This is a genomic window from Dyella sp. AtDHG13 (assembly GCF_003201105.1).
GTDB lineage: Bacteria > Pseudomonadota > Gammaproteobacteria > Xanthomonadales > Rhodanobacteraceae > Dyella > Dyella jiangningensis_B.
The window spans coordinates 110,870-167,580 of sequence record NZ_QICJ01000004.1 but is presented as its reverse complement, the minus strand read 5'-3'; the positions used below and the strand labels follow the sequence as shown (position 1 = coordinate 167,580).

Genomic DNA, 56,711 nt, shown 5'->3' with positions numbered 1-56,711 from the left:
GCAACGGCATCGCCAGGCACTACGAAGCGGGCTTGCCGATTCCCACCGGCGGCGTGGGCGGCCTGTTCACCGCGCACGTTGCGCACGCAAGCAGCTTCACGCTAGGCACGCAGACCATGGACAACGTAGTGGCCATGCTCACTCGCGCCGACGCCGGCGCCACCGGCAACCCGAGCGAAGCGGGCAATATCGGCCAGGACATCCTGTCGCGCTTCAACGTGCACTTTGATTACCGCCGCCAGCAGATGGTGCTGATGCCGCGCGCGAGCACACCCGAATGGAACTACGGCATGGCAGGCTTCCGCGCCGAGAAGAACCAGGATCGCCCCGACCGCTTCAACGTCATCAACGTGATGCCCGACAGCCCCGCGCAGAAGGCAGGCCTCAAGCAGGGCGACGCCATCGTGGCGGCCAATGGCAAGCCGGCCCGCGCGCTGAGCTTTGGCCAGCTGCGCGACCTGAGCAGCCATCTGCCCGAAGGCACGCCGCTGACGCTGACCCTGGCGGACGGGCGCGACATCACCATGACGATGCGCGATGTCGCGCCGCGTTGAAACGGGTTAGCGGGTGCGGCCGCCGTCGGTCATGTCGCGGGTGCGGAACATGGTGGCCCAGCGCAGCGTCACCGGTTCTTCCTGATAAGCCGTGCCCGGCGCATTCTTGGCCTGCTGCTGCACGATGCGCAGGCGGCCGCTGAGGTTGCGCTGGTCCACCGTATGGATGGCGACGGAGCTGCAGTCGTGTGTGGCGCCCGCCTCCACCGAGACGATGCGGTTACCGGAGAGCACCGGCTGCGGACACGCATCGTCGGTGGTGACCAGCCAGATGTCCTTGTGCGAACCGTCCACGGTATACACCGCGATGCGATGATCGCCGAGCGGATCCACGCTGGTGACCGTGGCCGTGTCGGCGATGCCATCCACCGCATGGCCGGCCGACTTGATGTAGGCATCGCGTTCGGCGGCCTGAGCATCCTTCTGCGGACCTGCCACGGCGGCACTGCCTGCGACCAGCCAGGCCACGCAGGCCAGACCCCACACCTTACCCTTGCGTATCTTCATGACGACGCTCCCTGGGACGATGGACAGGTTTTCGTTCTACAAGCCCTGTCGCCCAGGATCAATCGGCGGCGCGTGAAGATTCCTTCATGTGCCGCCGCAAGGATCACGGCTTGGCCAGGCCCAGCGTCTCCAGACCCTGCTCGAAGGTGATGTCCACCGGGATCTTCGCCCGGTCCAGCCGCTTGAGGTCGCCGGCGAGCGTGGCATCGACGTTGCCCATGCTGTCAGTGAGCTGCTTGGCGGCGGCGTAGTCGCCATCGCCCTGGATGGTGAGCAACTTGGCGGAGAGCGCATTCATCGCGGCGGTCATCTTGTCGAAGTCCACGCGATAGCGACCGGTGGCGGCGTCACGCGTGAACGCACCCTGCTGCTGGAAGAAGTTGAAGCGCACCATGTTGGCCGTGGCGTGCGCGTCGCTGGCGCCGAAGCGCACGGAACGCAGGATGCCGGCGAGGAAGGTGACGTAATTGTCCATCAGCTTCGCCTTGTCCAGCTCGCCCCTGCCAGCCAGCTTGGTCACCATGTAGAGCCCCAGGATGTCGGCCTTGCCCTCCTCGAAACTGGACGCCTGGTCCTTCAGCGCCGTGCGCACCATGCCCTTGCCGTCGAGCGTGTTCTTGATGCCCAGGCCATGCGCCACCTCGTGGAACATGGTGTTCTCGAAGAACGCGTCGAAGGTGAGGTGCGACTGCTGGTCGTCCGCGATCAGCTCCTTCGCGATGGGCAGCATGATCTTGTCGAACTTCGCCTGCATCACGTTTTCCAGCTGCAGGCGGCGCGTGCCCTTCTTCAGCTGCACCTCTTCGTCGTTGGGAAGATTGATCGCGATGGTCTTGGCGCCGACGTTGGCATCGCCCGCGTAATACACGGCGAAATAGGCGTTGAGGTCCGCATCCGAACCCGGCTTCTCGGCCTTGTACTTGTCGTCCACCGGCAGCTCGCGCTGCAGTTCCGGCAGGTACTTGGCGAAACGCGCAAGCTTGGTGCTCCACGCCTGATCCTTCACCAGCACGTAGCTCTCGTAGCTGGCCTTGTAGCCGAACAGCTGGTCCTCATAGGTCTCGATGGGACCGATCACGATGTCGACCGGGTTGTTCTTCATCGACATCCAGGCGAAATCGCTGGAGCGGTAATCGTCACTGAGCAAGGCATCGGCGCGCTTCTTCAGGTAGCCGGCGAACTCCTTGTCCGCCGAAAGATCCGCCGCCTGCCGCAGCAGGCCAGCGGCACGCTCCAGATCCGCCTTGTACGCCTCGTGATAAGGCACCGTCACCAGCTTGCCCTGCGCATCGCGACGCAGCAGCGTATAGAGGCCGGTCTTGTCCTTGAGCTCAGCCTTGTCGAACTCGTCCTTGCTCATGTCCGCCGGATAGAACTGCGCACCCGCCGGGCGCGGCCCCACGCCGGCCACGAACGGCTGGTCGTTATCCAGGCGATCCCACGGGCCGTAGTTGATCTCAGCGAAGCGACGCGTCACGTCATCGGGAATCCGCGCCATCAACGCCGCCTTGTCGCCCCACGACTGCTGCCAGTAGATGTCGTTGGTGACATCCGCCGCTTCGATCAGCAACGCGATCATCCGCTTCTGCTGGTCATCGAAACTCGACAGATCCGCCGTGAGCTTGACCGATGCGACATTAGCCATGCGCTGCTCGGCAATCTCCGCATCCGTGGACGGCGGCGCCATCGCGGGCGCAGTGCTGGCCGGCGCAGGTGCTTCGGCCTGCTGAGTGGGCGCGCTGCTGTCGTGAGAACTGCAGCCGGCCAGGATGGCGATAAGGCTCAGGGCGAGGAGATGGCGGCGCATAGGAGTTTCTCGGGATGAAAAACATGATGGTAGCGCGACGAGCAGAGACGTTGGCTTGCAGCCACGGCGCGATGTGCCGCGCAGCGGCACGAGCCGTCGGCTTTTGACTTTGGGCTCTTGATCTTCCGGGTCCCCGTATGAGGCGGCGGGCGGGTGGAGGAACAGCCCGAAGGGTGGCCGGCATGGATGCCGGCCAGTTTGGCGTCAGGGCAGGATGCCCTGTCGACAAACCCCGCAACCCGGCCGCGGACCTATCGGGCTTCAGCCCGATAGGCGCCGATTCCGGGGGGCCCTTCTCTTTGGTTACTTTCTCTTGGGCAAGCAAGAGAAAGTGACCCGGCCTCCGGCAGGAGGTCGGAACGCCCGCCGCGGAGGCGGCCAGGTTGCGGAAACGCCAAAAAAGAGCCGACCAAACTCCACGCGACAACCGAGCAAAAAGTCACTGGATGACTCGCTTCGCTCGCCCCTTCGGGGCCGCCCTACGGGCGTTCTGCGCGCTTCGCGCTTGTCCGGCCTACGCCGGGATGACGGTTCTTTTGAGTCACTGGATCCCTGCCCTTGCAGGGGTGACGGGTTACTTTGAGGTAATGAGGCAAGTGAGGCGGCAAGACACCTCACCCCGAAATCGCCAACCTCTCCGACTGATACAACCGCGCCGTCGCCAACACCCCCACCAACGCCGCCACCAGACTCCCAACCAGACACAACCCCAACTGCTGCGCCGTCACCCCATCCCCACGCAGCAACTGCATGATGCCCAGGTGCTGCCCGAGCAGCGGCACCGCATACATCCAGTCCTGTGCCTTGATGGGCATGGTGGAGAGCAGGATGCTCGGCAGCACCGGCACGAACATCAGCAGCGACAGATAGGTCTGCGCTTCGCGATAGCTCTTGGCGAAGGCCGCCACCATCGACTGCAGCGCGGCCAGCAACGCGATCAGCGGCACCATCAGCAGCAGCACCTGCCCGCCGAAGCGCGGACCGAGATCCAGCTCCATGCCGAGTTTCTCGGTGGGAATGAAACGCCCCACCACGCTGAAAGCCAGCAGGCTGATCAGCAGGCTCGCGGCCGCGAACGTGCAGATGGCCGCCAGCTTGCCGGCGAGGATCTTCCAGCGCGGCACTGGATTGGCGAACAGCGGCTCCAGCGACTGGCGCTCGCGTTCGCCCGCCGTGAGGTCGATGGCCAGATACATGCCGCCCATGAACACGGTGAGCACGAAGAAGTACGGCAGGATCGAGAACACCAGCGCCGCGCGCGCCTGCGCCGTGGCCTGGTCGCGCCGGGCGGCCTGCACCGGCCACGCCGTGCTGGGCGAGAGCCCGCGCGATACCAGCCGCATGGCGCCTTGCTGGCGCGCGTAGGTTTCCACCACCTGCGACACGCGCTCCACCGAGGCGTTGGCGTCGCGCTGCGAGGAGTCGTAGATCAGCTCCACCTGCACGGCTTCGCCCTTGCGCCATGCGGTGGCGTAGTCGGGCGAAATGCGCAGCACGACGTCCGCGTCCTGCTTGCGTACGGCCAGTTCCGGATCGGCGATGGCCGGCCTGGGCACGATGCCTTCGGCTTTCAGCGCGTTGATCAGGTTGGGTGCGTTCTCCGCGCCGATCACCGGCACGGGCAAGGGATTTTCCGCCTTGTCGAACTGCCGGTTGAGCGTGATGTTGAGCATCATCACCAGGATCAGCGGGCCGAGCAGCGGGCCGGTGAGGAAGGCGCTGATGATGGTGCGGCGGTCGCGCAGGTTTTCCTTCACCTCCTTGAGGAAGACGGTGACGAAAGCGTGCGCGCGGGCGATGGGAGCGGCGGTGCGGGCGTTCATGCGGCGAGCCCCTCTTCGCTGCCGATGATCTTGACGAAGGCGTCCTCGAGGTTCGATTCGCCCGTCTGCTCGCGCAGCGCCTGCGGCGACTCATCGGCGACGACGCGGCCGTTGGCGATGACCACGATGCGATCGCACAGCGCGGCCACCTCCTGCATGATGTGGCTGGAGAACAGCACGCAGCGCCCCTCGTGCTTCAGGTGCTGCATGAACTGGCGCAGCGCGCGCGTCGCCATCACGTCGAGGCCGTTGGTGGGCTCGTCGAGGATGACGTTGCGCGGATCGTGGATGAGCGCGCGCGCAATGGCCGTCTTTACGCGCTGGCCCTGCGAGAAGCCCTCGGTGCGGCGATCGCCGATGTCTTCCATCTCCAGTGCCTTCACCAGCGCCTCGCGCCGCTCGGCGATCACATCTTCGGGCAGGCCGTGCAGGCGCGCGAAGTAGTCGATGTTCTCGCGCGCGGTGAGGCGCTTGTACAGGCCGCGCGCATCCGGCAGCACGCCGAGTTGGCGCCGCACGGCGAGCGCGTCCTCCGCGGCGTCGATGCCGTCCACCAGCACCTGCCCGCGGTCGGGTTTCATCAGCGTGTAGAGCATGCGCAGCGTGGTGGTCTTGCCGGCGCCGTTGGGGCCCAGCAGGCCGGTGATCTCCCCGTCGCGCGCGGTGAAGCTGACGCCGTCCACGGCTTTCACGGTGCCGAACGCCTTGTGCAGATCCTTCACCTCGATCATGGCGTGGCTCCGTTGAAATCGATGAACGTGGGCGTGGCCTGCACGCGCTTCAGGCAGGTGGCGTCCAGCGTCTTCGGGGAAAGATCCTCGATGAAGTGCTTGACCACCTGCGGCGCGCAGCCGGTGTTGATCACGTTGTGGCCCTGGCCGGTGAGCACCAGGTGGCGCGCATTGGACAGGTTCTTCGCCACCTCGTCGCCGTAGCGCGGCGGCGTGACGGGATCGAGCTGGCCGGAGAACAGCAGCGTAGGCGTGTCGGTTTTCAGCGGCTGGTGGAAGTCCGCCGGGCGCGTGCCCTTGGGCCACACCGCGCAGGTGTTGCGCAAGGTGTCGACCATGCGCGTGCCCAGGATGGTGTGCACGTCCGCGTCAGCCGGTACCAGCAGGTCCGCGTCCTCGCTGCAGATCACGGACAGCTGCATGCCGCCGTTCATGGTGTCCGAAAGATCGCCCGACAGCAGCTTGGCCTGCCCCAGCAGCGGGCCGACGTCACCGTGCGCCGCCGCATCGATGGACAGCGGCAGCAGCGCGGCCGTCAGCGGCGAGTATGCGAACATGCGCACCACGCTGGCCAGCGAGTATTCGCTCAAGGTGCGCTGCACGCTCTGGTAGGTCTGCGGATCGCGGAAGCTGACCTTGTGCGGGTTGGCGCGCAAGGCGTCGCGCAACTGGTAAAGCGTCTGGTAGGGATCGCCGAAGCGCTTGCGGCACGCCTCGTTCGCGGTGCATTGCGCGAACTGCGCCTTCAGGGCGTCATCGAGGTTGCGCGCAAAGTCCTGGCCCAGCACCAGCTCGTTCGGCACCACGCCGTCCAGCACCAGGCTGCGCACGGCGGCGGGGTAATGCATCGCATACTGCTGCGCCATGCGCGTGCCGTAGGACACGCCGACCAGGTCGAACGTCGGCGAACCCAGCGCCTTGCGCACGTCTTCCAGGTCCTGCGCGGCGATGGTGGTGGTGTAGTAGCGCGGGTCGGCCTTGTCCTGGAGCTGTTTCAGGCAGCGCTCGGTTTCCCGCTTCTGGCGCTCGGGGCTGGCGTCGATGTCTTCGGTGCCGCCTTCGGTGCCTTCGCCTTCGTCCTTGCAGGTGAGCGGGTTGGAACCGCCCGTGCCACGCTGGTCCAGCAACACCACATGGCGATGCGCGGTGAGCGGCTGCAGCGCGGTCGACACGCCGGGCCACGATTCGGTGGCGGCCTGCCCCGGGCCACCGGCCAGCATCACCAGCATGTCCTTGCTGGCGACCTGCGCGCTGCTGCGGATCACGGCCAGCTTGAGGCGGATCTTGCGGCTGTGTGGATCGTCGCGGTTCTCCGGCACCTCGAACGGCGCGCACCACGCCGCGGTGGACAGACCGCTGTTGGGCTGGCCCAGTTCGCACGGCGCCAGCGTCAACGCGCCGAGTTTCCACGTCTGCGGCTGGGCCGGTGCGGCGGGCCTGGCGGTGGATGTGGCCGCGGTGTCGGCGGTGCTGTCGGTGTCGATGGACGGCGGATGGAAATGCTTCCACCCCAGTACCGCCAGTGCGACGACCACCACGCCTATGCGGAAGGCCGTTCGGCCCTTGATTGCCATGAGTGCTCTCCCTCACTCCATTGGGTGTCTCGATACCGAAGGCGCGGTGGGCGGCTCCGGCTCGAAGATCGATTCGATGGACAGACCGAACAGCCGGGCGATCTTGAACGCCAGCGGCAGGCTTGGATCGTACTTGCCCGTCTCGATGGCGTTCACCGTCTGGCGCGATACGTCCAGGCGTTCGGCAAGGTCCGCCTGCGACCAGCCATGATCGCCACGCAGTTCACGGATACGGTTGTTCATTCGCGGCGGGCGCGCCAGACCAGGTAACCGCGCACGGCGCCATAAACCAGGCAGAGGGCCGGGTACACGAAGAGCAGCACGAAGGTGCCGTCCAGCACGAAGATCTTCGCCGCGCCGAGGAACCCCAGCGCCATGCTCACCACGCCGACGACCGATGCGCTGATGGCGATGGCCTCCAGATGCTGGCGGCGCTCCAGCTCGTCACTGGCCAGCACATGGCGAATGCACGCCACGATCACCCAGCCGATCGGCAGCATGGGCGACAACACCAGGGCCGTCTTGAGCGCGCCGGGCGCCATGCCCTTCTGCAGCGGCCACGCGTAGAGCATCACCACCATGTAGACGAGCATGGCCGGCATGAATTCGCGCACGTAGCGGCGATCCGCGGCGCGGCAGCGTTCGCGGCCGACGGCGCGGCCCAGGTAGACCAGGAAGGGAAGCCCCACGGCGAACACCGCCAGCCCCAGCAGCTTCATCAGCTGCCCGTCCCGGATCATCAGCCAGAAGCTGGCCGCCAGCAGGCCATAGGCAACGGTGAGCGCGCCCCAGCGCGCCCAGGCAGGCCACAGCTCCATCTGTGAAAGGCGTGCGCCCAGGTTGGACCCGTTGGCCGCGCTCACGGGGCGCTCCCCATCTTGGCTCCACGTTCCATGCCGCCTCCCCGCCACATGTCAAGTTACCTTGACAGCAAGGCTAATCGCGCCCACAAAAGGTGTCAAGCACCCTTTACACGGGCAAGGGTATCGGCCGGGCTGTCGTGAAACTTGAGAAATCCGAGCGTAGGAACATTCCTAAAATGTGACGCAATTTGCACATTGCCCACCTTCAGGACAGCCGGAAGTGACCCTCTGCGGCTCACCTGCCCATTACTAAATTTTAACGATTACCTCTCATTTCTGAGTCGCATCGCCATTTCGACGGAGCCGCTCGGGTTGGCATGGGGGTTGCTTAGTGCCGGGTAAGCCACCGGCGCCGGCCAGACGAAGCCGACCCGGGAGCCAAAACAGCGCAATCGGGGGGGCGATGTCCCATTTGGTCCGGAAGCGCACAAGTCGTTGGTTTTATCCATTACGTCTGACAAAGGACATCGTATGAACAAGCTGCTTCTCTCTGCCGCGCTGATCGCCGGCGTGGCCGTGGCCGGCACCGCTTCCGCGGTGGACGGCACCATCAACATCACCGGCAACATCAACGCCTCCACCTGCCAGATCAACGGCGGCGCCAGCCCGGCCACGATCAACGTGACCCTGCCGACCGTGTCGACCACCTCGCTGAACGCCGCGGCCGCCGTCGCCGGCCGCACCCCGTTCGCCATCGCCCTGACCGGCTGCGGCTCCCTCACCAAGGCCACCACGTTCTTCGAGCCGGGCCCGACCGTGATGGCCGACGGCAACCTGAAGAACTCCTCCGGCACCGCGACCGGCGTGGAAGTGCAGTTGCTCAACAGCGACTTCTCCACGATCAAGCTCAACGGTGCCAACGGCGCGCAGAACTCGGCCCAGATCTCCCTGGCCAGCGGCGCCGGCACGCTGAACTACTACGCCCAGTACTTCGCCACCGCCGCCGCCGGCGCCGGTACGGTGAGCACCAGCGTCCAGTTCACGATGCTCTACCAGTAAGTCGCGACACGCGCCGGAGCCGCCTGGCTCCGGCGCATTCCCGCTGACGACATCAGCGGCCCTGCTCCCATCGAGGTTGTCCCCATGAGGAAGTTTGTCTGCGCAGTCGGCGCGGGCCTGCTGGCCCTTTGCCTCAGCGCTCCCCAGGCTCAGGCCAACGTGTTGATCGGCGGCACCCGCGTGGTGTTTCCCGCGAAGGACGGCGAAGTCACCGTCCGCCTCACCAACGACAACGACCACCCCGTGCTGGTGGAATCGTGGATCGACCGTGGCGACGTGCATTCCACGCCCGAGTCGGTCGACGTGCCGTTCCTGATCACGCCTCCGCTGTTCCGCATGGAGCCGAAGAAGGAACAGAGCCTGCGCATCGTCTTCACCCACGAGCAGCTTCCGGCCGACCGGGAATCGCTGTTCTGGCTCAACGTGCTCGAAGTGCCGCCCAAGCCCACCGGCCCGCAGGCGGAAGGCCAGAACCTGCTGCAGCTGGCCCTGCGCTCGCGCCTGAAGCTGTTCTACCGTCCCGCCGGCCTGCAGGGCGATCCGCTCAAGGCGCCGGGCTCGCTTACCTGGAAGATCGTGGCCGACGGCCAGGGCTTTGCGCTCCAGGCGCACAACCCGACGCCCTACTACGTGACGATCTCCGAACTGTCCGTCGCCAGCGGCGGCAACAACATCGGCGCCGAGCTCGGCATGGTCGCGCCGCTGTCTGATCTGCGCCTGCCGCTGCATGGCAACCAGAAGCCGGCCGCCGGCAGCCAGGTCTCGTACTCGGCCATCAATGACTACGGCGCTGGCGACAGCTACAAGGGCACGGTGTCGCCGTGACGAACCCGCGCGCCCGCCACCACCAGCACGCGAGCACCCACGGACGTTCCGTGGGCGCCCGCGCCGTGCTGTGCGTGGCCATCGCCGGCGCGCTGTTCGGTGCCTACGCCCCCGCCCATGCCGCGGCGGCCGCCGCCTCCGGGGCCGACGCCTCGGCCGCGGTCGACGCCAACTTCGACCGCAGCCTGCTTTCCGGCGCAGGCAACAACACCGACGATCTTTCGCGCTTCGAGCGCGGCAACGTGGTGATGCCGGGCGTGTACCGCACCGACATCTTCGTCAACAACGCCTGGGTGGGCCGCGGCGACGTGCGCTTCGCCTCGCCTACGCCGAACGCACCGGCCGTGCCCTGCCTGACCAAGGCGATGTACGCGCAGTTCGGCCTGCCACTGCAGAAGCTCAGCGCGGAACAGCAGGCCAGATTGACCAACGACGCCGGCAGCTGCCTGGTCATCGGCGACCTCATTCCCTCCGCCACGATGACCTTCGACCAGCCGAACCTTCGCCTGGACGTGAGCATTCCGCAGGCATGGCTGGGCACGCATGCGCGCGGCTACGTGAGTCCTGAGAACTGGGATCGCGGCGTGAACGCCGCGCTGCTCAACTACAACTTCAACAGCTACCGCAACCACAGCAACGGCGTCACGCAGACCTCCTCATTCCTGGGCTTGAACGCCGGCATCAACCTTGCCGGCTGGCAGCTGCGCAACGATTCCACCGTGGTGATGCAGTCCGGCGCGGCCGGCACGCGCTCGACCACGCACTGGCAGAACATCGACACCTACCTGCGTCGCGACATTCCGTCGCTGCGCTCGCAGCTGACCATCGGCGATTCGTACACCAGCGGCGACCTGTTCGACGCGGTGAGCATCCGCGGCGTGCAACTGGCCACCGATGACCGCATGCTGCCCGACTCGATGCGCGGCTACGCGCCGACGGTGCGCGGCGTGGCCGAAACCAATGCCAAGGTCACGGTTCGCCAGAACGGCGTGGTGCTGTACGAAACCACGGTGGCGCCGGGTCCGTTCACCATCAGCGACCTCTATGCCACCGGTTACGGCGGCGACCTGGCCGTGACCGTCACGGAGGCCGATGGTCGCGTGCGCTCCTTCGCGGTGCCCTATGCATCGGTGCCGCAGCTGCTGCGTCCGGGCGTGATGCGTTTCTCCATCGCCGCCGGCGAACTGCACGACGCCTCGATCCATGCGCATCCAGCGCTGGTCGAAGCCACCCTGCAGCGCGGCCTCACCAACCTGATTACCGGTTATGCCGGCGTGGTGGGCGCGAACGGCTACGCGGCCGTGCAGATCGGCTCGGCGCTCAACACGAAGTACGGTGCGTTTGCCGTCGACCTGACCGACGCGCGCACGCAGATCCCCGGCCAATCAAGCCAGAACGGCCAGAGCGTGCGCCTGAGCTACAGCAAGATCCTGCCGGACACCAACACGTCGCTGACCGTCGCCACCTACCGCTATTCCACCAGCGGCTACCTTGGCCTGCGCGATGCGATGACCCTGCGCGACATCGCCAACGGCTATCGTTACATCGACCCGACCACGCAGACCACGATCGACGGCGTCAACACGACCAACCTGCTGACGCCGGATCAGATCCGCGCGCTGCAGGGCAACCAGGGCAACTTCAGCACCTACACCAGCCAGCTCGACCGCCAGCGCAGCCGTTTCGACATCAGCCTGAACCAGCGCCTGGGCGATCATGGCGGCACGGTATTCGTCACCGGCTCGGCCATCGATTACTGGAACCGCAACGGCACTGACGTGCAGTTCCAGGCCGGCTACAACAATACCTTCCACCGTCTGAGCTACACCATCTCGGCCACGCGCACGCGCGATGCGTTCTCGCGCGCGAGCAACCAGGTGTTCGCCAGCTTCACGCTGCCGCTGGGCAGCGCCATGCACGCGCCGAACTTCGGCGCCAATGTCACGCACGACAGCACCGGCCACACGCTGGACCAGGCCACCATCAACGGTACGCTGGGCGTGGACAACCAGTTCAGCTACGGCGCCACCGCCTCGCACGACAATGGCGCGGGCGATGGCAACAGCGCTGGCAACGCGGGCACGGTCTACGCCGGTTATCGCAGCCCGTTCGCGCAGATCAACGGCAGTGTCGGCGCCGGCAAGGGCTACTCGCAGGCATCGCTGGGCCTGGCCGGCGCAGTGGTGGTGCACCCCGGTGGCGTCACCTTCGGCCTGCCGATGGGCGACACCGTGGCCGTGGTCGAGGCCAAGGATGCTGCTGGCGCACGCGTGCTCAACGCGTCGGGCGTGCGCATCGACCGCTTCGGCTATGCGCTCATCCCGTACATGACGCCGTACGGACTCAACACCGTGCAGATCGACCCGAAGGGCCTGCCGCTGACCGTGCAGCTGGATGCCACCAGCGCCCAGGTCGCGCCGCACGCCGGCTCGGTGGTGATGGTGAAGTTCAAGACGGAATACGGCCGCACGGTGCTGCTGCGCATCCGCCAGTCGGACGGCAAGACCATTCCGTTCGGCGCGGAGATCGTGGACGAGAAGAACCAGTCGGTCGGCCTGGTCGGCCAGGGCGGTCGCGCGCTGGTGCGCGGCGCCAAGGACGAGGGCCGCCTCAACGTGCAGTGGAAGCTCGAGGACAGCTCGGCCATGCGCTGTGGCTTCTCCTACACGCTCAAGCCGGTCGACAAGAAGGACGCGACGACCACCAACCTGCAAACTGTCGATGCCACCTGCACGCCGGTCGCCTCCATCGGAAATGCTCCATGAGCCCTGTCCGCATCACTGCCGTACTTCTGCTGCTGGCGCTGTCCCTGCTGCCGCTCTCCGCGTTCGCTTCGTGTTCGTTGTCGGGCGGCAAGGAGACGGTGAACATGACCTTGCCCGCCACCATCACCATCGATCCGACCTCACCGGTGGGTACGGTGCTCGCCACGTCGTCGCCGGGCAATCCCAGCCCCAATACGTCGCAAGTGACCTGCAACAACACCACCAACGTGGGCGTGATCAATCTGGTGGGTGGCCAGCCGGTCGGTAGCTCGACCATTTTCCCGACCGGCGTGGCCGGCGTGGGTTATCAGATCCTGCATCCGGATACGAACTACATCCTGCCGCCCTGGGGCTACGACAGCATCGGCTCGGGCACGTACACGCTGTCGGTGGGTTCGGCGGTGCAGCTGGTCAAGACGGGCCCGATCACGGCGGGCTCCACGCTGTCTTCGGGCACGCTGGGCTACTGGCAGTACCAGGGCTCCCGCAACACGCTGCGCACCGAAGATTTCGTCCTCAGCAACAACGTGAAGTTCGTGGCGCCCACGTGCACCGTCGCCACGCCGAGCATCGCGGTGACCCTGCCCACCGTGTCGACCCGTTCGCTGACCAGCACCGGCGCCGTGTCGGGCGCCACCGCGTTCACCATCGGCCTGACCTGCAGCGCCGCCGCGTCCGGCCAGACCATGGCCATCGAGATCGACGCCTCCCGCGCCGTGCCGCCGGGTACCACGGGCGTGCTCACTTCCACCGGCTCTGCCGGCAACGTCGGCGTGCAGCTCATCGACAGCTCGTTCAAGGCCGTGTCGCTGGGCACGCCGGTCACCGTGGGTACGACGCCTACGGGTGCGTACAACCTCACCTATTACGCGCAGTATTACGCCCTGGCCAACAGCACCACCGCGGGCACGGTTTCCGCGACGGCCACCTTCACCATCAGCTACCCCTAGCCCCGGCACGCACGCTCGCGCTCAAGTAACGCGAGATGGCGTCGATACATCAATCGTACGCTTGAGTGACCAGGTTCACGTGGGCGTCCTCATGACCCGAGGCCTTCACGTAAGCGGAAAAATAGCTGGCCAGACGATCGGCACTCAGCGCAGATCCATCCAGCGGTTCCACCGTCAACGTGTAGGACGTGGGTGCGGTGCGCGCATTGGCGCCAGACGAACCGGCGCAGTCGAACCGCTGATGCGAGGGTGACGCCGTCATCGCGGCCACGTTGCCGGTGCCGGCGGCGCACGTCGGCGCCACCACCGCTCCGGAGAACGTGATCGTCCCGCCGTCCGCATGCGCCAACGGCGCGCCCAGTGCCAAGGCGGCGGCGATGCATCCCATCCAGGTCCAGCGAATCCAGCCCTTCATAAATGCCCCTTCCCGCACCTCCTTCGGAAAGAGGAGGCACTGACGGGTCTATCGGCGTGGGTTTCCGGGGCTTGATATCGGAATCCCGGGCACACTCTCAGAGCGTGAACCAAATCACACTTTCAGCGCACCCCACGAAGGGCATACGTAGAACTACTTTGGGAAGCGGCGAAGGGCATCGCCTGGGCTGACCCGTTTAGCGGCCGGGCGCCGCCGAACTTGAGGGCCTTGTTGCGCAACCGTTTAGGAAACCCATCCTCGACTCAACGTGAGGACACGTACTTCTCGCGGCGGATGTGCATCACCGGCAGGCCGAAGTCCTTCAGCGCGGTAAAGGCCGCATCGACCATGTTGGGGTTGCCGCACAGGTAGGCGATGTCCCGCTCGGCGCTGGGCGCCAGCTCCGCCAGCACGTTCTGCACGTGGCCCGGGCGGTCGTTGGGCCGGGGCACGCCGCGCTGCTGGCGGCTCAGGCAGCCATAGAAGTGAAAGCCGGGGTTGGCCTGGGCGAAGGCTTCGAACTCGTCGCCGTAGAGCAGCTCGGTTTCGTTGCGCGCGCCGTACAGCAGCACCACTTCGCGGCCCTGCTTCACCAGCTCGGCGATCTGCGGAAGCATGGCGCGGTAGGGCGTGACGCCGGTGCCGGTGGCCAGCAGCAGGTAGCGCGCATTGGTGTCGCCGGTCTGCAGCACGAAGCGGCCATACGGCCCGCTGGCGCTGATTTCGCCGCCGATCGGCAACTCGCCCAGCAGCTTGGTGGCGGCGCCGCCCTCCACGTAGCTCACGGCGATCTCGATGCGCTGCACCGGCGAGGTGCCATCGCCCACGGTGCCCACCGAGTAGCTGCGCTTGGTGGCCGTGCCGTCCTCGTAGTGGAAGTGGATCTGCAGGAACTGCCCCGGCGTGAAGGCCAGCGGCTGCCCGTCGGCGCGCTCGAACGCCATGTGCCGCACGGTGGGCGCCAGCATGGTGGAGTCGACGAGACGGAGCTGGAAATGGTCGGCCATGGGTTTTCCGGGGGGTAACGCAAGGGAAGCCCGTTTGTGAACGGACCGGTATGGGAAGCCACGTATAATAGAAGGCTGGCCCCTTCGGTGCAGCCCATGTCCCCCAGTTCAACTCCCGCGCTGGTCGTCGAAAACCTGCGCAAGACCTACAGCAACGGCGTCGAGGCCCTCAAGGGCATCAGTCTCACGGTCCAGCCCGGCGATTTCTTCGCCCTGCTCGGCCCCAACGGCGCCGGCAAATCCACCCTCATCGGCATCCTGTCCTCCCTGGTGAACGCCACCAGCGGCGACGCGCAGGTCTTCGGCGTGTCGGTCAACAAGCAGCGCGGCAAGGCCATGCAGCTCATTGGCCTGGTGCCGCAGGAGATCAACTTCAACCAGTTCGAGAAGCCGTTCGACATCTGCGTGAACGAGGCCGGCTTCTACGGCATCCCGCGCAAGATCGCCATGGAGCGCGCGGAGAAGTACCTCAAGGAGCTGCGGCTGTGGGACAAGGCCCAGCACCAGGCGCGCATGCTCTCCGGCGGCATGAAGCGCCGCCTGATGATCGCCCGCGCGATGATGAACGAGCCCAAGCTGCTCATCCTGGACGAGCCCACCGCGGGCGTGGACATCGAGATCCGCCGCTCCATGTGGCAGTTCGTCAGCGGCATCAACGCGGCCGGCACCACGGTGATCCTCACCACGCATTACCTGGAGGAAGCCGAGCAGCTGTGTCGCAACATCGCCATCATCGACCACGGCACCATCGTGGAAAACACCTCGATGAAGCGCCTGCTGGCCTCGCTGGACGTGGAAACCTTCGTGCTCGACGTGAACAACCTGCCGGCCGACCTGCCGGCCATTCACGGCATCACGCTGCGCCGCATCGACGACCACACGGTGGAAGCGGAAATGTCCCGCTCGCACGACCTCAACTCGCTGTTCGCGGGCCTGACCGAGCGTGGCGTCACGGTGACGTCGATGCGCAACAAGACCAACCGGCTGGAGGAACTGTTCGTCCGCCTGGTGGAACATGGCCGCCAGGATCAGGGCCGCAAGGACAGCACGGAGAAGGCCGCATGAACGCCGCAGGCAACCTCGTCGCACTCAACACCATCGTCCGCCGCGAGATCGTGCGCATCATGCGCATCTGGACGCAGACGCTGATCCCGCCGGCCATCACGATGACGCTGTACTTCGTGATCTTCGGCAAGCTGATCGGTAGCCGCATCGGCCAGATGCACGGCTTCACCTACATGCAGTACATCGTGCCCGGCCTGGTGATGATGAGCATCATCACCAACAGCTACGGCAACATCTCCAGCTCGTTCTTCGGCGCCAAGTTCAGCCGCGCCGTGGAAGAAATGCTGGTGTCGCCCATGCCCAACTGGGTGATGCTGCTGGGCTACGTGATTGGCGCCGTGGCGCGCGGCCTGGTGGTCGGCGCGCTGGTGCTGCTGATCGCGCTGTTCTTCACCGACCTGCACGTGGCCCACCCGGTCATCACTTTCCTCTCGGTGCTGCTGGGCGCGACGATCTTCTCGCTGGCCGGCTTCGTCAACGCGGTGTTCGCCAAGAAGTTCGACGACATCGCCCTGGTGCCCACCTTCGTGCTCACCCCGCTGACCTACCTGGGCGGCGTGTTCTACTCGGTGGACCTGCTCAGCGAACCGTGGCGCAGCATCTCCCTGGTCAACCCCATCCTGTACATGGTGAACGCGTTCCGCTTCGGCGTGCTCGGCGTGAGCGACGTGCAGATCGGCGTGGCCTTCGCGGTGATGCTGGCATTCGTCATCGGCCTGGCCGCCGTGGCGCTGCACCTGCTCAAGCGCGGCGTGGGCATGCGGTCCTGAGGGCAGAAAATGGTGGGGAGAAGTGAGGAGTGAGAGAAGGCACTCTCGCTCTCTCTCACTTCTCACTTCTCTTTACTCACTCCTGACTCTATGCGCGTCAACAAATACATCAGCGAAGCCGGCATCTGCTCCCGCCGCGAGGCGGACGAGCTGCTGCTGGCCGGCCGCGTCACCATCAACGGCGAGGTCGTGACCACCGGCGCGAAAGCGCTGGAGGGCGACGAGGTGCGCGTGGACGGCGAAGTCGTCAAGGCGCGCGTCCTCGCGGCCACGCCATCGGCCAAGCGAGCGGTCTACATCGCGCTGAACAAGCCGGTGGGCATCACCTGCACCACCGACCAGACGGTGAAGGACAACATCGTCGATTTCGTCGACCACCAGGAACGCATCTTTCCCATCGGCCGCCTGGACAAGGATTCCGAAGGCCTGATCCTGCTCACCAGCAACGGCGACATCGTCAACGAGATCCTGCGTTCGGAGAACAACCACGAGAAGGAATACCTCGTGGCGGTGAACAAGCCGGTCACCGACGAATTCCTGCAGGGCATGGCGCGCGGCGTGCGCATCCACGGCCAGATGACCAAGCCGTGCAAGGTGCGCAAGATCGCCAAGTTCGGCTTCGCCATCATCCTCACGCAGGGCCTGAACCGGCAGATCCGCCTGATGGCGGCGGCGTTCGGCTATCGCGTGACGCAACTGCGGCGCGTGCGCATCATCAATGTGAAGCTGGGGCATCTGAAGCCCGGGCAGTGGCGCAATCTCACCGACGCGGAGCTGAAGGGGCTGCTGCCTCAGCGTACGCAGTGGTAGTAAATGTTTGGGAGAGAGGTTTTCTCTCTTGTAGCCTGTTCAAAATCTCGCGTGAGCACTTGCATCCCTCACCGTCATTCCGGCGAAAGCCGGAATCCAGCGACTTTACATACCGCAGGCAAAAAGCCAAAAGGCACTGGATTCCGGCTTTCGCCGGAATGACGGTGAGGAAATTTGATCCTGCCTGAGATTTTGAACGGGTTCCTGGATCGCCAGGACGGTGCTTACCTGGCGATGAGGCTAGGTTGGCCCCTCACCCCCAACCCTCCCCTCGCTACTCGAAGCCGCAGCCATCCATGGCTGCTCCTTGCGTGCCCCCGGAGGGAGAGGGAGCAGAACGCGCCCTTCGCCAACTCGTCACAATGACGCGCTGCATCGCAACATCCACACGTCCGCCAGGTTGATCCAACCGCGAGGCGGCACCAAGAAGTCTCGTAATGCACCCGCACAAACCGTTACAGGCTCACTCAACGCTCGACATCCCAGCCTCTGTGGTGCATACGTATTCACTTCGATCCACCGGCGGCGCCATCGCAAAATCGCCGGACTCTGAATCGGGGAGAGCCAATGAATTTGAATTCGACACCGGCGCCGAAGAACGCCGTGGATGATCTGGGGCAGCACGCCACTGCGCGCGTGGTGCTGATCGCGGCTGCGGCCGCGTTGGGTGGTTTCCTGTTTGGTTTCGATACCGCCGTGATCAACGGCGCGGTCGATGCCGTGCGCGGCAACTTCGGGCTGGATGCCGCGCACATCGGCTTCGCCGTGTCGTGCGCTCTGCTCGGCTCGGCGGCGGGCGCGTGGTATGCCGGTCCGCTGGCCGATCGCGTGGGCCGCGTGCGCGCCATGCAGGTGGCGGCGTTGTTCCTGGCCTTGAGCGCGCTGGGCTCGGGCCTGGTCACCGGCGTGGGCAGCCTGGTGTTCTGGCGGCTCGTGGGCGGCATCGGCGTGGGCGTGGCCTCGGTGATCGCGCCGACCTATATCGCGGAAATCTCACCCGCCGCCGTGCGCGGCCGGCTGGGTTCGCTGCAGCAACTCGCCATCGTGCTCGGCATCTTCGCCGCCTTGCTCAGCGACGCGTGGCTGGCCGGCACGGCCGGCGGCGCCGCGCAGAAGCTGTGGCTGGGCCTTGCCGCGTGGCGCTGGATGTTCCTGGTCGCCGTGCTGCCGGCGCTGGTCTATGGCTCGCTGGTGCTGGGCGTGCCCGAATCGCCGCGCCACCTGGTCGCCAAGGGCCGTCTCGCCGAGGCGAAGGACGTGCTGCGCCAGGTGCTGGACATGCACAACGATGCGGCGCTGGATGCCAAGGTCAAGGACATCCAGGAAAGCCTGCATTCGGAATACCGCCCCACCCTGAAGGACCTGCGCGGCCCGCGCCTGGGCCTGCTGCCGGTGGTGTGGATCGGCATCCTGCTGTCGGTGTTCCAGCAGTTCGTCGGCATCAACGTCATCTTCTATTACTCGTCCACGCTGTGGCACTCGGTGGGCTTCAGCGAGAGCGATTCGTTCTCCATCACCGTCGCCACGTCGGTCGTGAACGTGCTGGTGACCCTGGTGGCCATCGCATTGGTGGACCGCATCGGCCGCAAGCCGCTGCTGGTGATCGGCTCGGCCGGCATGACCCTCACGCTGGGCGCGATGGCGTGGTGCTTCTCCCAGGCCACCGGCAGCGGCGCCAGCCTCAGCCTGCCGGCGCCCTGGAACATGGTGGCCCTGGTCGCGGCCAACGCCTATGTGGTGTTCTTCGGCCTGAGCTGGGGCCCGATGGTGTGGGTGCTGCTGGGCGAGATGTTCCCCAACCGCATCCGCGCCATCGCACTGGCCGTGGCCGCCGCCGCGCAGTGGCTGGCCAACTTCGCCATCACCAGCACCTTCCCCGCGCTGGCCGAAGTGGGCCTGACCTTCGCCTACGGCCTGTACGCGGCCTTCGCGCTGATCTCCCTCATCTTCGTGGTGAAGGCGGTGCGTGAGACCAAGGGCATGGAACTGGAAGAGATGCAGGGCTGATGCCTCTCCCGTGGTCTGGGCGCCGCCGTGCCCCAGACCACGTCTTCACCCCGCCATGCGATCATGTCGCATGACTGATTTCCGCACGCTCCCGCTCAAGCCCGCGCTGCTCGCCAGCGTGGAAACCCTCGGCTATGCCGAGATGACCCCGGTGCAGGCCCTGAGCCTGCCGCCCATTCTCGAAGGGCGTGACGTGATCGCGCAGGCGCGCACCGGCAGCGGCAAGACGGCCGCGTTCGGGCTGGGCCTGCTGCAGCACATCGACGTGGACACCATCCGCCTGCAGGCGCTGGTGCTGTGCCCCACGCGTGAGCTGGCCGACCAGGTGAGCAAGGCGATCCGCAAGCTGGCGGCCAATATCCCCAACGTAAAGCTGCTGACGCTGTGCGGCGGCATGCCGCTGGGACCGCAGCTGGCCTCGCTCACGCATGATCCGCACATCGTGGTCGGCACGCCCGGCCGCGTGCAGGAACACCTGAAGCGCGGCAGCCTGCATGGCGGCGGCATCAAGGTGCTGGTGCTGGACGAAGCCGACCGCATGCTCGACATGGGTTTCTCCGAGGCCATCGACGACATCGTGGGGCGCATCGCCAAGCATCACCAGACGCTGCTGTTCTCGGCCACCTACGCGGAGGAGATCCGCCAGGTAAGCAAGCGCCTGCAGCGCGAGCCGGTGGAAGTGACGGTGGAAGCGCCGCACGAGGAGTCCACCATCGAGCAGCGCTTCCACGAAGTGGAACCGGCGCAGAAGATGGATGCGCTCGCGCAGCTGCTAGCCAAGGGCACGCTGAGCGCGGAGCAGGCGCAGCACGCGCTGGTGTTCTGCAATATGCGCAAGGACGTGGACGCGGTGGCGCAGGAACTGGACCGACGCGGCTTCTCCGCGCTGGCCCTGCACGGCGACATGGAGCAGCGCGATCGCGACGAAGTGCTGGTGCAGTTCGCCAACCGCAGCTGCTGCATCCTGGTGGCCACCGACGTCGCCGCGCGCGGCCTGGACATCGCCGCGTTGCCGTTGGTGGTGAGCTACGACATCGCGCACGATCCGGACACGCACACGCACCGCGTGGGTCGCACCGGTCGCGCGGGCGAGGATGGCCTGGCCATCACCCTGGTCACGCCGCGCGAACGGCCCAAGGCGCAGAACATCGAGGAACAGCTCGGCCAGCCGTTGCCGTGGCATCCGCTGCGCGTATCACCGCCGCGCGGCAAGCAGCTCAACCTGGCGCCGATGAAGACCCTGGTGATCGACGCCGGCCGCCAGGACAAGCTGCGTCCGGGCGACATCCTCGGCGCGCTCACCGGCGACGCCGGGCTGGACGCCAAGGACATCGGCAAGATCGACGTGTTCGCCACGCGCGCCTATGTCGCCCTGCGGCGGGATCTTGCGAACAAGGCGCTGGAGCGGCTGCGCTCGGGCAAGATCAAGGGACGCAACTTCCGCGTGCGCGCGCTGCACTAAGCTTTCCGTCTTCGACCGGCAAGGAATCCTCCATGACCCGCTGGCGCATTCTCGCCACCGCACTCTGCGCATTCGCCGCCACCGCCGCCGTCCACGCCGCCACGCCGGTCTATGGCTACCGCGTGGTGAAGGTGTATCCGCACGACACCTCGGCCTACACCGAGGGCTTGTTCTACAAGGACGGCTATCTCTACGAGAGCACCGGCGAGGCGGGCGACTCCACCGTGCGCAAGGTGGAGCTGGAAAGCGGCAAGGTGGTGCAGCGGCACGATATGCCGGCGCAGTATTTTGGCGAGGGCATCGTCGACTGGGGTTCGCGGATCATCCAGCTCACGTGGAAGGACCAGCTGGGCTTCGTGTATGACATGGACAGCTTCAAGCCGCAGCGCACGTTTTATTACCGGGGCGAAGGCTGGGCGCTCACGCGTGACGACAAGCGCATCTACATGAGCAATGGCACGTCGCAGCTGCAGGTGCTCGATCCGGACACGCTTGCCGTGACGGACACCATCAACGTCACCGACAACGGCCAGCCCGTGCTCAATCTCAACGAGCTGGAATGGGTGAAGGGCGAGATCTACGCCAACGTGTGGCTCACCAACCGCATCGCCCGCATCGACCCGGCCACCGGCCACGTCACGGGCTGGATCGACCTGGCCGGGCTGTTCGATACGCGCACCCTGCCCGACCCCGGCAACGACGTGCTCAACGGCATCGCCTACGACGCCAAGCGCAACCGCCTGTTCGTCACGGGCAAGCGCTGGCCCAAGCTGTTCGAGATCGCCCTGGTGCAGCCCCCGCAATGAGCAGATGCCCCCTGCCGAATGGCAGGGGTTGAGCCTTGCGGGCGGGGGGTAAAGTGGGGCGTTGCCTTGCCCGGAGCTTTCGATGCGCTACGCCCCCTTGCTGCTGCCACTGGCCCTCAGCCTTGCCGTCTCCACCGCCTTCGCCGACGAAGCGCCGGTACAAGCGCGCGCGCAACCTTCGTTGCTGGCCCTGTCCACCGCGCCCAGCGAGGCGGAACTGCACGCCACCATCGAGAAGCTGGTGAGCTTCGGCACGCGCCATACGTTGTCCGACACCAAGTCGGACAAGCGCGGCATCGGCGCCGCGCGACGCTGGGTGAAGTCGCAGTTTGAGGCCATCTCCAAGGCGTGCGGCGGCTGCATCGAGGTGGTCACGCCTTCGCAGGTGTTCACCGGCAAGCGCATTCCGCAGCCCACGGAAGTGATGGACGTGGTGGCGATCAAGCGCGGCAAGACCGACCCCAAGCGCGTGATCGTGATGACCGGCCACCTCGACTCGCGCGTCACCGACGTGATGAACGCCAAATCCGACGCACCAGGCGCCAACGACGATGCCTCCGGCGTCGCCGCGCTGATGGAAGCGGCGCGCCTGCTGTCCAAGCAGGACAACGACGCCACCCTGGTGTTCGCCGCGCTGTCCGGCGAGGAACAAGGCCTGTACGGCGGCAAGGTGCTGGCCGACTACGCCGTGCAGCAGGGCTGGCAGGTGCAGGCCAACCTCAACAACGACATCGTGGGCAACAGCCACGGCCAGAACGGCGTGCTGGACAACACCACGGTGCGCATCTTCTCCGAAGGCACCAAGAGCAACGAAACGCCGGAGCAGGCCAAGTACCGCGCCTATCACGGCGGCGAGGTGGATTCGCCTTCGCGCAACGTGGCGCGCTACATGGAGCAGATCGCGTCCACGTATCTGCCCGACCTGCGCGTGCACATGGTTTACCGCACCGACCGCTACAGCCGTGGCGGCGACCAGGTGCCGTTCCTCGAAGCGGGCTACCCGGGCGTGCGCGTCACCGAGGGCCACGAGGACTACACCCGCCAGCACCAGGACCTGCGCACGGAGAAGGGAATCAAGTACGGCGACACCATCGACGGCGTCGACTTCCGCTACCTCGCCCGCGTCACCGCGCTCAACACGGTGACCATGGCGGCGATGAGCCGCGCACCCGCGCCGCCGACCGGCGTGAGCATCGAAGGCGCGCTCGCCACCGACACCACCGTGCACTGGAAGAAGGTGCCCGGCGCCGCCGGCTACGTGGTGCACTGGCGCGACACCACCGCGCCGCAGTGGCAGTACAGCCGCTCCGTGGGCGATATGGACCAGGCGGTGATCAAGGACGTGGTGATCGACGACTGGTTCTTCGGCGTCTCGGCAGTTTCGGTCGATGGCTACGAAAGCCCGGTGGTGTTCCCGGGGGATGCGGGGAGTTTTGAGCGTTCGCCTGCATCCGCTTCGGCACCCAAATCGCCCTGAAGCTTCACGCCCCATCACCGTCATCCCCGCCTTCGCGGGGATGACGGTGAGGCAAATCCGGCCAGTTCCATGGCCGTGAACGCACGAAACCCAAAACCCCTCTAAAATCCCCACGCCGCTGCCTCCAAGGAAACAGCAGCCGCCTCCATCAAAAGGCGCATCAACGGACGATACCAAGGGGATTCCCATGTTTCGCAAAACGCTACTGCCGGCGCTGGCCCTGCTTGCCGGCCTTGTCCTTGCCGCACCCGTCGCGGCCATGCCCGATGACAAGGGCGAACACCAGATGACCGCCGAGGAGTTCGTTAGCTCGCTGCATCCGCAGGCGGGCGACGTGGCCATTCCGGAGGCCAAGGCCACGCTCAAGCTCGCCAAGGGCTACAGCTTCCTTTCGGCCAAGGACGCGCAGCGCGTGCTCACCCAGGCCTGGGACAACCCGCCCGACGACAGCGTGCTGGGCATGATCCTGCCCAGCACCGACGCGCATTCCGTGCTCGACGACAGCGCCTGGGCGGTGGTCGTCACCTTTGTCGATGAAGGCTACGTGTCCGACAAGGACGCCGCCAAGATCGACTACGACGACATGCTCAAGGACCTGAAGAAGGCCACGCAGGACGAGAACGCCGATCGCCTCAAGGAAGGCTATCCCGCCATCGAGCTGGTCGGCTGGGCCGAGCCGCCACACTACGATCCCTCCACGCACAAGCTGTACTGGGCGCGCGACCTGAAGTTCAAGAAGGCCGACGGCAGCGACGACGGCCAGACGCTCAACTACGCCATCCGCGTGCTGGGCCGCCGCGGCTACCTCTCGCTCAACGCCATCGCGCCAATCGACCAGCTCGCCAAGGTGCGCGCCGACATGCCGGACGTGGTGGCCATGGCTGAGTTCGACCAGGGCGAGCGCTACGCCGACTACAACGCCGCCACCGACAAGGCCGCCGCCTATGGCATCGCCGCGCTGGTGGCGGGCGGCATCGCGGCCAAGGCCGGCCTGTTCGCCAAGCTCGGCGTGCTGCTGCTGGCGATGAAGAAGTTCATCGTGCTTGGCATCGCCGCCATCGGCGGTTTCTTCGCCAAGCTCTTCAAGCGCAAGAAGGCTTGATATCCGCTGGCCGCGTCGCCCAAGGGCGGCGCGGCGTCGCGTTCAATCCCGGCTTTCCCACGGCACGCCCAGCGTGAGCAGGCGACGCAGGCCGTCATCGCTCGGTTGCAACGCACGCGTTCCGGCACGGCGCCTGAGCCAGCCCGCGTCGAGCAGCACATCGGTCAGCGAGACGCCGAGCGGACCGCCCAGATGCAGGCGCCGCTCCGTCCAGTCCAGGCATCCGCGCCCGCGCAAGGGCAGCAACGCCGCCACGCGCGATGCGTCGAGTCCCGCTTCCGTCAGCGCACGCGCACCGTCATCGAGCAGACGCATGCCCTCGCTCGCCGCCTGCAGATAACCGCGTTGCAGCAGCGCATCGCACAGGCCGACGCCCAGACGTCCGGCCAGATGTCGGTAACAGGTGCGCGCCGTGCGCAGCGCGCGATGGCCACCCGCGGGATCGGGCAGCACCGGCCGCGCGCGCGGCAAGGCCAGCGTCTCGATCAAGGCCGCGACATCGTCGTTGGCCAGATGGTAATAACGGTGACGGCCCTGTTCATGCACGGCGAGCAGGCCGCCTTCCAGCAGGCGCTTCAGGTGCGCACTGGCCGTCGCCGCGCCCACGCCCGCCGCGCGCGCCAGCTCGCCCGCGGGGCGCGAGGTGCCGTCGATCAAGGCCAGCAACATGGCGGCACGCGCCGGCTCGGCAAGCAAGGCGCCGATCTCGGCCAACTGGTATCGACTCGGGGACACCGCATCGTTCATGCATGCAGTCTAGCGCTGCCATTCGTGCCGATGCTTCGACGGGCAGCGAAACGTTCACCGTGCACGCCAGCGACACTGCCGGCATGGACATGCATCGCCATCCCGACATGCGGATCATCCGCCCTTCCATCCTCTACTTCGGCACGCCGGTGGTGCTGATCACCACGTGCAACGAGGACGGCTCCATCAACATCACGCCGATGTCGTCCGCCTGGGCGCTCGCCGACCGCATCGTGATCGGTCTGTCCGGCGGCGGCCAGGGCCTGGCCAATCTGCGGCGCGAACGCGAGTGCGTGCTCAACCTCGCCGGTGAGGACATGCACCGCGGCGTGGAACGCATCGCTCCCACCACCGGCCGCCAGCCCGTGCCGCCCTGGAAACAGGCCACCGGCTATCGGCATGAGCCTGACAAGTTCGCCCTGGGCGGCTGGCATGCCGTGCCGTCGCCCGACGTGAAACCGCCGCGCATCATGGAATGCTCCCTGCAACTGGAAGCCCGCGTGCGGCTGGATATCGACCGCCCGCTGGATGCCTGGCGCGATGGCCCCGGCGGCTACGCCATCCTCGAACTGGAAGTGCTGCACGTGCACGCGCACGAGGACGTCACCGTGCCCGGCACGCAGCATGTCGATCCACAACGCTACCGGCCGCTGTTCTATCTGTTTCGCCACTACGTGGGCCCCGGCAAGCCGCTCGGCAAGACGTTTAAAGCGGAAGTTTGAGCGGCGCCGTGATGTTGTTGCATCCAGCCCCGGTGCTAGCATCGAACGCCACACGGTTCGGTACGATTGCGGTTGAACATGCGCATTCTGGTCACGGGCAGTTCGGGTCATCTCGGCGAGGCGCTGGTGCGCACGCTGCTTCAGGCAGGTCACGAGGCCATCGGCCTGGATGTGGTCGAAGGGCCTTGCACGCATCGCGTGGGCTCCATCACCGATCGCGCCTTCGTGCGGCGCTGCATCGCCGGCGCGGTCACGGTGTTCCACCCCGCCACGCTGCACAAGCCGCACGTCGCCACGCACAGCCGGCAGGATTTCCTCGACGTCAACCTCACCGGCACGCTGAACCTGCTGGAGGAAGCCGTCGCCACCGGCGTGGAATCCTTCGTCTACACCAGCACCACCAGCGTGTTCGGCGACGCCTTGACGCCGCACGTGAACGAACCGGCCGCATGGGTCACGGAAGATCTGGCACCGGTGCCCAAGAACATCTACGGCGTCACCAAGGCCGCCGCCGAAGACCTGTGCCAACTGTTCCAGCGCAACCAGGGCCTATCGACCATGGTGCTGCGCACCTCGCGCTTCTTTCCCGAGGAAGACGACGACCGCACGGCTCGCGCGCGCTACACCGACGACAACCTCAAGGCCAACGAATACCTCTATCGCCGCGTGGACATCGAAGACGTGGTGAGCGCCCACCTGCTCGCCGCACGCCGCGCTCCGATGCTCGGCTTCCGCCGCTACATCATCAGCGCCACCACGCCCTTCACGCCGGAAGACCTGAACGACCTGCGCGTACATGCGCCCCTGGTGCTGCGCCGTCGCGTGCCCGAGTACGAAGCGATCTACGCGCAACGCGGATGGAAAATGGCCCAAGGCATCGACCGCGTGTATGTGAACCAGCGTGCGCGCGAGGAGCTGGGCTGGACGCCCCGCCATGACTTCGGCGCCTTGATGGCGCGGTTGCAGGCCGGTGGGGATATCCGCAGCGAGCTGGCGCAGGAGATCGGGTCCAAGGGATATCACGCGGAGGCGTTCAGTGATGGCCCCTGCCCTGTCGAGAGCTGACGTCCCTAGCCGATGACCGCCAGCATGGCCGCCAGCCAGATGGCCGTGGCGCCCATGGCGAACACGCGACGCGCGGCGGGAATGCGCTCACCGCTTTCATCCGCCACCGGCGTCGTGACAATCCACGGCACCGAAGCCAGCAAGGCGAAACCGATAAAGGCCAGCACGATCACCGTCACATCCATGGCCCGCCATGGCGTGGGCTCGTGCACGCCCCAGTAGCCCAGGAACGCCATCCCCATCGCGCACAGGGTGGCCGATGCGGAACACAACCCGACGACTGAACCTGCTGGCGCGCGCATGGCGGCTGACTCCGGCTGGGGATGCGCGAAGCGTACCGCACTCCCCGAACGGGGGTCGCAGCCGGTGAGAAAGGGCCGTGTCGAAATCGCGCCGCCCCGTTCGTCATAGGGAAGAGCGCGCCCAAAGCGGCGCTCCACCTCACTCAAGGAGTTGACGATGTCCCTGTCCCGCCGCATTCCCCATGCCCTCGCCGGCGCCCTGTTGCTCCTGCTCGCCAGCGGTGCGGCGCATGCCGCCGCCGCGACCTATGTCATCGACCCGATGCACACCTATCCCAGCTTCGAGGCCGACCACTTCGGCGGGCTGTCCACGTGGCGCGGCAAGTTCGACCGCACCTCGGGCAAGGTCACGCTGGACAAGGCCGCCGGCACCGGCAGCGTGGACATCACGGTCGACGCCGCCAGCGTGGATTTCGGCCTGGATGCGATGAACGAGAAGGCACGCAGCAACGAATTGTTCGACGTGGCGAGATACCCCACCGCCACCTATCGCGGCACGCTCGCCGGTTTCGTCAACGGCGCGCCGACCAAGGTGAAAGGCTCGCTCACCCTGCACGGCGTGACGCGTCCGCTGGAACTGGCCATCAAGAGCTTCAAGTGCGTGCCGCACCCGCTCTACAAACGCGAGCTGTGCGGCGCCGATGCCTATGCCACGTTCAAGCGCGACGACTTCGGCATCAGTGCCGGCAAGGACTATGGTTTCAACATGGACGTAGTGCTGCGCATCCAGGTGGAAGCCCTGGTCGATGACGGCAGCGCCGGCAAGGTCGCGCTGGCCGCTCCCAACCACTGAGCACGGAACACGACCATGTCACTCAGGCTCTACATGCATCCGCTGGCCGCCTATTGCCACAAGGGGCTGATCGCGCTGTACGAGAACGGCACGCCCTTCCATCCGCACCTGGTGGACCTGGCGGACGACCGGCAGCGCGCCGAGTTCTACGCGCTGTGGCCCATCGGCAAGTTCCCCGTGCTGGACGACCGCTCGCGCGGCTGCCTGGTGCCGGAGTCGAGCATCATCATCGAGTACCTGGCCCGGCACTATCCGGGCCAGGTCGCGCTGGTTCCCGCCGACGAGGACGATGCCAGGGAAGTGCGCTTCCGCGACCGCTTCTTCGACCTGTACGTGATGGATCCCACGCAGAAGGTGATCACCGATCGCCTGCGTCCCCCGGGCGAGCACGACCGCTTCGGCGTGGCGCAGGCGCGCGACAAGCTGCGCGCCGCGCTGGACCTGATCGAGCATGAGTTCGTGCGCGACAACGGCAAGCGCCTGTGGGCGGCCGGCCATCGCTACAGCATGGCCGACTGCGCCGCCTCGCCCGCGCTGTTCTACGCCAACTTCGTGATACCGCTGGAGGACGACCATCCGCAGACCGCGGCGTATCTGCTGCGGCTGATGGAGCGCCCGTCGTTCGCGCGCGTGCTGCGGGAGGCGCAGCCGTACCTGCACATGGTTCCGCGCGAACCGGCCGAAGCCTGACGCACATCGCTACTGCATCGAGGAAAACGACATGCTCATCGCACTCATCGTCATCGTGGTCGTCATCGCCGCCGTGCTGGCCGTGGCCGCCGCGCGCCCGGACCAGTTCCGCATCAAGCGCTCGGCCACCATCCACGCCACGCCCGAACGCATCTTTTCGTACATCAACGATTTTCATCGCTGGCAGGCGTGGTCGCCGTACGAGAAGAAGGACCCCGACATGCAGCGCAGCTACGAAGGCCCGTCGTCCGGCCGCGGCGCCGCCTACGGCTGGAACGGCAACAAGAACATCGGCAGCGGCCGCATGGAGATCAGCGAATCCACGCCCTCCTCGCTCGTGCGCATCCAGCTGGAGTTCTTCACGCCGTTCAAGGCCAGCAACGTGGCCGAGTTCGTGCTCGAACCGCAGGGCGCGGCCACGCGCATCAGCTGGTCCATGCAGGGTCGCTCCAACTACATGAGCAAGCTGATGGGTCTGGTGGTCAACTTCGACCGGATAATCGGCAAGGACTTCGAGGAAGGGTTGCTCAACCTGCGCACGCTGTGCGAGCAAACGGCCTGATGTCCGCCATGCAGCCGCACGCATACGGCGGCGTATTTTCAGATATGCAACAGCAGACTTACGCGAGGCCTAAGCAAGCCCGCTTGCGGCTGAATGGAATCGGCAATGCGCCTGGCGAGCGTCAACCGCGTTGCCCACGCCTCGTTCTCCGGCATGAGTCATCCATCGTGGATGGCCACAGGGGTCACCACACCACCATGCCGTGGGCGCAAGCCCAGGGGTTGTGGCACCTCCACACAACCTGTCGGAACAACGAGGAGCGAAACCCATGAAGCACCTGATGACGTCGCGTTTCAGCCTGATCGCTTTCGGCATGGTTGCCGCGTTCGCCAGCGCCGGAGCCATGGCGCAGGCCGCCAACCCCAATGATATTCCGGGCCATCCCCGCGTCAGCGAAGTGAACCAGCGCCTGGACAACCAGCAGAACCGCATCCAGGCCGGCGTGGCCGACGGCCAGCTCAACGCCAAGCAGGCCGCGCGCGACGAGAAGCAGGACGCGAACATCGCCGCCCGCGAAAGCCGTGACGAAGCCCAGCACGGCGGCCATCTGACCAAACAGGAAGACAAGAACCTCAACAAGTCGCTCAACAAGGACAGCCGGCGCATCCACAAGCAGCGCACGAACTGATCGCCCGCGCGGTCACGTGGCGAACGGCCTGGCCCTGCCGGGCCGTTCGCGTTTGCACGGGTACCCACTTCCAGCACTGTCGCCCCGCCGCCGACCTGCCAGTATCCGCAGACCATCATCCGAACGGGAGAGTCGTATGGTCAGCAGGATTCTGGCGGCAGCATGCGCGTGCGCACTCGCGGTGGGCTCGGCCCACGCGGCCGACACATCGACGGGCAAGCCTCAATACGGCGCCTGGGGCTTCGACCAGGCCGGCGCCGACACGTCGGTCAAACCCGGCAACGACTTCTTCCGCTACGCCAACGGCACGTGGCTGGCCCACACGCCGATCCCCGCCGACAAGCCCGCCGTCAGCCTGCGGCTGGCGATGACCGACCTTACCGAGCAACGGTTGCATGACCTGATGGAAAGCGCCGCCCAGAAGGCCGGCGACGCGAGCCTGCAGGACAAGGTGGGCCTGTTCTATCGCTCCTTCATGGACCAGGCGCATCTCGACGCGCTGGGCGCCAAGCCCATCGCGCCGCAGCTCGATGCCGTGAAACAGGCAGCTACGCGCGACGCGCAGGCCGCGCTGATGGGGCGCACCAACAGCGATTTCGAAGGCTCGCTGTTCAACATCGGCATCGACGTCGATCTCAAGGACATCAATCGCTACGCCGTCTACGTATCGCAGGCCGGACTCGGCATGCCGGACCGCGATTACTACCTGAAGCCCGAGTTTGCGAAACAGAAGGCGGCCTACCAGGCCTATGTCACCCGTCTGCTCACGCTGGTCGGCTGGCCGCAACCCGAAGCGGCGGCAAAGGACGTGCTGGCCTTTGAAACAGCCGTCGCCCAGGCCAGCATCAGCAAGGTCGAACAGCGCGACCCGGTGGCCATGTACAACCCGATGAGCGTCGCCGACCTGCAGAAGCTGGCACCGGGATTCGCCTGGAGCGAGTTCTTCAAGGCCGCGCAGCTCGGGCAGCAGAAGCAGGTAGTGGTGATGGAGAAGACGGCCTTTCCGAAACTCGCCGCGCTGTATGCGAAGACGCCCGTAGCAACCCTCCAGGCATGGCAGGCCGCGCGCATCGCGGACAACGCCGCCTATTATCTGTCCGATCCGTTCGAGCAGGCGTACTTCGAGATGCACGACAAGACCCTCGCCGGCCAGCAGCAGATCGAGGCGCGCTGGAAGCGCGGCGTGCATGCCGTCTCCGGCGGCGACTGCGGTTTCGGCGAACGGTTGGCTTGCTTCGGCAACCTGGGATGGGCCGTGGGCCAGCTTTACACGGAGAAATATTTCCCCGCCTCGTCCAAGCAAAAGATCGAGGCACTCGTCGCCAACCTGAAGGCGGCCTATCGCGTGCGCTTCAAGAAGCTGGACTGGATGGGTCCGGAAACGCGCAGGGAAGCACTGAAGAAGCTCGACACCTACACCATCAAGGTCGGCTACCCCGATCACCCGCGCGACTATGCGAACGTGGTCATCCACGGCGACGACCTCACCGGCAACGTGCTGCGCGCCGCGCAGGCCGACTGGTCGTTCTACGTCAACCGCCTGGACAAGCCGGTGGACCGCAGCGACTGGAGCATGACGCCGCAGACCAACGATGCCTACAACGGCTCGCTGCGCGACATCGTGTTTCCGGCCGCGATCCTGCAGCCGCCGATCTTCGATCCCAACGCCGACCCTGCGATCAACTACGGCGCGATCGGCGGCGTGATCGGTCACGAACTCACCCACGGCTTCGACGACCAGGGCCGCAAGATCGACGCCAGCGGCGCCTTGCGCGACTGGTGGACGCCGGCGGATGCGAAAGCCTTCGAGGAACGCGCCAAGAAACTCGGCGCGCAATACGACGCGTTCGAACCGCTGCCCGGCGTGCACATCAACGGCAACCTGACCATGGGCGAAAACATCGCCGACCTCGGCGGCCTCACGCTCGCGCTCGACGCCTACCACGCCTCGCTGCACGGCCAGCCCGCACCGGTGATCGACGGCCTGACCGGCGACCAGCGCGTGTTCCTTGGCTGGGCCCAGGCCTGGCGCGGCAAGCTCACCGACGACGCCATCCGCCGCCAGGTCACCAGCGACCCGCACTCGCCGCGCGCGTTCCGCGTGAACGGGCCAGTGCGCAATATCGATGCGTGGTATCAGGCCTTCGGCGTGCAGCCGGGCGAAAAGCTGTATCTCGACCCGAAGGATCGCGTGCGGATCTGGTAACGCGTGGGCCAGCGCTCCGCGATGCGGGAAACCCTCTTCGCGGAACGCAACGCCGCTGCTTCAGCGTCGCGACAGCGCTTCTGCGCCCTCATCCGCACGCTTGCGCGTGAACGCCGCCACCATCGGCGACGTCATCATCGTGGTGACAATGGCCATCACCAGCAGGATGGTGAACATGGCGTTGTTGATGACGCCGGCGTCCAGGCCCACCTTGATGACGATCAGCTCCATCATGCCGCGCGCATTCATCAGCGCGCCGATGGTGAAGCTGTCGCGCCAGCCCTGCCCCGCGACGCGTGCGCCGGCCATGCCGCCGAGCAGCTTGCCGAGCACGGCGACCGCAAGCACCAGCAGCAGCGCAGGAACGGCGCCGCCCGCGAGCGCTTGCGCGCTGGTGCTCAGGCCCGCCAGCACGAAGAACACCGGCACCAGCGTCGCCACCGTCACGTGTTCCACGCGCTCGATCAGCTTGTGCAGCAGGCGATCGTCGCGCGGCAGGCACACGCCGAACAGGAACGCGCCGAATACCGCATGCAGGCCGAGCCATTCGGTGACGGCCGCGCAGCCGAACGCGCCGGCCAGCAGGAAGGCCAGCACGGCGCCGCCGGCATTGCCATCAGGCGCGTGGCGCGCCAGCAAGGCCGCGCACAGCGGACGCAGCACGAGCCACGTCAGCGCGAGCAGCACGGCCAGGCCGATCATGGTGCGCCAGAACGGCATCCAGTCGCCGTGCGCACCGATCAGCGCGACGACGAAGGCGAGCATCATCCACGCCAGCACGTCGACCACCGCCGCCGCGGCAATGCCCAGGCGGCCCGGCAGACTATCGGCAAGGCCACGCTCCTTTACGATGCGCGCCATCACCGGCAGGGCCGTGATCGCGCAGGCGGTGGCGAAGAACAGCGTGAAAGCCAGCCGGCTGACGCCCAGCGGCGCATAGTCGGCATAGAGCAGCGGCGCAACGCCCAGGGCAAGCGCGACAGGCAGCAGCACGGACAAGATGCCGATCCACGCGGCGGGACGCAGCAGCCCGCCTTGCGTACCCGCCGGCACGCGCAATTCCGCCCCCACCACCATCATGAACAGCACCAGCCCCAGCGTGCTCAGGCTCTGCAGCTGGCCCAGGCTCTCCACCGGAAACAGCTGTTGCTGCCAGGCGGGCGCGACGGCGCCGAACACGATGGGCCCCAGCGCCAGACCCGCCAGCATCTCGCCCACCACCGGCGGCTGGCCGAAGCGCCGGGCGACGGCGGCCATCAGCCGCGCCGCCACGATGATGACCAGCAGTTGGACGAGCAGCAGCGGATGGCCCATGGGTGGTTTCGGTGTACCGAACGGTTGCGACAAGCGGCGAGAGTGCCCGCTGGAAGGGAGCGTCCGCAATGCTTCTCGCCGGGAACCATTCGGGTCATGGCGGCGCTCCCGCTCGCCGCCGCGCGATGGGTTGCGCGCCGCCGCCACTGCGAAAATTTCCTAGCGTTTCCTAACTCCGCCCCCATCTTGGAGTTTTCCGGGTTATCCACGCCCAATCCACAATCTATTGGGTTGACCGACCCATCCCGGCCCGATATGTTGTGCCCCGTCGGTGCCACTCTCAGACCTACGGTCGGACTGGCTTAAAACGGGAATCCGGTGGAAATCCGGGACTGCCCCGCAGCGGTAAGCAGAAACGAAAGCCAACAACGCACTGGCCCTCAGCGGCTGGGAAGCGGGAGCGAGTAGGCGGGTCGAAAGACCCATGTCCGCGAGTCCGAAGACCTGCCGACAGCCGTGGCGAGCACCACGGTGAAAGGTGACGGCTTCCGCGGGGAGGTGCGTCGATGCGCGGGGCGGCCAGCCCTGCCGCTCGACCGTCCGCGAGACCTCACCTTTCTCTTTTCAGCCCTGCGCGCGGGAGCAGGCGGTTGATGACCAAGCTTGGAGCGAAGTCGCCATGCAACCCATTGATACCACCGGCCGCGAGCGTGAAGACGAGCGCGCCGATACTGCCGTTTTCCCCGCCGACACCGCCGTGGCCGAAGCGCCGCGCACGGATACCCCCTTCGCCCTGACCCCGCCGCACAACCCGGGCCAGATGCGCGTGACCAAGCGCAACGGCCGCCAGGAAGTGGTGGACGTGAACAAGATCGTGCGCGCCGTGACCCGCAGCGCGGAAGGCCTGCACGCGGTCGACCCGATGCGCGTGGCGCTCAAGACCATCGGCGGCCTGTACGACGGCGCCACCACGCAGGAGCTGGACCAGCTCTCCATCCGCACCGCCGCCGCGCTCACCGCCGAGGAGCCCGAATACGGCCAGCTCGCCGCGCGCCTGCTGGGCGCGTTCATCGACAAGGAAGTGAGCGGCCAGGAAATCCAGAGCTTCTCGCAGTCCATCGCGCGCGGCGCGGAACTGGGCATCCTCAACGATCGCCTGCGCGACTTCGTGGCGGCCAACTCGCGCAAGCTCAACGACGCGATCGACCCGCTCGCCACGCGTCGCTTCGAATACTTCGGCCTGCGCACCGTCTATGACCGCTACCTGCTGCGCCATCCGCAGCTGCGCAAGGTGATCGAGACGCCGCAGCACTTCTTCATGCGCATCGCCTGCGCGCTGGGCGGCAACGAGATCGGCGAAACGCTGGAGCTGTACCGCCTGCTGTCCTCGCTGGAATACATCGCCAGTTCGCCGACGCTGTTCAACGCGGGCACCGCGCACGAACAGCTCAGCTCGTGCTTCCTGCTCGACTCGCCGGCCGACTCGCTGGAGTCGATCTACGAGAAGTACGGCGACGTGGCCAAGCTCAGCAAGTTCGCCGGCGGCATCGGCCTGGCCTACTCGCGCGTGCGTTCGCGTGGCTCGCTGATCAAGGGCACCAACGGCCACTCCAACGGCCTGGTGCCGTGGCTGAAGACGCTGGACGCCTCCGTGGCGGCGGTGAACCAGGGCGGCAAGCGCAAGGGCGCGGCCTGCGTGTACCTGGAACCGTGGCACGGCGACATCGAGGAGTTCCTCGAGCTGCGCGACAACACCGGCGACGAAGCGCGCCGCACGCACAACCTCAACCTGGCCAACTGGATCCCCGACGAATTCATGCGCCGCGTGGAAGCGGACGGCGAGTGGTCGCTGTTCGATCCGAAGATCGTGCCGCACTTCGTCGACAGCTGGGGCGAGACCTTCGAGAAGGCCTACCGCGAAGCCGAGGCCGCCGGCCTGGCCACCAAGAAGGTGAAGGCGCGCGAGCTCTACGCCCGCATGCTGCGCACGCTGGCGCAGACCGGCAATGGCTGGATGACCTTCAAGGACCGCAGCAACGCCACCAGCAACCAGACGGCGAAGCCGGAAAACGTCATCCACCTGTCGAACCTGTGCACCGAGATCCTGGAAGTCACCAACGCCGATGAAACGGCGGTATGCAACCTGGGTTCGGTGAACCTGTCGCGCCACGTGGTGGACGGCCAATTCGATTTCGACAAGCTCGCCGCCACCGTGCGCACCGCGGTGCGCCAGCTGGACCGCGTGATCGACCTGAACTTCTACCCGATCGACACCGCCAAGGTCGCCAACAACAAGTGGCGTCCGGTGGGCCTGGGCGTGATGGGCCTGCAGGACGTGTTCTTCAAGCTGCGCCTGCCGTTCGACTCGGCCGAAGCGCTGCTGCTCTCCACGCGCATCGCCGAGGAGATCTACTACAACGCGCTGTGGCAGTCGAACGAACTGGCCGCCGAGCACGGTGCGCATCCGGGCTTTGCGGAAAGCCGCGCGGCCAACGGCGAGCTGCAGTTCGACTACTGGCCGAACGCCACGCCCACCAACAAGGCACGCTGGGACGAACTGCGCGAATCGATCAAGGCCAGGGGCCTGCGCAACTCGCTGCTGATCGCCATCGCCCCGACCGCCACCATCGCCTCCATCGCCGGCTGCTACGAGTGCATCGAGCCGCAGGTGAGCAACCTGTTCAAGCGCGAGACGCTGTCGGGCGACTTCCTGGTGGTCAACCGCTACCTGGTGGAAGAACTGAAGACGCTGGGCCTGTGGACGGCGGAGATCCGCGACGCGATCAAGCTGGCGGAAGGCTCCATCCAGGGCATCAGCGCGATTCCGGAACGCCTGCGCACCATCTACCGCACTGTGTGGGAGCTGCCGCAGAAGGCACTGATCGATCTCGGCGCCGCGCGCGGCGCATACATCGACCAGAGCCAGTCGCTGAACCTGTTCATGGAAAACCCGAACATCGGCCAGCTCAGCTCCATGTACATGTACGCGTGGAAGTCCGGCATCAAGACCACGTATTACCTGCGTTCGCGTCCGGCCACCAAGATCGCCAAGACCACGGTATCGGCGGCACCGGTTGCGAAACCGGCCGCTCCGGTCGTGGATCAGGAACAGGCGAACGCGGCAGTGTTCTGCTCGCTGGAGAATCCGGAGTATTGCGAGGCGTGTCAGTAAGAGCAGGAAAGAGTGGAGAGAAGTGAGTAGTGAGAGAAGGCGACTACGGCGCTCGTTGATTTCTGCGCATAGTTGTCAGTATTCGGCTTACTTCCTCCACTCGTTCCCGCACGTAGGCCGTTCTCTGCGCGCTGAGCCAGCCAATCCTTTCGCACAGCGTCAGTTGGGTTTCAAGTTCCGCCAGAGAGCCATGAGCAATGGAGAGGAACTGGGATTTCTCCTTCTTCGATTCACGCGTCCAGCCTTCGGCGATATTGCTCGGCACTGACACGGCAGAGCGGGTCATCTGACTCCTCAGGCCGTACCTCTCCTCTTCGGGAAGCAGCTTCGCCAAACGATAGATCTCGCAGGCCATCTCCATCGCCTTGCCCCACACCACAGTATTCCGGTAATGCACATGACCTCCTCTGTCAGCAACGAAGTCAACTCTCTCACTTCTCACTCCTCTTCACTCACTCCTCGCATCCTTGATCCCGGCTTCGAACTCACCCTGCGCCCGATGCGCTATCCCGAGTTCTACGAGATGTACCGCAACGCGATCAAGAACACCTGGACGGTGGACGAGGTGGATTTCTCGCTGGACGTCACCGACCTGCGCTCGAAGATGTCCGACGCGGACCGCCACCTGATCCATCGCCTGGTGGCCTTCTTCGCCACCGGCGACACCATCGTGGCGAACAACCTGGTGCTGAACCTTTACCAGCACATCAACGCGCCGGAAGCGCGCATGTACCTGTCGCGCCAGCTCTTTGAGGAAGCGCTGCACGTGCAGTTCTATCTGACGCTGCTGGACACCTACATTCCCGATCCGGCGGAGCGCAACAAGGCGTTCGCGGCGATCCAGAACATCCCGTCGATCCGTCAGAAGGGCGAGTTCTGCTTCAAGTGGATCGACTCCATCCAGAACCTGCACAAGCTGGAGACGCGCGAACAGCGCCGCCAGTTCCTGCTGAACCTGATCTGCTTCGCGGCGTGCATCGAGGGCCTGTTCTTCTTCGCCGCGTTCGCCTACGTGTACTTCCTGCGCTCGCGCGGCCTGCTGCACGGGCTGGCTTCGGGCACCAACTGGGTGTTCCGCGACGAGAGCTGCCACATGGCGTTCGCGTTCGACGTGGTGCGCACCGTGCGCGCGGAAGAACCCGACCTGTTCGACGACGCCATGCGCGCGCAGATCGAGGAGATGCTGGAAGAAGCCATCGCCTGCGAGACGCAGTTCGCCGAGGACGTGCTCTCCGGCGGCGTGGCCGGCCTGTCGGTGAAGGACATGCGCCAGTACCTGGAATACTGCGCGGACCAGCGCCTGACCCAGCTCGACCTGCCGAAGAAGTACGGCTCGAAGAACCCCTTCGACTTCATGGACCTGCAGGACGTGCAGGAAGTGACCAACTTCTTCGAGCGCCGCGTGTCGGCCTACCAGGTGGGCGTGCAGGGCGAAGTCGCGTTCGACATGTCGTTCTGATGGCCTGATGGCCTGAAGGCGCGGCGATCCCTGCAGGCAGGGAGCCGCGCCTCTTCGTTTCCGGATCACGGCCGTCCATGGCCGCATCCGCGGAAAGCGTGTGGGCTCACTTGCCCTGCACGTTCCCCAGGCCCACGAACGGCAACGCGCTGCTGCCGGTGTAGGTGGGCAGATGGCCGTCCCACTTTTCGATGGCCGACATCTGCACCACGTTCGGGTTCTGCCTCAAGGCGTCGCCCTTCAGCGCGATGGCCTTGGCTTCCGCCTCGGCAATGGTGATCTGCGCCTGCGCGCGGCCTTGTGCTTCCGCCTCCACCTTCTCCGCCTCGGCCTTGGCCTGCGCCACTTCGTTCTGGCGCTGCTCGGCCATCTGCGTGGCCTGGATCTTGGCGTTGATCGACTGCACCACGTTGTCCGGCAGGCGCAGCTCACCGATCCAGTAGATCTTTTCCACGTCGATGCCGACGGCGGAGACTTCCTCGCTCACGTCCTTCTGCACCGCCTCGATCAGGTTGGCCTTACCCTTGCCGTAGACCGATTCGATGTCCAGGCTGGAGGCCTCCTTCACCAGCGCGTCGCGGATCATGTTGCGCAAATAGACGTCCGTGATCTCGTCGATGCCCTTGCGGTACTTCTGGAAGATCAGCGTCACCTTCGACGGATCGATGTGGTACGTGATGCCCACGTCCGCATTCACCGTCAGGCCCTGCGCGGTCTGGAAGCTGATGGACTCGTCCGTGGGACGGCCCTCGGACACCGAGCGGGTGAATGTGTAGGTCTGCGTGAAGGTAGGGAACGTATACATCTCGTAGCCCCAGCCCACCCAGTAGCGTCCCGGCGGCAATTCCTGCAGCGAGCCCTTGTCGTCCCCGTACATCTGGAACTTCACACCGACATGGCCCGCCGGCACCTTGGAGCAGGCGGCCAGTATCAGGGCACAAAGCGACAACGACAGCTTCAACATGCGTTTCATGGCGATCATTCCTTGTGAGTGAAACCGCGGCGCAACAGCAGATAGCCCCACGCCAGCAGCAGGATCAGCAACATCAGGCCCACGACCACGGCCAGCGTGCTGGCGGCCGAGATCAGTTCCGGCCCGATGACTCCCACGTACAGCAGCAGGCAGAACACGAACGGCCACAGCCGTCGCGCCAGCCAGTCGACAAGCGTCTTCATGGTTTTCCCCATGGGTGATGAGTGATTTTGTTTGGACGTCCATTCGCAGCCGTGCCGCAACGGCACACGCAGCTGCCGCCGTCGGTCGACGCGCGAAGGAGTAGGAAAGCTGGCTAACCGGTCGCGGGAAGCGTTGGCCCGGCGTGGCGGGAAAGGTCAGCCATCGGTTGCGGGTAGGCCGTCATATAAGCGCACTCCAGGCGCGCCATCGGATGAGGACGGCGCGCACTCTACTCCGATTTTTGTGCGTTGCAACAAGTCAGTGCTGACGCAAATTCATCCCGTCCGGCCTATTGACTACAACTGTAGTCAGGGCGTAGCGTGACTACAGTTGTAGTCACCAGGATCGTGGACATGGGCAAGCCATCCATCGGCGATCAGGAGCTGGCGCTCCTGCAATACCTCGCCGAACACAACAACGCATCGGTGGGCGAAGTCGCCACCGGCTTCGGCGAGCCGCGCGGCCTCGCGCGCTCCACCGTGCTCACCATGATGGAACGCTTGCGCGGCAAGTCGTATCTGCGCCGCAAGCAAGTGCAGGGCGTGTACCGCTACAGCCCCGCGACCGGACCCGGCGAAGTCATGCGCAGCGCCGTGGGCCAGTTCGTGGAGAAGACACTCAGCGGTTCGGTGTCGCCGTTCGTCGCGTGGATGTCCGAACGCGCGGACGTCAGCGACAGCGAACTGGCCGAACTGGAAGCGCTGGTCCACCAGTTGCAGACGCGACGCAAGGAGTCCTGACATGACCGCCTTTCTTCCCATTGCGCAGGAAATCGTCGCGCGCCTCGCGTGGACCTCGCTGCAGGCCGCGCTGCTGGTGGGCGCGGTGTGGCTGATCAATCGCCGGCTGCATCGCCTTTCCGCCGCCACGCGTTCGCTGCTGTGGTGGCTGCTTGGCGTGCAATTGCTGCTCGGCCTGCTGCTGCCGACGCCGGTGGCGCTGCCGCTGCTCTCGCCCACGCCCACCACGGTGACGACGACCACCACCACGACGCGCAGCAGCGATCGCACCACCCTGGTGATGACCACCACGGCGCCGACCGAGCACAATATCGCGAGCGTGGGCCAGGCCGGTGCGCCATCGACGGGCACGCTGGCCACCGCGGCGGAACCGCCGGCGAAATCCACCACGCCGCCCGCGCACTTCACGTGGTCGAACGTGCTACCCGTGCTGTTCGCGCTGTGGCTGGCCGGCGTGATCGTGCAGCTGATCGCCACGCTGCGGCACTGGCGCGAAGCACGCGCCGTGGTGCGCGCTTCGCATACGCTCGAAGACCCTGCGCTGCAGGCTCTTTGTGCTGACCAGGCGCGCGCGATGGGTTTGCGTCGCTGTCCCTCGCTGCGCGTATCCGATGCCATCCGTTCGCCGCAGGTCAGCGGCCTGTGGCGGCCCGTGGTACTGCTGCCTGCGGACCAGAACCTGTCGCCGGACGAATCCGCGCTCGCGCTGGCGCACGAGCTGACGCATCTGCGCCGCGGCGATCTGTGGATGGGCTGGGTGCCCGGCATCGCGCAGCGGCTGTTCTTCTTCCACCCGATGGTGGCGTGGGCCATGCGCGAGTACGCGCTCAACCGCGAAGCCGCGTGCGATGCGCAAGTCGTGCATCAGCACGATGCCGCGCCGCAGGATTACGGCAGGCTGCTGCTGCGCCTTGGCGTGGCGCATCCGCTGCATGCCGGCCTGGCCGGCGCGTCGCCCACCTTCCACAACCTGAAGCGGCGCCTGACCCTGCTGCAGCTGAGCGGCGAAGACACCACCTCGCGCCTGCGCAGCGGCCTCATCATCGCGCTGGTCGCCGCCATCGGCGTGTTGCCTTACCGCGTGACGCAGGCGAAGGCGGATGCACCGGCAACGGCATCGAGCGCCTGGACCGTGCCGCCGACCCCGGCCACGCCTGCGACGCCGCCAACGCCGCCAACGCCGGCCATACCTGCCACGCCTGCCACACCGCCGACGCCCCCGGCACCGCCGACACCGGCGCCGCATGCTTCACGGCACGCCATACCGGCACCGCCACCGCCGCCTGCCGTACCCGCGGTGCCGCCGGCTCCCCACACGCCGCCCGTGCCGGCACCGCCGCCCGCACCACCGGCACCTCCAGCCTCCGGATTCACGGCGCATCACATCGACATCGATACGCGTGACGGCGCTTCCTACGGCTTCGCGCTGCTCGACAAGGACACCGTGATCATCAACGGCAGCGACATCGACCTGTCGACCGCGAAGAACCTGCGCGCCGGCGCCACCACGCCGCTGGTGATGTTCCGTCGCGGCGCGGACACCTATGTCATCCGCGACAACGCTTATGTCGCCCGCGCCGAAGGCGCCTATGCCGCCGTCACCGAGGTATCCCGCGAGCAGGGACGGCTGAGCGGCGAGCAGGGCGAACTCAGCGGCAAGATGGCCGGCATCGGCGCGCGCCAGGCGGCATTCGGCGAGCGCCTGAGCAACATCGCGCAACGCGAGAGCGACATGCTCGTGCGCCAGGCGAGTTATCCCTCCAGCGATCGCGGCGATGCAGAGCGTGCCGCCTTTGCGGCGGAACGCGCCCAGATCGATCGCGAACGCGCCGGGCTGGAGCGCGAGCAGCACCAGCTCGAACAGCAGCAGCAGGCGTTGAGCGAACGGCAGCGCGAACTGAGCCGCCGCCAGCAGGAAGCGTCGGCCAAGGCTGCGCAACAGATGTCCCACGTGCTGGACGACGCGCTAGCCAAGGGCGTCGCCCAACCCGTCAGCAACCGCTGAACCCGCGCGGCGGCGCGTTCCGCCGCCGCGCACGACACGCCAACGCGACGCGAACGTCCCGGCACAGGCCGGGGCGATGGGTGCGGCTTGCCCGCATTCGCTGCCGCGCCACCGCAAAGGACACGACATGCTCGGCTACTACGCAGCCACCGCCATCGGCAGTCTTCGACGCAGCAAGGCGCTGGCCATCCTGATGGTGCTGGTGATCGGTCTCGGCATCGGCGCCAGCATGACCATGATCACCATCTTCCATGTGCTTTCCGGCGACCCGCTGCCAGGGCGCAGCGGCCAGCTCTACGCACCGGTGATCGACCCACGCCCGCTGGCCCGTGATCGCTCGGAGTCGCCGGAGCCCGATGGCAATTTCACCTGGCCCGATGCGATGAACCTGTTGCGGGCGAAGCGCGCGGATCGCCAGGCCGCAATGGCGGGCGGCGCCGTGCCCGTGCGACCCACGCAGCGCGGCGAGCTGCCGTTCTATGAAACCGGCCGATATGTCACCACCGATTTCTTCGCCATGTTCCAGGTGCCTTTCGCGGCGGGCAGCGGCTGGCGCAGCGAGGACGACGAGGCACGCGCGCGCGTGGTGGTGCTCGGCAGCGAACTCAGCCATCGCCTGTTTGGCAACGCCTCCGCCATCGGCCGCAGCGTGCGCCTGAAGAACACCGATTTCCGCGTGATCGGCGTGGTGGATCACTGGAACCCGCAGCCGCAGTTCTATGCGCAGATCAACGGGCGCGTGTTCGGCAAGGCGGACCAGTTCTTCCTGCCGCTGCAGACCGCGCAGGAATTGAATCTCGACTTCAACGGACGCTTTTCCTGCTGGGACAGCGGCGGCGATGCGCGCACCAGCGATCACTGCGTGTGGCTGCAGTTCTGGACGCAACTGGACAGCGCAGCCAAGGCCAGCGCGTACCGCGACTACCTGCGCAGCTACTGGCGCGAGCAGCAGGCTCACGGCCGCATGCCGCGTCCCGCCAACCCGCAGCTCTACGGCCTGATGGACTGGCTGGCGCACGAACACGCCATTCCCGACGACCTGCGCTTGCAGTTGTCGCTGTCGCTGGGTTTCCTGGTGGTGTGCATGCTCAATGTCGTGGGCCTGCTGCTGGCGACCTTCCTCCGCCGCAGCAACGAGATCAGCGTGCGCCGCGCGCTGGGCGCACGGCGCTGGGACATCTTCCTGCAGCTGGGCGTGGAGTCGTGCGTGATCGGGTTTGCCGGCGGCGTGCTGGGCCTGCTCATCGCCTGCCTCGGTTTGTGGAGCGTGCGCCAACGCCCGGATGGCTACGCCCAGCTCGCGCAGATGGACCTGAGCATGCTGTTCGCGACCTTCCTGCTTGCGCTGGTGGCCAGCGTCATCGCCGGCCTGCTGCCCGCATGGCGCGCCTGCCGCATTCCGCCCGCGCTTCAACTGAAAACGCAATGAGGCCTGCCCATGTCGCACTCTCCCCTGATCGCCAGCCTCACGCGCCACAAGCTCACCGTGGGCCTGCTCGTGATGCAGGTGGCGCTGACCTGCGCCATCGTCTGCAACGTCGCCTCCATCATCGGTCACCGTCTTACCCAGATGCGCACACCCAGCGGTGTGGCGGAAAACGAACTGACCCTGATCGAAAGCGTGAGCGTCGATGAATCCGCCAACCCGCTGGCCCGGCACGACGCCGACCTGGCCGCGCTGCGCGGCATCGCCGGCGTGCAGTCCGTCGCTGCTGTGGACTCCCTGCCCTTGAGCGGCCACAACTGGAGCAACGGCATTGCCTTCGAACCGAACGGCCCTTCCATGACCTCGGCCACGGCTTATAGCGGCACGCCGGAAGAACTGCGCACGCTGGGCCTGCACCTGGTCGCCGGCCGCGCGTTTCTTCCCGAGGAATACATCTCCCTCGACGCCGCGCACGACTGGGCCGGCATCAACCACGTGCCCTCCACCATCATCTCGCGCGCGCTCGCCGAGAAACTGTTCCCCGGCAAGGATCCGCTGGGCAAGGTGATCTATCCCGGCGACGGCCCCGTGCGCATCGTGGGCGTGGTGGAGCAGATGCTGCGCCCGACGCTGGATGAGTCGGAGAGCAATGGCTACGTGACGCTATTCTCCATGCTGCCCGACACGGCCAGCATCACCTACGTGATGCGCAGCGCGACGCAGGACCGCGAACGGATACTCCAGCAGGCCAGGCGCGTGCTCACCGCGCTCGACAGCAACCGCGTACTGCGCAACCCGCAAACCTTCACCCACCTGCGCGACGACTACTTCCGCCGCGACCGCACCATGATCTCACTGCTGCTCTGCGCCGCATTCGCGCTGCTGCTGATCACCGCCGCCGGCATCGCCGGGCTGGCCAGCTTCTGGGTACAACAACGCCGCCGCTCCATCGGCATCCGCCGCGCCGTCGGCGCAACGCGACGGGACATCCTGCGCTACTTCCACACCGAGAACTTCGTGATCGTCGGCGCCGGTGTCGTATTCGGTGTAGCGCTGGCCTACGGACTCAACATGCTGCTGATGCAGCGATACGCGCTGGAACGCCTGCCCTGGTTCTACGTGCCGGCTGGCGCGCTGGTGCTGTGCCTGATCGGGCAGGCGGCGGTGCTGGGACCGGCGTTGCGGGCGAGTGGAGTCGCGCCGGTAGTGGCGACAAGGGGCTGACAGATTGCTTTTCAGGCACGGGCGCCCGGGCCCCACCACGACGCGATGTACCGCACAGCGGCACGAGCCGTCGGCTCGACGCTCTTGATCTTCCGGGTCCCCGTATGAGGCGGCGGGCGGGTGGAGATCAGGCCCCGCAGGGGTGCCTGGCAGGACGCCAGGCACTTTTCGTCGGGGCAGGATGCCCCGTCGAAAAGCCCGTAACCCGTCCGCGAACCTATCGGGCTTCAGCCCGATAGGCGCCTCATCCGGGGGCCCTTCTCTTTGGTTACTTTCTCTTGGGCAAGCAAGAGAAAGTGACCCGGCCTCCGGCAGGAGGTCGGAACGCCCGCCGTGTAGGCGGCCCGGTCGCGGCAACGCAAAAAAAGAACCGATCACCCTTTGCGCGACAACCCAGCGCAGAGTCACTGGATCCCGGCCTACGCCGGGATGACGGCTAAAGAATGAAGCGCTGCGGCGAGCACCCACCCCTCACCCCAGCCCTCTCCTCACTCCTCAAAGCCGCAGCCATCCATGGCTGCTCCCCGCGTGCCCCAAAGGGGAGAGGGAGCAAGAGCGGTGAGGCAAGCATGACCGAAGACGCATCTCTACCGATGAAAAGAGAGACAACCCTCATCAATCCTTCGGCGGCTTCATCTCATATTCCCTAGGCGGCACATCCCCCGCCAGATTGCGCACGAAATAATCCCACCGCTTGCGCATCATGTAATTCGCCGCCGCGCCATACGCGTGATGCGCATTGGGAATCAGCAGCAGGTCGAAATCCTTGTTGGCCTTGATCAGCGCATCCACCACCAGCAGCGTCTCGTACGGCGGCACGTTGTCGTCCATGGTGCCGTGGGCCAGCAGCAGATGGCCCTTGAGGCCGGCGACGTGGTTCTGGTTGGCCTGGTCGTCGTAGTTGCTCTTGCCGTCCTTGTCGGTCACCAGCAGGCCCTGCCACTTCTCCGCCCAGTCGTCCTCGTAGTTGCGGTTGTCGTGGTTGCCGCTTTCGGCGATGCCGACCTTGAACAGGTCCGCGTAGCGGAACATGGCCGTCACCGTGGCGTTGCCGCCGCCGGAGTGACCCCACATGCCCACGCGATTCATGTCGATCCACGCATGGCGCTTGCCCAGCTCCTTCAAGCCGGCCACCTGATCGGGGATGGTGTTGTCGCCGATGTTGCCGAAGTAGGCGTCGTGGAAAGCCTTGGAGCGCCAGGGCGTGCCCATGCCGTCGATGGCGACCACGATGAAGCCCAGTTCCGCCAGCGCCTGGTGGTCGACGCGCGCGGGATTGAAGCTGCGCGAGCCCACCGAGCCGGTCTGCGGGCCGGGATACACGTAGTCCACGACAGGGTACTTCTTCGACGGATCGAAATGCGTGGGCTTGAACATCAGGCCGTACAGATCGGTCTTGCCGTCGCGCGCCTTCACGGTGAACGGCTCCGGCGCCTTCCAGCCCGTCGCCAGCAGGCGCGTGATGTCGGCCTTGGCGATGGTGTTCACCACGTGGCCGTCCTGCGCGCTGCGCAGCACGGTGACGGAAGGCGTGGTGGGCGTGGAGTACGCATCCGCGAATAGACGTCCATCCGGCGACAGCGTGATCGTATGGTCGGCCGGCTCCGGTGCGAGCAGCGCCGGCGCACCGCCATCCAGGCTCACCTTGTAGAACTGCTGGTAGTACGGGTCGACGCCCTGCTCGCGCCCCACGCCACGGAACCAGAGCGTGCGCGTCGCCGCGTCCACCTTCAGCACCTCGGTGACGTTGCCTTCGCCGGTGGTGATGGCATGCTTGAGCTTGCCGCTGTCCAGGTCGTACAGGTACAGGTTGCCCCAGTTGTTGCGCTCGCTGAACCACACCACCTCGTGGCTGGCCGGCAGGTACTGCCAGTTGACCTTGCCGTTGCCGCTCTCGTAATAGGTCGGCACGCTTTCGTCGAACACCGTGCGCACCGCGCCGGTGTGGATGTCCGCCACGCGGAACCACGCCTGCTTGTGATCGCGCGAGGACGAAACGAAGGCGAGCGAACTGCCGTCCGGCGCCCACTGCACGTCGTCCCAGCCGCCATCGCGCCCGCAGCTGACGTCGTCGCACAAGGTGGAGCGGTGCTGGTCCGGTTCCATCTTCAGGCGCAGCACCTTGCGCGCATCGACATCGACGATGACGCGCTCGATCATGGTCACGTCCTTGTCGCCCACCAGCGGATACTTCCACTTCTCCACCTTGGGATGGCCGACGTTCGTGCCCACCAGCACCATGTCGCCGGTCTTGCGCTGGTCCTGCTGGAAGGTGGCGATGTGCCTGGAATCGGGCGACCACACCAGGATGGCCTTGCTGGTGTGCTTCCAGCCGGCGTTGTCGGTGGCGTAGCCGTAGTTCTCCACGCCATCGAGAGTGATCTGTGACTCCTTGCCGGTGGCGACGTCGCGCACCCACAGGTTCCAGTCGCGCACGAACGCTTCGGAACGCTTGTCCGGCGACAGCACGCCAGGCTCATGGCCCACGCCGTCGATGCTCTCGTCGCGACCGGCGGTGCAGCTCACTTCGCCCTTCATGTCGCACAGGTAGTGCTTGCCATGCAGGTTCACGTCGAGGCGGCCATCCAGCGTCGGCGCGAACGCGGTGATGCCGAGCTTCGCCGCGTTGACCGGCTTGCCGAGCACCTTGCCCAGCGCCTCAGCGAGCTGCTGATGGTTGAACGCGGGTTCGGCCTTGCCGGTGGCGGCGTCGAACCGCATGAAGCGATCGCCGTTGGCATCGTGGTCGCGATACCAGAAATGCGTGTCGTCCAGCCAGTTCACCGTCTGCACGGCGTGATCCACCAGCGGCGTCACGTTGTAGCCCACGTAGCGCTCGGCATGCGCGTAGTCGTCGTTGGTGAGGGTGCGGCCCTCGGCCATCGCGCCCATGGAAAGCGCACCCAGCGCCAGCGCGCCGGCAAGGCGCGCGCCACGTGTGTTCAATGTCATGCCTACTCCCCAGTCAATCACGGCGTACCGGCGGGTTTGCCTTGGGCCGGACCTTTCATCGTAGTGTCACTGATGGGCGGGGACGTATGCCATTGGTCTGGGGATGGCGGATATCCGGCGTGCCCTCGCTCACGCAAACTTCAACAGGCACACGCCCAGCGTGATCAGGCCCAGCCCCATCCAGCCCGACCGGCGCAGCCGTTCGCCGAACAAGGTCATCCCCAGCACCGTCGTGGCGATCAGCCCCACGCCGCCCCACACGCCATAGGCCACCGACAGCTGGATGCCGGCAATGGCGTAACTCAGCGCCGTGAACGCCGCCAGCGCGCACGCGATGGCCGCTATCGCGGGCCGCCTGTACGCAAACCCGTGCGATTGCTTCATCAGCACGTTGGCGGCGATTTCCAGCACGATGGCGATGGCCAGGTACAGCAGGTGGATGGGCTGGAACTCAGGAAGCATGGCCGGTCTCCCTGGGTGCCTCGTCGGTGCCGCGCTCCAGCAGCACGATGCCTGCGATGATCAGCACGATGGCGATCAGCTTGACGGGCTTGAGGTCTTCCGCGAACAGCCAGGCGCTGCACAGCGTGATAAGCACCAGGCCCAGGCTTTCCCAGGCGCCGTAGGCCACGGCGAGCGGGATGCGTTTCACCGCCATCGCCAGGCTGGTGTAGGAGAGCACCAGCATCACGTACATCACGGCGAGGCCGAGGGTCTGCGAGCCGTGGTGCGCGCCGTATTTCATCGCCAATGTGCCGACGACTTCGGTGACAATGGCGGCTGCCATGAACAACCAGTAGCGCATGTGGATCTCCTTGTCCCCGCTTGCGCCGCCATCCTACCCCTGCGATCCCCGATCCCGCCATGAGCCAAGCCAACACCGCACCCATGCCCGCCGCGCTGCCGGAAGCGCGCATGCTCGAAATGGTTTTTCCCGACCACACCAACCACCTGGGCACGCTGTTCGGTGGGCAGGCGCTGGCCTGGATGGACAAGGCCGCCTTTATCGTCGCTTCGCGCCATGCGCGCCGCACCGTGGTCACCGCGCGCTCGGAAGAGGTGAACTTCCGCGTGCCGGTGCGCAAGGGCCAGCTGGCCGAGCTGGTGGCGCGCATCGTCGGTGTGGGCCACAGCTCGATGACGGTGGAAGTGGAACTGACCGCCGAAGATCCGCTGACCGGCGATCGCCGCGTGTGCACCACGGGCCGCTTCGTGATGGTGGCGCTCGATTCCAACGGCACGCCGGCCACGGTGCCGCCGTTGCCGCATGTGGGCGCCTGAGATCCTCAGCAGCCGACGCGCATCTCCATCATCGGCCAACACATCAAGCTCTATTTGCGTGCATGGAGCTCAAGTGGCTGCCCTTGAGAGGACGGCGTTGCATCCGTCAGTAGCCGAGCAGTGAACGACAGACACGCACGCGCCGCGCTCGGAGCAACGTCAGTCGCCAAAGCGCTCAGCGCAGATGCAGCCAGTGCAGGTGCACGCCATTGGCGCGGTCTTCCGCACGGAAGCCTTCGCGGCCTTCCACCACGATGCCCCAAGTGCTGCGCAGTTTCTCGCCCTGCGGTTCGTCCACGCGCACCTGTTCGCCCACGGGAATGGCGAAGCGGGTTTCCAGCATCATGACCTGATCGCGCTCCCACACCAGGATGGCCGGGCGGCCCGTCGAGGCGCCCCAGCCGAGATGGACCTGCACGTCCTTGGGCGTGTAGGTGCCGCGGTTGTCCAATTTCCAGTTCTCCGATCGGCGCAGCAACGCCTGCAGGCGCGGGTCGCTCCAATCCACGCGATTCCCTTTCACGTGCGGCTTGTGTGCGGTCATGCGAAAACACTTCCCATCGGGCAGTACAACGGCGCCGCGGAGGATCTGACCACGGCGGGAGTACGCCGCCGAGGACGGCGTATGGCACGGTTATCGGCGGCGGTGTTTCCAACTTGAGCCATGTCGGCCGGCCGTTGGCGTGCCGAAAGCTTGCCTAGCCCATTTGGCAGCTGTCCGCGCGCATAGGGCCCGCCATACTGCGCGGCGAACCCATCGGAGGCTTTTCCCATGCGCGCCCCGTTCGTCGTGTTCGCTCTTTTCCTGGCCCTGCCCTGCCTGGCCGACACCCCCGCCGCCACCGAGTCGCTGGCCACGCCGCCAGCCAACGCCCAGCGCTTCAGCATTCTTTCCACCGCCGGCAAGCACGGCACGTCCGCACGCTGGACCACCGCCGACGGCACCCACATGGGTCGCGACAGCCTGTTGCTGCGCGGCATGGCCACGGAAGTGGACAGCGCCGCCAGGCCCGGCAGCGACGGCATGCTCGCGTCGGTGGTGATCCGCGGCCATACGCCCAATGGCGATGCCGGCGAAACCTTCGCGATGAAGGACGGCAAGGCCAGTTGGAAGAGCCCCGTCGACGCCGGCTCCGCGCCCTATGCCGCGCCGGCGGAATACGTGCCGTTCGGCGGCCCGATGGCCGTCACCGCCGACATGTTCGAAAGCCTGCTGGCCGCGCCTGGCCAGACCCTGGCCCTGCTGCCGGGCGGCAAGGCGCATGCGGAGAAACTCGTCACCATCACCGTGGGCGACGGCGCGGCGAAGCAGCAGGTCACCGCGTATGCCGTCAGCGGCCTCAACAACACGCCGGTGCCGGTGTGGGCCGACGCCAATAATCATTTCTTCGGCTTCGTCGATGGGTTGGCGTGGTTGCCGCAAGGCTACGAGTCGTCCCTGCCGGTGCTGGAGAAAGCGCAGGCCGAGGCGCTGGCGGAGCACGCCAAGGCCATCGTGCCGCGGCTGCAGAAAACACCGGCCGGACCGGTGGCCTTCACCCATGTGCGCGCCTTCCTCGACGGTTCCCGCTTCGCGGACGGCCAAACGGTGATCGTGGACAAGGGCGTGATCACGGCGGTGGGCGATGCCGCCACGGTGAAGGTGCCCAACAACGCACAGGTCATCGATGGCACCGGCAAGACGCTCGTGCCCGGCCTGTGGGATTCGCACCAGCACGTGCCCGATGACGCCGCCGGCCCCATGCTGCTCTCGCTGGGCATTACCTCCGTGCGCGATCCGGGCAACAACAACGCGATGACGCTGTCGCGCGCGCAACGTCGCGCCAGGGGCGAGCTGCTGGCGCCGCACGTGTATCCGTCGGTGCTGATCGACGGCAAGGGTCCCAACACCGCGCAGGTCGCCACCGTGGCCACCTCGCAGGCGGAAGCGGTCAAGCTGGTCGACAAGGCGAAGGCCGATGGCTTCGGCGCCATCAAGATCTACGGCACGTTCAACCCCGACTGGGTCAAGGCCACCGCCGCCGAGGCGCACAAGGACGGCCTGCACGTGCACGGCCACCTGCCTGCCGGCATGCGTCCGCAGGAAGCCATCGACGATGGCTACGACGAGATCACGCACATCTACTTCGTGATGATGCAGGCCATGCCCGACGACGTGGTGAAGGCGTCCAACGGCATGGGCCGCTTCGAAGGCCCGGGCCGCTACGCGCGCAACGTGGATCTGGACAAGGAGCCGATGAAATCGCTGATCGCCACCATGGCGCAGCGGCACATCACCTCCGACCCCACACTGGTCATCGCGGAAAGCCTGTACGTGCCGGAGAACGGCGACCTGTCGCCAGCCTATGCGCCCTTTGTCGGCACCTTGCCGCCCGCCGTGGAACGCGGCTTTCGCCAGGGCGGCTTCACCGTGCCCAAGGACCTGACGCGCGCCGACTATCGCGCCAGCTTCGCCAAGCTGCAGGCGCTGGTGGCGGCCATGCACAAGGCCGGCGTACCCATCGTGGCCGGCACCGACGGCACCGGCATGGAGCTGGTGCGCGAACTGGAGCTCTACGTGCAGGCCGGCTTCACCAACGAAGAAGCGCTCGCCAGCGCCACCATCGCCACCGCGCACCTGGTCGGCGCCGATCAGCGCACCGGCAGCATCAAGGTGGGCAAGGCGGCGGACCTGGTGCTGGTCGACGGCAACCCGGCGGCCAACATCGGCGACCTGCGCCATACCGACGTGGTGATGATGGACGGCAAGCTGATGGACGCCAACGCGCTGCGCACCGAAGGCGGCATCAGCAAGCGGCCCGCGTGGGAAGAATGAACTGACGCTCAGCGCAGCGTGCCCATCACCTCGGCGACCCAGTCGATGAACACGCGCAGTCGCAGCGGCAACGGCCGCTGCGACGGGTACACCACGCTCACCGGGAACGCCGGCGGCGGCATCGCCGGCAGGATTTCCACCAGCTTGCCGCGCTTGAGTTCATCCTCCACGCGGTAGCGCGGAAACTGCGCCATGCCCAGCCCCGCCTGGCAACAGGCCAGATAGGCATCGGTGCCGCTCACCGTGATCGCCGAGGGCAGGCTCACCTCGCGCATGCGCTTGCCCACCATGAATTCCAGCGGCGAGGTGCGGCGCGTCGTGGGCGAAGACCAGTTCACCGCGACGTGTCCGTTCTGCAAATCGGCCAGCGTCTGCGGCAGCCCACGGCGTTTCACGTAGGCGGCACTGGCCACCGTGGCCTGCGACAGGTTCGCCACGCGCCGCCCCACCATGGTGGAGTCGGGCAGATCGCCGGCACGCAGCACACAGTCCACGCCTTCCTGCACCAGGTCGATGAAGCGGTCGCTGGTGCCAAGGTCCAGCTCGATCTGCGGATAGCGTTGCAGAAAGGCCGGCAGCGCCGGAATCAACACCATGCGCGCCAGCGACGAGGCCAGGTCCACGCGCAGACGTCCCTTGGGCACCACGGCCGCCTCGCGGAAATCCGCTTCCACCGCGTCCAGGTCCGCCAGCAGGCGCACGCAATGGTTGTAATAGACCTCGCCGTCGCGCGTCGGGCGCACGCGGCGCGTGGTGCGCTGGAGCAGGTGCGCGCCCACGCGCTCTTCCAGCCGCTTGATGGTGTGGGTGAGCGTGGCGCGCGGCAGGCTCAGGTCGTCCGCGGCACGCGTGAAGCTGCCGAGCTCGACGATGCGCGTGAACACCCGCATGGCTTGCAGACGATCCATGGACGGCCCCGGCGATTGTTGGCGATTTCCACAACAGATATGGCGATTATTGAGCATTTATCGGCTGGCCGTCATGGCCAAGAATGCACCACCGCTTCCCTCCCCTCCTGCACAAGGACATCCCCATGCATATGCGACAGCTCGGCAAGAATGGTCCCTCCGTCTCCGTCCTCGGCCTGGGTTGCATGGGCATGAGCGAGTTCTACGGCAGCGACCGCGACGACGCCGAATCCATCGCCACCATCCACCACGCGCTGGAGCGCGGCTTCAACTTTCTCGACACCGCCGACGTGTATGGCCCGCATACGAATGAAGTGCTGGTGGGCAAGGCCATCCGCGACCGTCGCGACCAGGCCTTCCTCGCCACCAAGTTCGGCATCGTGCGCGACCCCAATGACCCGTCCGTGCGCGGCGTGAACGGCCGCCCCGAGTACCTGCGCGCGGCCTGCGACGCCAGCCTCAAGCGGCTGGGCGTGGATCACATCGACCTGTACTACCAGCACCGCGTGGACACCAACGTGCCCATCGAGGAAACCGTGGGCGCGATGGCCGAGCTGGTGAAGGCCGGCAAGGTGCGCTACCTCGGGCTTTCCGAAGCGGCGGGCGCCACGCTGGAACGCGCGGCCAAGGTGCATCCCATCGCGGCGCTGCAGGTGGAGTTCTCGCTGTGGACGCGCGACCCGCAGGAAAACGGCATGGTGGAGGCCTGCGCCAAGACCGGCACCAGCATCGTCGCCTACTCGCCGCTGGGGCGCGGCTTCCTCACCGGCGCGTTCAGCAGCCCGGACGATTTCGACGCGGACGACTACCGCCGCCAGAGCCCGCGCTTCCAGGGCGACAACTTCTACCGCAACCTGGAACTGGTGGAAAAGGTGAAAGGCATCGCCGCCGACAGGGGCTGCACGCCGGCACAGCTGGCGCTGGCCTGGGTACTCGCGCAGGGCGACAACATGTTCGCCATCCCCGGCACCCGCCGCATCCCGCGACTGGACGAAAACCTCGCCGCGCTGGACATCACCCTGAGCGCGGACGAGCTCAAGGCCATCGACGCGGTATTCCCCCCGGATGTCGCCGCGGGCGCCCGCTACGCCGGCCCGATGATGCAGGCCGTGAACCGATAACACGGGCACCACGGGCCACCTGACACGCGATCATCTACGCGCCTACTTGGCTTGTAGTATTTCGCTTACATTCAAGGCCTTGCCCCTGAGGCATTCTATGCACGTCGGTCGTTCCCACGAGCACCGACACCCCGGATCGGTCGCCCCCCTAGAGCCGATCCATGAGGCCCCCGAAAGGGGGCCTTTTTTTGTGGCCGCATTTCTCAAGCTGGCAACAGCCTCCGAGTCATCCGCTCAGGCTCTCGACGCAACAGATCAACTTGGCGTGAAAGTGCCTTCATCCGCTGGCTCGACACGCGTGCCGTGCGCTGTGTGACGCACAAACCATTTCAAGCGGCGATTTCCCACAAGACGTCGCGCCAAATGTCGCCCCATTTCGTCGGACGCCGTGCATCCACCGTGATAGCGTCCAGCTCAACGTTCCAACGAGCGCGATGGCCCTGAGCAGAGGCGTGATCTTTAGGAAGCGCAACAACGGGAGCAAGGGCTCTCCATGCGCTTGTGTTGGTCAGAAAAGGAAGGATGGCGATGGATACTCAGGAGATGGCGCGCACGCAGGCCTTGTTGATGGAAACCACGCAGATGCAGCGGCGACTGCTGGAGCAGTCGACCCTGTTGATCGAATCGCAGAAGCAGGAGAACGCGCAGCTGCGCGGTCAATTGGCGCAAGCCACCGCCGCGCTGCGGCAAGCGAGCGGGCAGTTGGAAGCCGGCGGACAGCGCCTGGGCCACGAAGCCCTGCAGGTCATCAGCGACAGCGCGAGGCGCGTGCTTGCGGACAACGCCGCGCGGGCCATGGGCCAGATCCATCAGCAGGCCGAAACCACGGCGAAGCAGTTGGCGTCGGCGGCGGACGCGGCCCGCGAGCAAAGCCGGCAGTTGAATCGGGCGCAGACGACGATGGTGTGGAAGTCGCTGGCCCTCATGGCGGTGGGCGCGGTGCTGCTTGCCGGTGGCGCCGGCTTATGGGCCTGGACCAGCGGGAAGGAAGCGCAACGCTATCGCGTCGAGGCGGAACTTGGCCGCCGGATCAGCCAGTCCGATCTGATCCAATGCGGCGATGGGCTATGCGCCAACGTGGATGCCGAGGGCGAGCGCGTAGGCGATCAGAAGCAATACGTTCCTGTCAAATCGCGCTGAACCGTCCTCGCGCTACGCATGCCGATTCGCGCGGACTTCGCGACTTGTCCGGCTCAGGCTGCCGCCCACGCGGCGCGTTCTTCCTCGCTCAAAGCCAACTCGACAGCTTGCCCATTCGCTGCTGATGCCATGGCTGCTTCGATCACGGCCATGACGGTAATGGCCTGCTTCGGCGTCACCGGGTTGGCGCCCTGCCCGCGCACGGCATCGCGGAACGCGGCGTAGTAGCGGCTCTGGTCTCCCCGGGGCGCAGCCACCTGTTCGACATTGCCGTTGCCGTCATAGAGCAGGAGCGCATCGGAGTCCTCGCCCCAGCCTGCATCGCCCGGCCGCAGGCCGGCGAGCAATTGCGCTTCCTGCGGATCGATCTTCATCTTCACCGCGCTGCCCCGCGTGCCATGCACGATGAAGCGCGGACTGCCGCCTGCCACCAGCATACTCGCATGCAACAGCACCCGACGCTGGCCGTACTCCAGCACCACATGCGCCCAGTCGGTGACCGAGCCGCCGTCGCGCTGCACGGCCAGGCTGGCCCATACGCGATCGGGCAGGCCGAACAAACACAGCGCCTGATCCACGAGGTGCGGACCCAGGTCGTACCACAGGCCGCTGCCGGCGCCGGGCTGCTCGCGCCAGCGTTCGCGCACCTGCGGGCGAAAGCGGTCGATATGCGATTCGAAATGCGTGACGTCGCCCAGGCGGCCGTCCGCGATCAACTGCCGGACGCCTAGAAAATCGGTATCCCAGCGGCGGTTCTGGAATACCGAAAGCACCCGTCCTTCCCGTTCCGCCACGGCGGCCAGCTCGCGCGCCTGCGTCACGTCGAGCGCGAACGGCTTGTCGACCACCACATGCTTGCCCGCCTGCAGCGCGGCGCGCGCCAACGGGGCATGCGTGTCGTTGGGCGAGGCGATCACCACCATGTCCAGCGTCGGATCGGCCAGTGCGACCTCGGGCGTGGCCACCACCTCCACGTCGGGAAGGTCCGCGTACACCTTGCCGGCATCACGGGAAACGACTGTGCTCAACGCCAGACCGGGCACGCCTCGGATCAACGGCGCATGGAAGGTCTTGCCGGCGAAACCGTAACCGATCAGTGCGACGCGCAACGGAGTGGTGGAAGTGCTCATGGAGTCAGCTGGAAAAGAGGGGAACGCCGCATGATAGGCCAAGCGCGCCGTGGACTCGCCCCATCGCGGTTTCGCGCGGCCGTAACGCCGGCACGCGCAGCATGCGGCTCCTCTCCGCACGCACCGAGGAAGCCGCCATGTCGATCCGCATACTGGTGATCACCGCCCTGCTGGCCGCCACGTGCATCAGCGGCGCCCTCTGCGCGCAGGATGCGCCCGCCAGCGCCACGCCCCAGCCCAAGCGCACCATCCTGGATCAGCACGAACAAAGCGGCGTGCCGGGCACGGAGATCATCCTCGGCACGGCCGACATTCCCGCGGGCGGCGTGGTGGGTTGGCATTTTCACGATGGCGATGAATCCGGCTACGTGCTCAAGGGCAACCTGGTGCTCAAGACGCGCGGCAAGCCGGACCAGGTGCTGAAGGCCGGCGATCACTTCTTCAACCCGCGCGGCGCGGTGCACAGCCTGGCCGCGGCGCCCGGCAGCGATGGCGGCGTGGCGCTGTCCACCTGGATCATCGACAAGGGCAAGCCGCTCGCCGAGCCGGTGAAGTAGCGGGCCGACGCGGCTTCGAGGCAGCGGCCCCGCGCAATGCACCACGCGCCGCCGGCCCCTAAGACGCCGCTAAGTCATTCGCCGCCGCGCATCACCCGGCTGCAACAGAACTGTCAAATGGCAAATTCAGGCTAGTGCGCTGAATCCAGCCACTGCCCATACCGCCATGTCCAACGATTCCAGCCGGCGCCTGCAGGCGTCGCATCCTCTTCTGCGCCCGATTTCCAGCGCGATCGCCGTTGCCTTGATCGCCAGCCTGTCGCTGGCCGTGCCTGCGCATGCCGCCGACGTCGACGCGGCCACCGCCAATGCCACC

Annotated in this window: 52 protein-coding genes, 1 pseudogene and 1 riboswitch (2 of these 54 running past the window's edge); of the genes and pseudogenes, 32 read left to right on the top strand and 21 right to left on the bottom strand. The window is 66.3% G+C overall.

Features of this window, described 5'->3' with window-relative positions; genetic code table 11:
- A protein-coding gene (locus BDW41_RS09190) for an aspartyl protease family protein (protein WP_074548120.1) crosses the window boundary here: on the top strand, nt 1–554 show its 3' end. Its footprint begins 1,318 nt before the window's first position; the window shows 554 of its 1,872 coding nt (coding positions 1,319–1,872); its start codon lies off the left edge, out of view; the stop codon is at nt 552–554.
- Between the two features lie 6 nt (nt 555–560).
- On the opposite strand, the gene BDW41_RS09185 is transcribed toward BDW41_RS09190, so the two are convergent.
- From BDW41_RS09185 to BDW41_RS09155, 7 genes are all read right to left on the bottom strand, one after another.
- The gene (locus tag BDW41_RS09185; RefSeq protein WP_074548118.1) at nt 561–1,061 is read right to left on the bottom strand and encodes a DUF6491 family protein; all 501 of its coding nucleotides are present in this window, start codon (nt 1,059–1,061) and stop codon (nt 561–563) included.
- 103 nt (nt 1,062–1,164) lie between these two features.
- Nucleotides 1,165–2,868, bottom strand: a complete 1,704-nt coding sequence (locus BDW41_RS09180) for a Zn-dependent hydrolase (protein WP_074548116.1) — start codon at nt 2,866–2,868, stop codon at nt 1,165–1,167.
- A gap of 614 nt (nt 2,869–3,482) precedes the next feature.
- Nucleotides 3,483–4,691: an ABC transporter permease gene (locus BDW41_RS09175; RefSeq protein WP_074548114.1), complete on the bottom strand. Its 1,209-nt coding sequence runs from the start codon at nt 4,689–4,691 to the stop codon at nt 3,483–3,485.
- Complete coding sequence (locus BDW41_RS09170; RefSeq protein WP_074548112.1) at nt 4,688–5,422, bottom strand: ATP-binding cassette domain-containing protein; 735 nt, start codon at nt 5,420–5,422, stop codon at nt 4,688–4,690. The genes BDW41_RS09175 and BDW41_RS09170 overlap by 4 nt, the downstream gene beginning before the upstream one ends.
- The gene (locus BDW41_RS09165) at nt 5,419–6,996 is read right to left on the bottom strand and encodes an alpha/beta hydrolase (RefSeq protein WP_074548110.1); all 1,578 of its coding nucleotides are present in this window, start codon (nt 6,994–6,996) and stop codon (nt 5,419–5,421) included. The genes BDW41_RS09170 and BDW41_RS09165 overlap by 4 nt, the downstream gene beginning before the upstream one ends.
- Before the next feature lie 12 nt (nt 6,997–7,008).
- The gene (locus BDW41_RS09160) at nt 7,009–7,239 is read right to left on the bottom strand and encodes a helix-turn-helix transcriptional regulator (RefSeq protein WP_199535311.1); all 231 of its coding nucleotides are present in this window, start codon (nt 7,237–7,239) and stop codon (nt 7,009–7,011) included.
- Nucleotides 7,236–7,859, bottom strand: a complete 624-nt coding sequence (locus BDW41_RS09155) for a hypothetical protein (RefSeq protein ID WP_083337622.1) — start codon at nt 7,857–7,859, stop codon at nt 7,236–7,238. The genes BDW41_RS09160 and BDW41_RS09155 overlap by 4 nt, the downstream gene beginning before the upstream one ends.
- Nucleotides 7,860–8,330: 471 nt before the next feature.
- On the opposite strand from BDW41_RS09155, the gene BDW41_RS09150 reads away from it, so the two are divergent.
- From BDW41_RS09150 to BDW41_RS09135, 4 genes are all read left to right on the top strand, one after another.
- Nucleotides 8,331–8,858, top strand: coding sequence for a fimbrial protein (locus tag BDW41_RS09150; protein WP_074548108.1), 528 nt, complete (start codon nt 8,331–8,333; stop codon nt 8,856–8,858).
- An 84-nt stretch (nt 8,859–8,942) separates the two neighbouring features.
- Nucleotides 8,943–9,683 (top strand): molecular chaperone, encoded by a 741-nt coding sequence (locus BDW41_RS09145; protein WP_074548106.1) that lies wholly within the window; start codon nt 8,943–8,945, stop codon nt 9,681–9,683.
- Nucleotides 9,680–12,448, top strand: a complete 2,769-nt coding sequence (locus BDW41_RS09140; protein WP_074548104.1) for a fimbria/pilus outer membrane usher protein — start codon at nt 9,680–9,682, stop codon at nt 12,446–12,448. Before BDW41_RS09145 ends, BDW41_RS09140 begins: the two co-directional genes overlap by 4 nt.
- On the top strand, nt 12,445–13,398 hold the full coding sequence (locus BDW41_RS09135) for a fimbrial protein (protein WP_074548102.1): 954 nt from the start codon (nt 12,445–12,447) through the stop codon (nt 13,396–13,398). Before BDW41_RS09140 ends, BDW41_RS09135 begins: the two co-directional genes overlap by 4 nt.
- 49 nt (nt 13,399–13,447) lie before the next feature.
- Here BDW41_RS09135 and BDW41_RS09130 read toward each other — a convergent pair whose 3' ends face one another.
- Together BDW41_RS09130 and BDW41_RS09125 are read right to left on the bottom strand one after the other, a co-directional pair.
- Nucleotides 13,448–13,813: a hypothetical protein gene (locus BDW41_RS09130; protein ID WP_074548100.1), complete on the bottom strand. Its 366-nt coding sequence runs from the start codon at nt 13,811–13,813 to the stop codon at nt 13,448–13,450.
- A gap of 263 nt (nt 13,814–14,076) precedes the next feature.
- Nucleotides 14,077–14,820 (bottom strand): FAD-binding oxidoreductase, encoded by a 744-nt coding sequence (locus BDW41_RS09125; protein WP_074548098.1) that lies wholly within the window; start codon nt 14,818–14,820, stop codon nt 14,077–14,079.
- Between the two features lie 96 nt (nt 14,821–14,916).
- Between BDW41_RS09125 and BDW41_RS09120 the strand changes: the two genes are divergently transcribed.
- The 8 genes and pseudogenes from BDW41_RS09120 to BDW41_RS09085 all read left to right on the top strand — a co-directional run bounded on the left by BDW41_RS09120 (nt 14,917) and on the right by BDW41_RS09085 (nt 24,319).
- Nucleotides 14,917–15,885, top strand: a complete 969-nt coding sequence (locus BDW41_RS09120) for an ABC transporter ATP-binding protein (RefSeq protein WP_074548096.1) — start codon at nt 14,917–14,919, stop codon at nt 15,883–15,885.
- Nucleotides 15,882–16,655, top strand: coding sequence for an ABC transporter permease (locus BDW41_RS09115; RefSeq protein ID WP_074548094.1), 774 nt, complete (start codon nt 15,882–15,884; stop codon nt 16,653–16,655). Before BDW41_RS09120 ends, BDW41_RS09115 begins: the two co-directional genes overlap by 4 nt.
- An 87-nt stretch (nt 16,656–16,742) precedes the next feature.
- A pseudogene (rluF, locus tag BDW41_RS09110) lies at nt 16,743–17,465 on the top strand (23S rRNA pseudouridine(2604) synthase RluF); the annotation flags it as partial.
- 567 nt (nt 17,466–18,032) lie between these two features.
- Entirely contained in the window at nt 18,033–19,472 is a 1,440-nt protein-coding gene (locus tag BDW41_RS09105) for a sugar porter family MFS transporter (RefSeq protein WP_074548090.1), read from the top strand.
- Nucleotides 19,473–19,542: 70 nt separating this feature from the next.
- Nucleotides 19,543–20,934, top strand: a complete 1,392-nt coding sequence (gene dbpA, locus BDW41_RS09100; protein WP_074548088.1) for an ATP-dependent RNA helicase DbpA — start codon at nt 19,543–19,545, stop codon at nt 20,932–20,934.
- A 32-nt stretch (nt 20,935–20,966) separates the two neighbouring features.
- On the top strand, nt 20,967–21,740 hold the full coding sequence (locus BDW41_RS09095) for a glutaminyl-peptide cyclotransferase (protein WP_074548086.1): 774 nt from the start codon (nt 20,967–20,969) through the stop codon (nt 21,738–21,740).
- Between the two features lie 82 nt (nt 21,741–21,822).
- Nucleotides 21,823–23,217, top strand: a complete 1,395-nt coding sequence (locus BDW41_RS09090; protein WP_074548083.1) for a M28 family metallopeptidase — start codon at nt 21,823–21,825, stop codon at nt 23,215–23,217.
- Nucleotides 23,218–23,404: 187 nt separating this feature from the next.
- The gene (locus tag BDW41_RS09085; RefSeq protein WP_074548081.1) at nt 23,405–24,319 is read left to right on the top strand and encodes a DUF2167 domain-containing protein; all 915 of its coding nucleotides are present in this window, start codon (nt 23,405–23,407) and stop codon (nt 24,317–24,319) included.
- 42 nt (nt 24,320–24,361) lie between these two features.
- Here BDW41_RS09085 and BDW41_RS09080 read toward each other — a convergent pair whose 3' ends face one another.
- Entirely contained in the window at nt 24,362–25,054 is a 693-nt protein-coding gene (locus BDW41_RS09080) for a helix-turn-helix transcriptional regulator (RefSeq protein ID WP_233496823.1), read from the bottom strand.
- A gap of 14 nt (nt 25,055–25,068) precedes the next feature.
- On the opposite strand from BDW41_RS09080, the gene BDW41_RS09075 reads away from it, so the two are divergent.
- Both BDW41_RS09075 and BDW41_RS09070 read left to right on the top strand, forming a co-directional pair.
- Nucleotides 25,069–25,788 carry a flavin reductase family protein gene (locus BDW41_RS09075; RefSeq protein WP_343125759.1) on the top strand — a complete coding sequence of 240 codons (720 nt, stop codon included), beginning with the start codon at nt 25,069–25,071 and terminating at the stop codon, nt 25,786–25,788.
- Nucleotides 25,789–25,866: 78 nt separating this feature from the next.
- A complete protein-coding gene (locus BDW41_RS09070) occupies nt 25,867–26,853 on the top strand; it encodes an NAD(P)-dependent oxidoreductase (RefSeq protein WP_074548077.1) in 987 nt (328 codons plus the stop codon).
- Nucleotides 26,854–26,858: 5 nt separating this feature from the next.
- Here BDW41_RS09070 and BDW41_RS09065 read toward each other — a convergent pair whose 3' ends face one another.
- Nucleotides 26,859–27,155, bottom strand: coding sequence for a hypothetical protein (locus BDW41_RS09065; RefSeq protein WP_074548075.1), 297 nt, complete (start codon nt 27,153–27,155; stop codon nt 26,859–26,861).
- Nucleotides 27,156–27,312: 157 nt separating this feature from the next.
- On the opposite strand from BDW41_RS09065, the gene BDW41_RS09060 reads away from it, so the two are divergent.
- From BDW41_RS09060 to BDW41_RS09040, 5 genes are all read left to right on the top strand, one after another.
- Nucleotides 27,313–27,948: a YceI family protein gene (locus BDW41_RS09060; RefSeq protein WP_074548073.1), complete on the top strand. Its 636-nt coding sequence runs from the start codon at nt 27,313–27,315 to the stop codon at nt 27,946–27,948.
- A gap of 15 nt (nt 27,949–27,963) precedes the next feature.
- Nucleotides 27,964–28,638, top strand: coding sequence for a glutathione S-transferase family protein (locus BDW41_RS09055; protein ID WP_074548071.1), 675 nt, complete (start codon nt 27,964–27,966; stop codon nt 28,636–28,638).
- A gap of 31 nt (nt 28,639–28,669) precedes the next feature.
- Nucleotides 28,670–29,200 carry an SRPBCC family protein gene (locus tag BDW41_RS09050; RefSeq protein ID WP_074548069.1) on the top strand — a complete coding sequence of 177 codons (531 nt, stop codon included), beginning with the start codon at nt 28,670–28,672 and terminating at the stop codon, nt 29,198–29,200.
- Nucleotides 29,201–29,468: 268 nt separating this feature from the next.
- Nucleotides 29,469–29,828, top strand: coding sequence for a hypothetical protein (locus BDW41_RS09045; protein ID WP_233496822.1), 360 nt, complete (start codon nt 29,469–29,471; stop codon nt 29,826–29,828).
- Nucleotides 29,829–29,964: 136 nt separating this feature from the next.
- Complete coding sequence (locus BDW41_RS09040; RefSeq protein WP_074548067.1) at nt 29,965–32,034, top strand: M13 family metallopeptidase; 2,070 nt, start codon at nt 29,965–29,967, stop codon at nt 32,032–32,034.
- A gap of 60 nt (nt 32,035–32,094) precedes the next feature.
- Here the strand turns inward: BDW41_RS09040 and BDW41_RS09035 are convergent, their stop codons facing one another.
- Nucleotides 32,095–33,348: a cation:proton antiporter gene (locus BDW41_RS09035; RefSeq protein ID WP_074548065.1), complete on the bottom strand. Its 1,254-nt coding sequence runs from the start codon at nt 33,346–33,348 to the stop codon at nt 32,095–32,097.
- Between the two features lie 252 nt (nt 33,349–33,600).
- Nucleotides 33,601–33,815: riboswitch (cobalamin riboswitch) on the top strand.
- A 152-nt stretch (nt 33,816–33,967) separates the two neighbouring features.
- Between BDW41_RS09035 and BDW41_RS09030 the strand changes: the two genes are divergently transcribed.
- Complete coding sequence (locus BDW41_RS09030) at nt 33,968–36,460, top strand: ribonucleoside-diphosphate reductase subunit alpha (protein WP_110301569.1); 2,493 nt, start codon at nt 33,968–33,970, stop codon at nt 36,458–36,460.
- Nucleotides 36,461–36,503: 43 nt separating this feature from the next.
- Here BDW41_RS09030 and BDW41_RS09025 read toward each other — a convergent pair whose 3' ends face one another.
- The gene (locus tag BDW41_RS09025; RefSeq protein ID WP_083337621.1) at nt 36,504–36,857 is read right to left on the bottom strand and encodes a four helix bundle protein; all 354 of its coding nucleotides are present in this window, start codon (nt 36,855–36,857) and stop codon (nt 36,504–36,506) included.
- Between the two features lie 102 nt (nt 36,858–36,959).
- Here BDW41_RS09025 and BDW41_RS09020 point away from each other — a divergent pair, with 102 nt between their 5' ends.
- Complete coding sequence (locus BDW41_RS09020; RefSeq protein WP_199535315.1) at nt 36,960–37,919, top strand: ribonucleotide-diphosphate reductase subunit beta; 960 nt, start codon at nt 36,960–36,962, stop codon at nt 37,917–37,919.
- A 106-nt stretch (nt 37,920–38,025) separates the two neighbouring features.
- On the opposite strand, the gene BDW41_RS09015 is transcribed toward BDW41_RS09020, so the two are convergent.
- On the bottom strand, nt 38,026–38,892 hold the full coding sequence (locus tag BDW41_RS09015; protein ID WP_074548061.1) for an SPFH domain-containing protein: 867 nt from the start codon (nt 38,890–38,892) through the stop codon (nt 38,026–38,028).
- A gap of 5 nt (nt 38,893–38,897) precedes the next feature.
- Complete coding sequence (locus tag BDW41_RS09010; protein ID WP_074548059.1) at nt 38,898–39,095, bottom strand: hypothetical protein; 198 nt, start codon at nt 39,093–39,095, stop codon at nt 38,898–38,900.
- Between the two features lie 354 nt (nt 39,096–39,449).
- On the opposite strand from BDW41_RS09010, the gene BDW41_RS09005 reads away from it, so the two are divergent.
- The 4 genes from BDW41_RS09005 (at nt 39,450) to BDW41_RS08990 (ending at nt 44,491) form a co-directional block, all read left to right on the top strand.
- Nucleotides 39,450–39,836, top strand: a complete 387-nt coding sequence (locus tag BDW41_RS09005) for a BlaI/MecI/CopY family transcriptional regulator (protein ID WP_074548057.1) — start codon at nt 39,450–39,452, stop codon at nt 39,834–39,836.
- A 1-nt stretch (nt 39,837) separates the two neighbouring features.
- The gene (locus BDW41_RS09000; protein WP_074548055.1) at nt 39,838–41,841 is read left to right on the top strand and encodes a M56 family metallopeptidase; all 2,004 of its coding nucleotides are present in this window, start codon (nt 39,838–39,840) and stop codon (nt 41,839–41,841) included.
- A gap of 127 nt (nt 41,842–41,968) precedes the next feature.
- Nucleotides 41,969–43,270 (top strand): ABC transporter permease, encoded by a 1,302-nt coding sequence (locus BDW41_RS08995; protein ID WP_074548053.1) that lies wholly within the window; start codon nt 41,969–41,971, stop codon nt 43,268–43,270.
- Between the two features lie 9 nt (nt 43,271–43,279).
- Entirely contained in the window at nt 43,280–44,491 is a 1,212-nt protein-coding gene (locus BDW41_RS08990; RefSeq protein ID WP_074548051.1) for an FtsX-like permease family protein, read from the top strand.
- A 615-nt stretch (nt 44,492–45,106) separates the two neighbouring features.
- On the opposite strand, the gene BDW41_RS08985 is transcribed toward BDW41_RS08990, so the two are convergent.
- From BDW41_RS08985 to BDW41_RS08975, 3 genes are all read right to left on the bottom strand, one after another.
- Complete coding sequence (locus tag BDW41_RS08985; protein WP_074551775.1) at nt 45,107–47,443, bottom strand: S9 family peptidase; 2,337 nt, start codon at nt 47,441–47,443, stop codon at nt 45,107–45,109.
- Between the two features lie 129 nt (nt 47,444–47,572).
- A complete protein-coding gene (mdtI, locus tag BDW41_RS08980) occupies nt 47,573–47,905 on the bottom strand; it encodes a multidrug/spermidine efflux SMR transporter subunit MdtI (protein WP_074551776.1) in 333 nt (110 codons plus the stop codon).
- The gene (locus BDW41_RS08975; protein ID WP_074551777.1) at nt 47,895–48,248 is read right to left on the bottom strand and encodes an SMR family transporter; all 354 of its coding nucleotides are present in this window, start codon (nt 48,246–48,248) and stop codon (nt 47,895–47,897) included. Before BDW41_RS08975 ends, mdtI begins: the two co-directional genes overlap by 11 nt.
- A 59-nt stretch (nt 48,249–48,307) precedes the next feature.
- On the opposite strand from BDW41_RS08975, the gene BDW41_RS08970 reads away from it, so the two are divergent.
- Nucleotides 48,308–48,724, top strand: a complete 417-nt coding sequence (locus tag BDW41_RS08970) for an acyl-CoA thioesterase (RefSeq protein ID WP_074551778.1) — start codon at nt 48,308–48,310, stop codon at nt 48,722–48,724.
- Between the two features lie 175 nt (nt 48,725–48,899).
- Here the strand turns inward: BDW41_RS08970 and BDW41_RS08965 are convergent, their stop codons facing one another.
- Entirely contained in the window at nt 48,900–49,268 is a 369-nt protein-coding gene (locus tag BDW41_RS08965) for a hypothetical protein (protein ID WP_074551779.1), read from the bottom strand.
- Between the two features lie 228 nt (nt 49,269–49,496).
- Here BDW41_RS08965 and BDW41_RS08960 point away from each other — a divergent pair, with 228 nt between their 5' ends.
- Nucleotides 49,497–51,539: an amidohydrolase family protein gene (locus BDW41_RS08960; protein WP_074551780.1), complete on the top strand. Its 2,043-nt coding sequence runs from the start codon at nt 49,497–49,499 to the stop codon at nt 51,537–51,539.
- Nucleotides 51,540–51,547: 8 nt separating this feature from the next.
- On the opposite strand, the gene BDW41_RS08955 is transcribed toward BDW41_RS08960, so the two are convergent.
- Nucleotides 51,548–52,447 carry a LysR family transcriptional regulator gene (locus tag BDW41_RS08955; protein WP_074551781.1) on the bottom strand — a complete coding sequence of 300 codons (900 nt, stop codon included), beginning with the start codon at nt 52,445–52,447 and terminating at the stop codon, nt 51,548–51,550.
- Between the two features lie 125 nt (nt 52,448–52,572).
- On the opposite strand from BDW41_RS08955, the gene BDW41_RS08950 reads away from it, so the two are divergent.
- Nucleotides 52,573–53,568, top strand: a complete 996-nt coding sequence (locus BDW41_RS08950; protein ID WP_074551782.1) for an aldo/keto reductase — start codon at nt 52,573–52,575, stop codon at nt 53,566–53,568.
- A gap of 528 nt (nt 53,569–54,096) precedes the next feature.
- Nucleotides 54,097–54,708 (top strand): hypothetical protein, encoded by a 612-nt coding sequence (locus BDW41_RS08945; protein ID WP_074551783.1) that lies wholly within the window; start codon nt 54,097–54,099, stop codon nt 54,706–54,708.
- Nucleotides 54,709–54,761: 53 nt separating this feature from the next.
- Here BDW41_RS08945 and BDW41_RS08940 read toward each other — a convergent pair whose 3' ends face one another.
- The gene (locus BDW41_RS08940; RefSeq protein ID WP_074551784.1) at nt 54,762–55,838 is read right to left on the bottom strand and encodes an oxidoreductase; all 1,077 of its coding nucleotides are present in this window, start codon (nt 55,836–55,838) and stop codon (nt 54,762–54,764) included.
- Nucleotides 55,839–55,975: 137 nt separating this feature from the next.
- On the opposite strand from BDW41_RS08940, the gene BDW41_RS08935 reads away from it, so the two are divergent.
- Nucleotides 55,976–56,395 (top strand): cupin domain-containing protein, encoded by a 420-nt coding sequence (locus BDW41_RS08935; RefSeq protein ID WP_158536991.1) that lies wholly within the window; start codon nt 55,976–55,978, stop codon nt 56,393–56,395.
- Between the two features lie 166 nt (nt 56,396–56,561).
- Nucleotides 56,562–56,711 carry the 5' portion of a TonB-dependent receptor gene (locus tag BDW41_RS08930; RefSeq protein WP_074551785.1) on the top strand. It continues 2,154 nt past the right edge of the window, so the window shows 150 of its 2,304 coding nt (coding positions 1–150); it begins with the start codon at nt 56,562–56,564; its stop codon lies off the right edge, out of view.

Bases quoted from the DNA above. Each gene is read 5' to 3' on its own strand.
- BDW41_RS09185 (WP_074548118.1), bottom strand. From the start codon at position 1,061: ATGAAGATACGCAAGGGTAAGGTGTGGGGTCTGGCCTGCGTGGCCTGG.
- BDW41_RS09180 (WP_074548116.1), bottom strand. From the start codon at position 2,868: ATGCGCCGCCATCTCCTCGCCCTGAGCCTTATCGCCATCCTGGCCGGC.
- BDW41_RS09175 (WP_074548114.1), bottom strand. From the start codon at position 4,691: ATGAACGCCCGCACCGCCGCTCCCATCGCCCGCGCGCACGCTTTCGTC.
- BDW41_RS09170 (WP_074548112.1), bottom strand. From the start codon at position 5,422: ATGATCGAGGTGAAGGATCTGCACAAGGCGTTCGGCACCGTGAAAGCC.
- BDW41_RS09165 (WP_074548110.1), bottom strand. From the start codon at position 6,996: ATGGCAATCAAGGGCCGAACGGCCTTCCGCATAGGCGTGGTGGTCGTC.
- BDW41_RS09160 (WP_199535311.1), bottom strand. From the start codon at position 7,239: ATGAACAACCGTATCCGTGAACTGCGTGGCGATCATGGCTGGTCGCAG.
- BDW41_RS09150 (WP_074548108.1), top strand. From the start codon at position 8,331: ATGAACAAGCTGCTTCTCTCTGCCGCGCTGATCGCCGGCGTGGCCGTG.
- BDW41_RS09145 (WP_074548106.1), top strand. From the start codon at position 8,943: ATGAGGAAGTTTGTCTGCGCAGTCGGCGCGGGCCTGCTGGCCCTTTGC.
- BDW41_RS09135 (WP_074548102.1), top strand. From the start codon at position 12,445: ATGAGCCCTGTCCGCATCACTGCCGTACTTCTGCTGCTGGCGCTGTCC.
- BDW41_RS09130 (WP_074548100.1), bottom strand. From the start codon at position 13,813: ATGAAGGGCTGGATTCGCTGGACCTGGATGGGATGCATCGCCGCCGCC.
- BDW41_RS09125 (WP_074548098.1), bottom strand. From the start codon at position 14,820: ATGGCCGACCATTTCCAGCTCCGTCTCGTCGACTCCACCATGCTGGCG.
- BDW41_RS09120 (WP_074548096.1), top strand. From the start codon at position 14,917: ATGTCCCCCAGTTCAACTCCCGCGCTGGTCGTCGAAAACCTGCGCAAG.
- BDW41_RS09115 (WP_074548094.1), top strand. From the start codon at position 15,882: ATGAACGCCGCAGGCAACCTCGTCGCACTCAACACCATCGTCCGCCGC.
- BDW41_RS09105 (WP_074548090.1), top strand. From the start codon at position 18,033: ATGAATTTGAATTCGACACCGGCGCCGAAGAACGCCGTGGATGATCTG.
- dbpA (WP_074548088.1), top strand. From the start codon at position 19,543: ATGACTGATTTCCGCACGCTCCCGCTCAAGCCCGCGCTGCTCGCCAGC.
- BDW41_RS09095 (WP_074548086.1), top strand. From the start codon at position 20,967: ATGACCCGCTGGCGCATTCTCGCCACCGCACTCTGCGCATTCGCCGCC.
- BDW41_RS09090 (WP_074548083.1), top strand. From the start codon at position 21,823: ATGCGCTACGCCCCCTTGCTGCTGCCACTGGCCCTCAGCCTTGCCGTC.
- BDW41_RS09085 (WP_074548081.1), top strand. From the start codon at position 23,405: ATGTTTCGCAAAACGCTACTGCCGGCGCTGGCCCTGCTTGCCGGCCTT.
- BDW41_RS09075 (WP_343125759.1), top strand. From the start codon at position 25,069: ATGCAGTCTAGCGCTGCCATTCGTGCCGATGCTTCGACGGGCAGCGAA.
- BDW41_RS09070 (WP_074548077.1), top strand. From the start codon at position 25,867: ATGCGCATTCTGGTCACGGGCAGTTCGGGTCATCTCGGCGAGGCGCTG.
- BDW41_RS09065 (WP_074548075.1), bottom strand. From the start codon at position 27,155: ATGCGCGCGCCAGCAGGTTCAGTCGTCGGGTTGTGTTCCGCATCGGCC.
- BDW41_RS09060 (WP_074548073.1), top strand. From the start codon at position 27,313: ATGTCCCTGTCCCGCCGCATTCCCCATGCCCTCGCCGGCGCCCTGTTG.
- BDW41_RS09055 (WP_074548071.1), top strand. From the start codon at position 27,964: ATGTCACTCAGGCTCTACATGCATCCGCTGGCCGCCTATTGCCACAAG.
- BDW41_RS09050 (WP_074548069.1), top strand. From the start codon at position 28,670: ATGCTCATCGCACTCATCGTCATCGTGGTCGTCATCGCCGCCGTGCTG.
- BDW41_RS09045 (WP_233496822.1), top strand. From the start codon at position 29,469: ATGAAGCACCTGATGACGTCGCGTTTCAGCCTGATCGCTTTCGGCATG.
- BDW41_RS09040 (WP_074548067.1), top strand. From the start codon at position 29,965: ATGGTCAGCAGGATTCTGGCGGCAGCATGCGCGTGCGCACTCGCGGTG.
- BDW41_RS09035 (WP_074548065.1), bottom strand. From the start codon at position 33,348: ATGGGCCATCCGCTGCTGCTCGTCCAACTGCTGGTCATCATCGTGGCG.
- BDW41_RS09030 (WP_110301569.1), top strand. From the start codon at position 33,968: ATGCAACCCATTGATACCACCGGCCGCGAGCGTGAAGACGAGCGCGCC.
- BDW41_RS09020 (WP_199535315.1), top strand. From the start codon at position 36,960: ATGCGCTATCCCGAGTTCTACGAGATGTACCGCAACGCGATCAAGAAC.
- BDW41_RS09015 (WP_074548061.1), bottom strand. From the start codon at position 38,892: ATGAAACGCATGTTGAAGCTGTCGTTGTCGCTTTGTGCCCTGATACTG.
- BDW41_RS09010 (WP_074548059.1), bottom strand. From the start codon at position 39,095: ATGAAGACGCTTGTCGACTGGCTGGCGCGACGGCTGTGGCCGTTCGTG.
- BDW41_RS09005 (WP_074548057.1), top strand. From the start codon at position 39,450: ATGGGCAAGCCATCCATCGGCGATCAGGAGCTGGCGCTCCTGCAATAC.
- BDW41_RS09000 (WP_074548055.1), top strand. From the start codon at position 39,838: ATGACCGCCTTTCTTCCCATTGCGCAGGAAATCGTCGCGCGCCTCGCG.
- BDW41_RS08995 (WP_074548053.1), top strand. From the start codon at position 41,969: ATGCTCGGCTACTACGCAGCCACCGCCATCGGCAGTCTTCGACGCAGC.
- BDW41_RS08990 (WP_074548051.1), top strand. From the start codon at position 43,280: ATGTCGCACTCTCCCCTGATCGCCAGCCTCACGCGCCACAAGCTCACC.
- BDW41_RS08985 (WP_074551775.1), bottom strand. From the start codon at position 47,443: ATGACATTGAACACACGTGGCGCGCGCCTTGCCGGCGCGCTGGCGCTG.
- mdtI (WP_074551776.1), bottom strand. From the start codon at position 47,905: ATGCTTCCTGAGTTCCAGCCCATCCACCTGCTGTACCTGGCCATCGCC.
- BDW41_RS08975 (WP_074551777.1), bottom strand. From the start codon at position 48,248: ATGCGCTACTGGTTGTTCATGGCAGCCGCCATTGTCACCGAAGTCGTC.
- BDW41_RS08970 (WP_074551778.1), top strand. From the start codon at position 48,308: ATGAGCCAAGCCAACACCGCACCCATGCCCGCCGCGCTGCCGGAAGCG.
- BDW41_RS08965 (WP_074551779.1), bottom strand. From the start codon at position 49,268: ATGACCGCACACAAGCCGCACGTGAAAGGGAATCGCGTGGATTGGAGC.
- BDW41_RS08960 (WP_074551780.1), top strand. From the start codon at position 49,497: ATGCGCGCCCCGTTCGTCGTGTTCGCTCTTTTCCTGGCCCTGCCCTGC.
- BDW41_RS08955 (WP_074551781.1), bottom strand. From the start codon at position 52,447: ATGGATCGTCTGCAAGCCATGCGGGTGTTCACGCGCATCGTCGAGCTC.
- BDW41_RS08950 (WP_074551782.1), top strand. From the start codon at position 52,573: ATGCATATGCGACAGCTCGGCAAGAATGGTCCCTCCGTCTCCGTCCTC.
- BDW41_RS08945 (WP_074551783.1), top strand. From the start codon at position 54,097: ATGGATACTCAGGAGATGGCGCGCACGCAGGCCTTGTTGATGGAAACC.
- BDW41_RS08940 (WP_074551784.1), bottom strand. From the start codon at position 55,838: ATGAGCACTTCCACCACTCCGTTGCGCGTCGCACTGATCGGTTACGGT.
- BDW41_RS08935 (WP_158536991.1), top strand. From the start codon at position 55,976: ATGTCGATCCGCATACTGGTGATCACCGCCCTGCTGGCCGCCACGTGC.